Origin of the sequence: Lysinibacillus sp. NPDC094177, assembly GCF_050279145.1 — a bacterium.
Lineage (GTDB): Bacteria > Bacillota > Bacilli > Bacillales_A > Planococcaceae > Lysinibacillus.
Map to the genome: position 1 here is coordinate 229,927 of NZ_JBNNTW010000003.1, position 57,374 is coordinate 287,300.

Here is a 57,374-nt window from a genome sequence, read left to right on the forward strand (position 1 = left end):
CCTCGTAAATGTAAATATATGAAGATTGATCAAGTGCGTGAACAATTAAAATCACCAGCTAAATTACGAAAAGTTAGCAGTCTATTCAACATTTCAGAAGAGGAAGTACACTACATTTTAGATTTTGTGAAAAAGTATTTGAAGTATGTAAAATAACTGATAATTCCCCGGTTAAAATTTTTGACCGGGAGATTATTATTTTACATAAGCTACTACATTTCCTTAAACGCCAAATTAACCGGTTAAATATACAGTGTAGTTCATATACTAGCTTAAACATGCTCAGGCTCTTAGATTTGTTAACTGAGGAATGTTATTGAAAAAGGCCGTGTGTGCAAGGTTATCATTTCTCATCTTTCCTCACTATATAGTATTATAAAGTTTAGAAATAAGGAGTGTGAGAATATGAGATTCATTAAATTCCTTCTGATCATTGTAATTATCCTCGGTGTTATTGGATATGGTGTTTATCATTATGGTATGCAGTTTGCATCCGATAAGGTTGTTGATACTATTTCAACAGAATTAGAGAAGAATGGTCAAATGGATGAAATTAAAAATACGATTGAACGTGACCCTCAATTAAAATCATTTATGGAAGAAGCTAAAACGGCAGATAGCAGCAAGTTGCCATTTACAACAAAAGAAGAGGCTACGAAAGTATTGATTCAAAAAGTTGGTATTTCGGAGCTTAATAATATAAGAACAAAAGTACAAAATGGTTCAATGACAAAAGAGCAAGTTATTCAAGAAATGGAAGGTAAATTAACAGACGAAGAAATTATGGCGCTAAAAGTAATCGTATATAAAGAATTATATAAATAAAACATTCGTAGACCATAAAAAGGAAAAAGTAGGACATGTCATTGGGGCATGTCCTATTTTTTGCATTCTAAAGTGAAGTAATCCATATTTTCAAAAAAAAATTTGTCCCTTATTTTGTACAAAATCTGTATATAAGTTAATGAATGAAGAATAACTCAAAGAACTTACAAAACAAAAGGAGGGGCATTATGGCTATATTTAGGGTTCATAAAAAGGAGAATTATGTTGTGTTAGACAAAGGGTTTTTGAATGACAAACTTTTAAGCTGGAAAGCAAAAGGCTTGCTCGCTTACATGTTGTCATTGCCAGATGATTGGTCATTTTGTATTTCTGATTTAGCCATTCGGAGCAAATGTAGTCGTGATTCTACTGCTAACATTATCAAGGAACTTACTAAAGCTGGCTATATTCACAAGGTGCAATGGAGAACAAATCAAGGGAGATTTGGAATAACAGAACTCATGGTGTTTGAAACACCACAAGTTGAACCGTATAATGAAAATCCGTTAACGGTTAATCCGTTGACGGAAAACCCATTAACGGAAAACCCATTAACGGAAAACCCGTCACTACTAATTAATAATAAATCACTAAATAATAATTTACTAAATAGTAGTTATTATTGTTATAAGAGCCATTCCTTGGAAGGGAATCATCCGAAACCACAAACAGCATTCCAATTTTACGAGCAAAATGGCTTTGGTTCTCTAGTCGAGCATGTCATGCAGAAAATCGATTATTGGATTGATGATCTATCAGAAGACCTTGTTATTCATGCTATGAAGCAAGCAGTAGAATCCAATGCGCCTCGTTGGAATTACGTTGAAAAAATTTTACACTCGTGGTCTGATAAGAAGTTTAAAACAATTGAGGAGGTAGAAACGGACAAAATTCGATTTACAGCTCAGAAAAAACAACGACAACAGAGTACGAATCAATCCAACCATCAAGGGCGTAAAGAGGTTGTTCCTGAATGGTTCCATCAACGCCATAAAAATTACAGTGATATAGAAGCTGGACAAGCTATTGATTTTGAAGCTGAGCGTCAAAAAATCTTAGAAACATTAGGGAGGTAACTAAGCGTGTAAGATGAATGATATTAACCGATTTTGTAGCATTTTCAACAATCCTAAAAAGAGGGACCTTACTCATATCGTTTTGAGTAAGTCTCTCTAATTTATCCATGTATAAACCTCATTTTGCATAATATGGTACTATGAAATGGAAGTTGACTATATTACAAAGGGGCATGCTTATGAGCACACACTTCACCTTTACGGATTTCCCTGTATTAGAAACAGAACGTTTTATATTACGGAAAGCACAAGAAAATGATTGTTTGGATCTTTTTGAGCTTTATTCAAATGAAAGTGTTGTGAAATACATACCATTGGAACCTTTTAACTCAGTAGAGGATACAAAAAGTGAAATGATTTGGTATGAAAAAATTTTTGAGGAGCAGAGTGGTTTAAGATGGGTTATAGAAGAACCTGTAACTAAAAAAGTAATTGGAACTTGTGGTTTTTTAAATTATGAAAAAGCCCATAATCGACTAGAAATCGGTTATGATTTAATTCCTTCATACTGGAAGAAGGGCATAATGAAAGAGACATTGAGTACGATCATTCATTTTGCTTTTACAAAGATGAACGTTAATAAAATAGAGGCAAAGGTCGTTCCTGAAAATATAACTTCCATTAAATTATTGGAAAAATTAAATTTTAATCAAGAAGGTATGTTAAGAGAGCATGAATTTGAAAAAGGTAATTATGTGGATCTAGTTATTTTTTCTATTTTGAAAAGGGAATATAAAAACCTCAAGTATGTATAACATTCTTGAGATTAAAATTAGCTTTAGAGGGTAGTAAAAAACTAAACGTTTATAAAATAATTCAAGTTATTAGAAATGGAGAGCTACTTTATGTTGAAATTTATCGGCTCGGGAAGTGCATTTAATACTAAATTAGGGAATAATTCAGCGTATTATAAAATGGGAAATCAAATGTTACTTATAGATTGTGGTAGCAATATTTTTCACCGCATTAAGGAAAATAATTTACTGGGAGGTATCGAACACATCCATGTATTGATAACCCATACTCATGCGGATCATGTAGGAAGCCTTGCTGATTTTATTTTTTATAGCTATTATTGCCATGATGAAATGGCAAAACCTAATGTTACTGTTTATTCCGTTCATGATGTAAAAATTGAAGAATTGTTGTCCATTAATGGTATTACCCCAGAAGTTCATTGCTTTACAAAAAAATTGCAATCAGATAAACAGTACACGCTTAATTTCTGTAAAGTACTTTTCGAAAGATCTATTCATGTTAAAGAGATACCTTCTTATTCAATTGAATTATATATAGATGGCAAGTTCATTTATTACACAGGAGATACAAATAGCCTAAAAGCATCTTTACGAACTCCAAATGAATCGAGTAAGGTCTATGATTATGTTTATGTAGATACTTGCAAAGCTGATTATGAAGGTAATGTGCACTTGTCATTACGAAAACTTAGTGAGCTAGTGAGTCCTGATGTACGTTCAAAATTTTGGTGTATGCATTTAGATGAAGGCTTTGACCGTCAAGAAGCTGAAACGTTAGGGTTTAATGTTGTGACGAACGAATATTAAGTTAATATAACAATCGGAATACCTCCTGATATGCCAACATAAAAATGCTGTAGCGTGTGACAACGCTACAGCTCAGAATTGGTCTTGCCCTTATAATGGCTGAGCCATTTAACAGCATTATAACACATAGTATGGAAAATCAAAGTTCTAATGAGAATTTATTTCAGTGAATTGAATTTATCGTTGAATAGTTGCCATAATTGAGGAAGAAATGAAGCAGCACCAAAGGTCGACAATAACAGGTTACAAAAGGATGTATGTGAATATAACGTAAAGACCCCTCAAATTGGGTTCATCACCAAAAGTTGTGGATGCCATTTTAAAAAAAATATGCCCTGTATATTAGTTGATTGAAGTGGAGACTGGGCGACTCCTTGGGGATTAGCGTCACAGATGAGACCCTGGAGCAAGCATCGCGAGTGAAGCGGCTCATCGGACGCCCCCAGGAAGCTTTGCTCTGTGCGAAAGCGTAGTGCTAACGTAGCGGCAGCAACAAAGCGCCCAGTCGGAACGGAAATCAACCACACGTTTTGGTGAAGAGCTCAAATAGTCTAATTTGAGGGGTCTTTGGTAAATAGCTATTCTTTAATTGTTTCAGCAAATGTTTTTCGACCAGGATTAACTTTATTTACGGTAACATTTAATTTAAGTGAATCTGCAGTTAAAGGTACTTTGCCGTCTTTCTGTATTTTTTTCCATGCTTTTACGTTTTTTCGATATAGCTGCTCTGATAAGCGGAAAACATCAACATCTAATTTTAAGCCCTCTTCATATGATTTCTTTATATCGTTTTTAACTTCCTTAATAATACCTTTTCTTATTTCGTCGGTGGAAACTTTTCCTTTGAAACCATTGATGATTGCATTCAATTTTATATCAACTTCAAATGTTACTTCATTATTTTTTACAATTGGTTTAATTTTTGTACTTAATTTTTCTAAATCGACTGTTAAGAATTCTTTTTCTTTATTTTCTAATCTAAAGGTTACGTCTCCACGAGTTTTTTTATGATAGACCCATTGGACACCTCTTGCAGCTCCATCCTTCAAATAGCCTTTAAATCCTTTCCTTGAAACTAGCCCGAAACCTGTTAATGCTGTTTCCGTTGTTGGCTCTTTGGCCGTCTCCCAGTTTTTGTTGATCTCAATGAATGGAATATTTACTTCATGACTCGGCTCATTTAAGAAGATAAGTAGTTTTCGTAAATCAACAGGCTCTACATAAGTTGCTAGTTCTTTAGTATGCAATGGGTTGCTTAGTTTTGAAGCTGTTAGTGATTTATTTAATATAGGTGTGATTAAAAGAACTTCTTTAATTGGATCCTTTGTACAATAAGCTAATATTTGATATCTAGTTGCCCGATGACGTAAAAAACTGTCAATTATAGGAATGGAATTCTCACTTTTTAGGGCTTCCTCTGAGAAAATAATAAAAGTCATATGTCCCCAGAATACTTTTTGATCGATGGATCGATATAATTTAAAAAAGGCTTCTTCCATCGTTTTACCTTTAGCAAATCCAATTTCTGACGGTGCTGCTTGAGGAGTAGGCCCTTCAGATTTAGCTACATTCGCAAAATTAATGATTTGCAGATATACTTCATATTGACCATCTTTATAATCGATACCAACTCCGTCAATATAGTACATTCTTTGTGGTTCAGTAACATCCCAACATCCAGAAAGCAATAGTACAGCTGTTAAACTTACTATTAACGTAATTTTTTTCTTCATTTTTTTGATCCCTACTTTTAGAAATTCTGTGTAATTTAAAGGGGTTTTGTATATAGCTTGGACAAAAAATGAGAGGAATATAAGTAGTGAAAAACTTAGGATAACTGTATTTAACCATTTAAACAAAAGACCAGGACTCATCTTTAATAATGAGACCTGGCTGTATTTCTGAATAAAACGAAAAGGGATGAAAAAAATCCGCTGATCACTTTATATGCCTTTATTATCGCGAATTTCTATAATAGTTCCTTCAGGTGCTTTTAACTTACAAAGTTGACCATTTTCAACCTTATAAATAATCTCATCGTTTTTACGAATAAAGTTAACGTTCATATTCTGCAATCGTTCTACTTCTTGACTAAGATTGTCAACCCATAAACAGAAATGTACAATGCCTTGAGCATTTGAGTTGAAAGCATCAAGATCTTCATTATATTTCCCAGTTTGGAGTTCAATATAAAAGGCTCCAAGCTTTAACCACGTATTAAAATGTCTATCGTGGAAATTTGGTGATTCTTGTACTAGTTCAAATCCTAATACTTCTGTGTAAAATTTAAAAGATTCAGCATATGTATTCGTTTGGATGCAGATGTGATGCACATATTTTTCAGCCATAAGTAATTTCTCCTTTTAATTAATGTATTCTAATGAAACAATCAAATTCATGGGTTCTTCCTAAATGATACCAGAATAGTTTATTACCGAGGAAATAGCGTAACATTTTAGCATACATTCATACAAGTATAAATTACGCCAAAATGGTTAATTTATATATCGGAGGTGATAATTTTGACAAAAGAAAAGCGCAATAACAGTGAAGAAGACCAAGTAGAATTTGGATCAGATTTAAGCCCTGACGATTTAGATGTGCGTGAAGAAAATGATCTAACAAAAGAACAAAAGAACAATTCAAAGAATGAAAAACAACATAACGAAAACACTTCCTCAAAATGTAATAAATAATAGGAAGACACATAAAAATTATTACCACAATCTTTGGGTTGTGGTAATTATACATATACATAAGAAAGAAAACACTAATATATCTATTATATTAAGGTTTTAATGTAAACTATTTATAAAGAATTAAGTAGCGAAAAAAGTTGAGAAAGGAGATATAGAATGACTACAAAATTTAAAATTGAACTCCCGCTTATTCCAAATGATTTGACTAAAGGAACTTTTGAAGACGTTATTTATGATGAAGAACCGTATCTATCGAATCAACTGATTACGAATACAAGTAGAGAGAATGATAGTATTGAACGTTTATTTTTATCTAAAGTTATATTTCAAAAAGTATCTTTGATTAACTCCGATTTCTACAAAATTGATATGACTGATGTTATTTTTGAAAACTGTGACTTATCTAACTCAAAATTTAATGAGGGTATTATCCATCGAGTTACATTTAAAAACTGTAAACTGTTAGGTGTTGATTTCTCAGGGGCAAATTTAGGGAACGTTTCTTTCGAAGGTTGTATGATGAATTTGTGCAACTTTGGCGTAGCAAGATTAAAACAGATTTGTTTTGATCAGTCATCATTACGTGGTACAAGTTATTACGACTGCCAATTTAAGAAAGTGAAATTTGAACACTGTAATATTGATGAAGTTGATTTTAGTGATACTCCATTAAATAATGTGGATATAAGCACGTGTACATTTGAACGATTAAATGTAGCTATAAAAGATTTAAGTGGCTGTGTAATTTCCTCTGAACAAGCAATTGGTTTTGCTGAATTGCTGGGTTTAAAGGTTAAACGAGGATAAAGATTGTTCTAGGTTCCTTATCGCTAAAAAGGACCTATGCAAAAGGCTATCGCAATAATTGTAAAAGAAATTAAGTATAACAATGTTGTAACATTTAGAACATGCTAGAGCGGTTTGATAAAAATTGATTAATTATTAATTTTCATAGGATATTTATCTTAAAGTCACAAGAACTGTGATCTTAAGTAAAATAGAAGTTTGATCCAGGAAGGGGGGAGATGGAATGGATGATGTATTCAAGTTCTGTTTTACAGCAAAGAATACACCTTTAACGTCAACTGCCATTACTTTATCAAATGTGTCTTCTTCAATATCTACGAATTTTGCTGTTGAAGGATAGTACAATATAAGACGAAAAAAACCTTAGAATAATAAGCTTTGATATTCTGATGAAATCGAGTAAAGCATGAAAGCTAACAGATCAGTTATATTAACAGCTACTTTTTATCGATATTTAATATAAATATATTTAATAGCATTTTATCTTAATAAAACTCAAATTGTTTGATGTAATTGATATTCAAATATTTTCATGCTATTTTTATTCCAACAACTCCGAAAACTTAATATGAATTTTTTCAGTCCTAACTGTATGCATTTCTGATGTAACTTATATATATCTTTGGTGTAGTATCCGAAATTTTTTTTGCTTAAATGGTTTCATATTCCTTTGATCTTGCTAACTGAAGTGTACGATACTTTTCATCGAAGCTATCATAACAATAGCTATGTATACATACACATGTCGTTCAGAAATGCTCATCAAATTCAAGATATATGTCTTCGATTTTTAGTTCTTCAAACTTTATCATATCCTTAGCGGTTAAAAATTATTAGCTTATTACCTGAATAAAAATGATTTGTTAACCAATTAGCCAGAAATTTTGGAATAAATGGACCACTGTATAAACAAACAAAAATAGTAGGGGGATTGAAAATGAATAGCCTTATTTTTAGTAATATCGTTGGTTTCTTCTTAGTAATCTCGCTCTATATATTACCATTTATCATTATTATAAAAATTTATTACGCTTTTAAAAGGAATGAAAAGCGAAAAGATGAAATGTTAAAAATTGAAAAACAAAATGCCATTCTATTACAGAAACGTATGGATGAAATGAACAATCGATTAAGTGACATTGAAAAATTTTTAAAAGAGGTAGATTAAAAAACCAAGAGGCTGGGGTTCTTTGCAATTCTGACATAGAGTAAAAATAAATGAAGATCCATTAGAAAAAATTTTGTCAACTGGCTTTAAAGTAGCATAACTATCAATTTTCCTCTGAGAAAATGAATCACACCACATTACAAATCAATTTGTAGTTTGCCATAAAATCACCTCAATGTAATTTGTTTAAATTTTAATATAAAAACAGCCGAGGCATTGTATACGTTATAGCTAGATAAAGTAGCACCACAATATGAACAAGTATATTTTAAATAAAATTTTGTGAAACTTATTTAAACTCAAGTCGTAGTATTAATTAATGGGGGAGGAATTATGTTGAAAAAATACTTATTATTTGCAGGGGTATTTACATTAGTATTTGTCATATTGCAAGTGTTATCAGGTATGCTATTAACAATGTTTTATACACCTAGCATACAGCAGTGGGAACAGGCTTCGACTTTATCATCCCAAGTGGTGTTTGGAAATACAAGCTTTATTCCGCCGCTTGTTATATCTTTAATGGCGTTAGTAATAGCTTTTGGTAGTACTAAGCTAATCGATAAAAAGGCTGTTCATTAATAAAAAGGAAGGGCGTTTTTTCCCTTCCTTTTTGAATGAAATTCTAAAGTATAGTTGTAATATCTTCACGAATTCCTTATTAAAATGTGCTCAATAGGTGCTTTTTTCTATTGGCACTGTTTAATTATCTTGCAATTTGGGTGATGTAATATCTTAGATACACTTGCAAAGTGGAATATCCCGTCTTACTACTGAATAGCTTTGGTCCCTCTTGTGGTGCATTTTATGATGCTCAGTGTTGCAATCGGGTGATAATAATCATGCAAAAATTGTAGTATAAGGTTCTGAATTTTAGTATAATATTCTATGTTTTTAAGGGGAAAATTTTCCTTTATCAGGATAAAGGGCAGAAGGAAGGGATTATAATGCTATATTTAGGATTGATAATTATTGCTTGTTTATTTTTATATTTACAAAGAGCATCATTTTCATTGGTGGCTGATTCAAAACGACAATTAACAATTAAAAGAATGGAATTGTTAATTGTGATTGCTCCATTTGTTTCGTTAGTCGTGTTTACTATTCTTTTTTTAACTGTACTGACGGGACAATTAGCTGACAGAATATCTCATGCTTTAATAGTTTTTAGTCTTTGGATTTTTTTCACCTATTTCATAAAAACTCTATTTGGGTATTGGAAAAATAAAAATATATTATTGGTTACTTTCGTTGCGGTACCATTGACGCTTTATTTTATATTGCAATTGACTCCGTTAGACAATTATACAAAGTTAGTTTTCCTGAAAATAGGGAATTTTTCATTTATCATAGGTCTAGTATTAATTGTTTTATTTTATTCGAATTATTTATATAAAAGGAAGTTAGAAGTGGCGAAGGTTTAATTAAATAATGAGGCGATTGTTATTTACTCGTCACTAGAAAGATGAAGCGTATTCGGAATGATCGAATACGCTTTATTTTATTTTACTTTACTTACAGGGTACAAGTCCCGAACCGCAAGACAGAAGTGGTGGTAAATTAAGTACATGGGTGTCTGTGATAACGCGAAAAGTTATACAGAGAAACAAATGAAGCTAAGTCATTAAATATAATTGATGATGTTAAAAGAAAAAAAATTCATCATTACGTTGCATGACGAAACTAAAAATTTCACTGTCGATTATGAAATAACTAAGGTCTATGATAAAGAGAAAAATGCTACAACTTTAAATCAATGAATGCGAGATGAATAACTACCGAGTTTGATTGAGAAATTGCTTATACAATCATGAAGCGGCCTGTTTTTCAATTAGTACACTTAAATAGCATAACATTTTGATGAACAGTTTGAGGATCGTGTCAAAAAGATAGTGTGCAATTAATAGAGTGGATTTAATAAGAAAACAGTCCTTTCAAATTATTAAAGGACTGTTTTAAATAAATGATTGAATTTAAATTCATTATAACATTTTAAAAATAGGGGGCATGTTAATGTTATAAAAATTTAATGTGGGGCTTTCGTTTGAAGCAATTTTATCCCCAAATAAATAAATATCGTTCCTGTTATCTTATTTAGAATTGTTCCTAACTTTTGGTTTCCTCTTAGTTTTTTAGTAACGTATGAAGAGAAATAAGCAACAAATATACACCATAGTAGTCCAGTTGCTGTAAAAGTAAGTCCTAAAATGATAAAAGGAGTAGGACCCGAGACATTTATATCTATAAACTGTGGGAGAAACGCAATAAAAAATAAAGAAACTTTTGGATTCGTTAGACTTGTTAAAAGCCCCTGTATATAAATTTTTCTTATGTTTAATTTATTTGATGACGCTTCGAAACTTATGTTTGATTTATCAAGTATCATTTTAATCCCTAGATAAACGAGATAAATAACACCAATAATTTTAATGGTATTAAATAATACAATAGATTTTGTAAGTATGAGCGATAAGCCAAAAGAAACTAATAACGTATGAACTAAGGAGCCAGTAATAATACCAAACACAGAATAAATACCAGCTTTTCTACCTTGGGAAATGCTTCTACCAACAATATACATGGTGTCCGCACCAGGGATTAGATTTAATAAAATCCCTGTTAATAAAAACATTTCATAATTTATAATACCGTACATTTTAGCACCTCTATCTCTTTTTTGGGGTGCCCTTATTGATTCTAAAGTAAATGAAGGGAAAACAAAAGCATTTTTTATTCAAAAAGATCGGCCCAAATAAATTTGTAGAAAAATTATTCGCTGAAAATTCAGAATAAAGTGAATGTAAAACGAAAATAGAGCGATTCATTTATTATTATTGCCCACCATTCAATCTTCAAAGGATATCCGTTTACAAAGTTGCTCTTCCTCAATGAGTTCTTGCTAGTGAAGTAGAAATTTTAACAACTTTTCTTTTAATCCAAAGAAAGCTTCCTCAACTCTAACTAGAAAAGTATCAGAATTATGATTGGTTTGTGAAAAAGACGTTGAAAACGGATAGCAGTAATAGCTTTTGGTTTAGTTATTAGCGCTTCATTGAGTGGCTCACTATTGGTCAATTAAAGCGTAACTATTGGTATGATGTTATTTGTATAACAATCGAATTCGTGGGGGATCATTGCTACCATGGGGAAGAAAGTAAATTAAGGAAAAGATATAGTTTGCCAATGAAAAAATATTTACTTATTGTTTTGTTCTTTTTTAAAAAAGTTTGAAGTTAACAAAAAAGCAATTCCTATAAAAAAGCATATTAGTGCCACTGATTTATTCGGAATAAATGAATTGTAATCAAATGAACCAAGCGATGTTCCGAGTCCACATATAAACAAAAAGAAGCCTAACCAATAAATGATTTTTCCAATTGTAGTATGAGTTTTCGTATAAAAATACCTCCTTTATGTATTGTTATTTTATATCATAATATAATTAGATAATTTTTGGATAAATTAGATTAGTGTAGTTGCTGAGCACTTTGAAACCTTTATGAACACTATGATGATTAATCGAAAGATAATGTTCAGTAATGGGCTGGCATTAACCATACCGAAAAAACCCCAGTTTTTAACTGGGGAGACGGTTTGTCAGATTTAATAAATATTATTTTTCTGGATAATCTACGTGTAGTGGCGGTGGAACTAACCAGCCTTTTGTCTTATTAAGACGTAACAGTTTAGCTCCAATTTGGGCTTTTGCTGTATGGAATTGGCCATACATTAATGCGATATCTTCACGAGTAGAAATGCCCATTGCTTGACTGCAAGCAACTAATCCAGCAGCTAGGTCCGCGCTAAGCGCAGCACTAATTTCTGGATCATTAAACTTAGCACCTGCAGGGATATCTTCCATTCTTGCTACTGGTCTTTCTGGTGAAGCAGGAGGTAAACCAATACCATTTGTTTTTAGGATTTTTTCTAATTGTTTTACTTCTTCCCTGCAAAGTTCAACTATATCTTCAATTATTTTTTTTAGATCTTCATCACCAGCGTGATTATAAAAAGTTTGATAGCCAGAAATCATACCATAATCTGCAATTAAATTTGACCATACACTAAAAACTTCACCGTAATGCAATGGTTCGTCTTTTGGATTTCCACCAAGAATACCCATACTTTCACTTCCTTTTCTTATTTTAGCTAAAGCAAGGATAGTATGGATGAAATTTAAAAAATAATTCATATAAAAAATAAGGTTACTGAACAATTTGAGTAAAGAAACAATAAAAAGGGTCACTATGCTGAAAGTGACCCTAAATATCGAATAAGAGACTATTGGAACTTATGAAGTTTCTTAACTTTCATTGAAGCCACTTCTCCGCAATTCGTGCAAATAGTCAAAATTAGTGGTGAACTCGAAAAATGGAGCATATCAAGCTTAATGGGTTTTACATTTGCCATAGATCCACCTAATTCACCTTGTGTAAATTCATCACTACCACATGATTTACAAACTAATTTATCGTTTTCCATGTAATCACCTCATTATGTAATATATGTAAATTATAACATAAAATAAGCCGCAGCGTCGTCACACGCTACAGCTCCTATTCTTCATTAAATTTTGTTATAGATGACCATAAATTGTGCTGCTTCAGATTCAAGTGCGATTAGATGATCTTCAGTAGAGGGTTCATCTGAAATCAATCTACCTTTTTGGACGTTTAAAATTGCAGGTTTTATCTCAGGAGAATGATCAATGCTGAAATCAGATTGATTTAATAGTGTCAAAGATGAGCGGCATTTGTTTTTATCAATTCGTTCGTCTTTCCCTTTGAAATATAACTTGATTAAGTATGGAACACCATCAATCTTTAATCCAAGTTCAGGTGATGAACGAACAGTTAAATATTCGTTATACCAATTGGATTTGCCTGGTTCAAACCATTCAATTTCTTTATTTTTAATAAATTTTAAATGTGCTTTGACAGCTTCAAGGTAATTTTTCTGTTTAGTTTGAGAAACCTTTTCAGCAAGAGAAAGCAGGTAATCGTTACTAAATTCTTTCTCATGAAATTTTCGGATACCATCTCGTAAAGGTTTCCAGTAATCAAAAGCAGGATTGTATTCATCTTGATATTTTATTTGTCTAACCATTGAAATTTTACCAGTAACGCCTTTGAAAGTAAAGTCTGTAAATTGTGTAAGGCCGATAGATACTTTTTTTGAAGACATTATTAACAACTCCTTTATTTGTAAATATTCAAAAAAAAGAAAGGTGCCTTCGATCAATTTCAGGAGAATTTAAGATGAATCAATTACAAATTATCGTTCATGACAACCGTCAAATAATTTCACTTCTATAAAGATTGCAATATATTCACCTTACTGTTATAGAGTTAAAAACTATTTAAAGCCCTACATCAAAATGATGAAAAACCTAAAAATACATCTGTTTTATATCTCTAGATTGAAAAAGGGACATGGCTACATGATAAATCGCAAAACGCGATAGCGCAGCGGCTGCCATGATGAATAGGATGAAGGCTTTATCAATTATCAACCAAGGATTAGGAATTATTGGAGTGGGCTTTTTATGGTGGATGTTATGAAAAAAATTAAGAATCGAAAGGAGATCTACTTAGCAATCGGTGCAATGGCAGTTAATCTAATTATGTAAGATTATGATGTAGCGATGAACGAGCATATGACATTATTCGTAGTTTAGATACATTACAGGTTAGTCAGAATATTGATTGTATGGAGGGATAAGGTCTTTAATGGCCTGCAATAATTGGAGGTGCCACATGTTTAAATTTAAATAATGGGAAAAGTTATCGTACAAGAACGCTAGGCATTAGTGTGGAAGTGGTGGTTCAGATGCGAAATATTGAATTAAAGAAAAGGCTGCCTAACAGTTACCTGTTAAACAGCACATGGATAATGTAAATATAAAACAAATAATAGGGAAAAGTCAACAATTTTTTAGAAGTTTTATCTAGCACTTGTTAAGCGAATTGCAAATGGTTGGTTCGCTTGACTAGAAATGAATATTCTCACCAGCAAAAACATTAGCCACGGCATTCACAATCGTAAACAATGCATACCAGTCTATGATTTCAAGAACAGTTTAACCAACAAAGTGTTGGTGTGAACGTCGAAATTTGGCGTGAATAAATGATTGAAGTTCTATTTTTTGGAATGATAGAATTAGTGTTGTAGAGTGAGTTAAAACAAGTGAGTATTTTAGTGAGATAACCATAAAGGCATCCGAGGAGACTAGGTACTTCATTATGCTAATCAGCTATAAAGACTTTATTTAACATCTATAAAATGAATATGATTAAATAATAATAACTTTATAGGGAGGTTATAATTTATGCCATTATTCAAATACGGAGTGTTAAAAGGTAAAGTTGTTGACGTAAGACCTGTAGATTCATATGATAAGACTCCTCATTACGAAGTGCATATTCGAGCAACAAAAATAGATAAAAGTGAGGAGAATTATAGAATTGCGATTAATGTTGCATCTAAAGTAAAGCCTTCAGAAGTCCTATATTTTGTAAGTGAAGATTTTAACTCGAATCAAATAACAATTATTCCGAATTACGAAGAAGGATTTACAGAAGTTACTAGTGAAAATCGTGAAATTGCATTAGATTATATTCGTGGTGGATTATTCGATCCTTCAAAAATGATTCCTCTCCCTGCGACAAAGAATGGACCAGACAATGACCTAAATGAAAAAGTAAATAAATATATGCAAGAGGCAATGACTAAAAAAGCTACAGTTTATGCTTACGGAGAAAAATTTAAAATTGAAGATGAAAAAGATAAATATTTCGAGTTTTCTCCAGGCAGAGGCATTCATGATATCCATATGAATCAAGGAAACAGTAAGGATTTTAGACAAGACGACGGGATATGGCAAGATGGTGGTGTACTCATTCATTTTGAGGAAGAAAACAGGTGGGTTGGTATATTCCTTGCATTCCAGTCGCAGTCTTGGTGTACTGATGACAATGGACATGCTACGAAGCCGGTTAGTGTGTGTAACCATGCAAATAGGAAATCGGCGATAGAATTTTTTTAGTCATATTAATAGTGGAGGCTGGGACAAAAGTGTTTCAGCCAACAAAAATACCGAACTATCCAATGAAACGCTCATGAAGTGTTTCGGAATAGTTCGGTTTTTCTATTTATCGTGTTTTGTTAATTTAGAGATTATTCGGCTTTATAAAGGAACCATTTAGTTATGTCCCAGCCTCTTTTATATTTATAACAAGTATGGGGTTTTAACGGTTTATTAAAACTACCCATTAGTGAAAATAAAAACAAAACTTTCTTTTCTAATGATATATTTTCAGATTATCATTTTCTATAAACGATTTAACTATTTTCAAAACAGTAAATCTTTTTTACAAACGGTACGATTTTAACTCACCATTATTATTTTTTAAAACAGCTAATATGTAATTTTTAGGATACATTACCTGTATTGCCAAACATCCATGTTAAGGTAAAGATTATATACATACTAGATATACAAATCCATACTATGTTTGTCTTAATCTTTGTATAATCATTTTTAGAAACTCTTATAATAAAAATACATAAATTTAATGAAAAAACTAGGGCAAGTATGGGATTCAGCAAAAATGATGCTGCAATAATAAAATCAATCATTTAATCACACCTGTTATTTTTTTAAATAATCCTATGTAGAATATTTTTCAGTTTTGGATATTATTTCCTTTATAATTCTATTTTAGGGAATTGAGAGATAAAAGTACAGACAAAAAACAGACTGCTGTGTTATACGATTACCTTTATAGTAGATAATAAGAATAAGTTGAAGATAGTTGAAACCTGAACTGTATATAAACGTAAGTATAAATAAAAATATAAAAGTAGAGGAGGATTAATTTTGGGAAATGTAGTTAAAACTTTAATTGAAATATCGAAAACAGAAAGTAAGATTCATAAGTTCTATTTAGCACTGTTAGCAATGACTTTTTTATTTATCTACCTAATCCGTATTAAACTTAAATTGTTAGGGCTCAGCATTGGGGAAAGTATTATTCCTTTGTTTGTGTGTTTGCTTATAGTATTAAGTTTATGGGCTAAAAAACTTATAGTGAAAGATAGAGATAGCCAAATCATTTAGTAAAGTCGCAAAAAAATCTTTGTAAATCAAACAAGAACCAGCTACTTTAAAGTTGCTAGGTTCTTTTTCTTATGTCTTAAAATTAAGTAACATTTTAGAAATAGATTGGTATTGTTATTACTTTAGGACTAAATTTATTACTTATAATAAAAAAATATTTGGGGTAAAATATTATTTTTTCACTTTTTTGCCGAACATAGAAGGTAGATGGTACTTGTTCAGAAAATCAACTAAAAATAGAATATTGTTGGTGAACGGAAATGGAAGGTTTCTATTTCATGAAGATTGGAACGGATTGATTTTTGAAAAGAAAATATTTGAGCTTAATAAACTTCAACTCTTTTTATATGGAACCGAAAAGAGGTATGTCAATACACTTCTAACATTTATACTATCTTGGGTAGCATTAAGCATTGTTTATGTTGCTGTTGATCTAGAATTAAAACACAGATATCCTGTCGCTTTACGACCAAGTATGTCAAAATCATCTTTGAACTGTTGCCCGTTTTTATCAATCATTTCAAATAAATCCTCATCTTCCACAGTCAATAATTTGTTAGTAAAGTTAACTATTGTTTTACCTTCAAAATTTTCATCTAATTGTTTGCTTTGCTCAACGGGGAGGGTTCTCAAGTAATTTTGAGCCTGGGCTTTTTATGGCAAAATAAAAGCCACTCATTTGAGTGACTAAATTATTACTTTAATTTTTCAGTTATGATTGCTACCGGGAAATAATACATGCCGAGTTCATTTGATTGTTTTTCAGATATATTCATAGATACTGTCCCAATATTAACATATTCAATCGTTAATGTTTTCCAATCTTCTTCTTCTAGTAGCGCATCGGATGCTTGACTGTACATCGACACAGCAATATCTTTTGGTGGTAAATTGAATTTGTTTGGCGCTAAGTCGATCACTGCTTTAATTTCGCCATTTTCGACGGTTAAACTAATTAATTTATCGTTCTCACCCATACCTGAATACTCAAGTATTTCTTTCGCTTTATTTATTGTAATTTCTTTCTCTGCTATGTCTCCAGTTTCCTCTTTCTGTTCAGCAAGAGCCTTTTCCTCATCTTCATTTTTAGCTTGTTCGCTAGGTTTTGGATACTCGATTGTTTTATTTTCAGGAATCGGTTTTTTAGCTTTTTCCTCGCCACAAGCAGCAAGTAGTAGTGCTGACATAGCTCCTATGTAAATTAATTTTTTCATTTATAATTCCCCCCTCTACATTACCATTTTAGGAAAAATGAAGATAAATGTACATGTAAAAAACAGACAACTATAATTAGTTGTCTGTATTATCATCTTTAGCATTTTCAATTACTTTTTCAAATGCTGCATTAATTTTCCCTATGTTATATCTAGCTTCAAGTAATTCCTGTGTTGTTTGTTCTAGTTTGTTCATTTTGAAATCTTCATTTATATTTTGTTCTATCCTCAACATTAATAATATTGAAATTCGCTAGAAATATCAAAAGAGCCATATTTGTAGGTGCGTATAGTAAGGTTGTAGTGCGTTTAAATAGTAAGTCGACAAATCATCTTCTGTGAAAGGCAAAGTGTACAGAGAAGTTATTGTCGGTGTCGGAAAAAATAACAATATAATGACATGTGTGATACTCCTATGAAAACTTCAATTTCCTAAAGTTATTTACTAAAAATAAAAAGCAACCAAAGCAACAAAAAAGCAACCAAAATTCCAAATAGAAGTGAATAACGGTGAAATCGAATCATTATACAATGACGAGAAACCTTGCTATAATAACCTTTGCGAATACATATGAAAGAGGGTAAAAGCATGAACGCTTACGATGAATATATGAAGCAGGTAGTGAAGCCGATGCGTGAGGAGTTAGTGGAGGCTGGATTTAAGGAACTTACGACTGCAGATGCGGTGAATGAGTTTATGGCGGAGGCGAAGGGGACTTCGTTGGTTGTGATTAACTCGGTTTGTGGTTGTGCGGCTGGGTTGGCGCGTCCGGCTGCTCGTGAGGCAGTGGAGGCGGTTAAGCCTGATAATCTTGTGACTGTTTTTGCGGGTCAGGATCCTGAAGCGACTGCTGCGATGCGTAGCTTTTTTGAGGATGTACCACCAAGTTCACCTTCGATGGCGATTTTAAAGGATGGGGAATTGGCATACTTTATTCCACGTGAACAAATTGAAGGATTCCCAGTGGAGCAAATCGTTACACATTTAACAGGTGTTTTAGAGCAAACATGCGAGAATTAAAAACGATTGTTACGACAGCGGGCAGACCAGACGATTTATCGTTGGCGCTCGCTGCTTTTGCATGTGAACAATTAGATGCTTCGTTTGAACTAAGAAAAAAGCGTTCTGTTCGAAAGATCTCTCAGGAATTGCATGCACATGTGATCGTTGCTGGGAAAAATCGTTTTGAGTATTATGCTTTTGGAGCAAATGAGCCATTTTTCTTCCATCCGAATTCAGCAGCGTTTCGCTTAAAACGTGTAGCTCGTGGGGAAGTGGAGCCGTTTTTAGAAGCGGCACAGCTTGAAAAAGGAGATGCGGTGCTTGATTGCACACTTGGACTTGCTGCGGATGCTATGCTGGCGGCTTATTCAGTTGGTGAAGCGGGGCGAGTCGTTGGATTAGAAGCGAACCCGAATGTGGCATTTATTGTTGGGCAGGGGATGCAATCCTACGATACGACTGAGCTGCCGTTAACTGCATGTATGCGCCAAATTGAAGTGGTGCAGGCTGAAGCAGTTAGCTATTTGAAAACTTTGCCGGACAATACTTTTGATGTCGTGTATATGGATCCGATGTTTGAAGAGATTATTGAGGAAGCCAATAACTTTGAAGCATTACGCTTAGCTGGGGAACATGTGACATTAACGGATGAATGGGTATGTGAGGCGAAACGAGTGGCGAAAAAACGGGTAGTGTTAAAGGCTCATTTTCGCTCTGAATGGTTTGCCAAATATCATTTTCAGCAATTTGAAAGAACGACGGCGAAGTTTCATTATGGTGTTCTAAAAGTATAGAAATATTTTTAAGGGGCTTGTTCATTTTGGACTTGCCTCTATTTTTATTTAAGATTCCAAATATGGTAATATGAAACAGTAAAAGATGAACGCTTTTGACAATTGTTCATAGAGATTAGATTCTTCTTTCGTGCATCAGCTAAGAAATTACATACGATATTGAAGCGCCTCGTTTAGAGGTATTTATTACGTTAGCTCGTTAAGTTAAACCTTCATCTTAGGGAAAGCCGTTGATGATTGATTGCTTATTTTTGAGGTTGGGGATGGGCAAGTATCAGGATTGCCTGTAAATGCTCTTGAGGTGGAGAAATTTTATAAATTTTTGAAATTGAAAATCTTTGAGCAATGAAAATCAAAATTTTAGGGGGATGTATATGAGCCAAATAGATGAAAAAATCGAGTTGTTTCTGAAAAATCCTTTAGTGGAAGAAGAAAGCTTTTGGGATAGTGAAGCATTAATTTGGGTCGATTGGAGAGATTTTGACGATTCTATTGTTGAATATTTTAACGAATACTTACTTGAAGAAGATAAAATAAAATTTGAACTCGTTGAAAATAATAAGCCAAGGGGCGTTGATATTTTCTTAATAAAAGATGAGGTGAAGAAAGCAATCCCGTATGGCGAAGAAAGGACCGATAGAGACACAACCTTGAAAGCTATTCAAGGCTTTATTGCTCCAAAATATCAAATCCGTTGGTACATGGATTCACTTGGCGGAGATACTTTGGCTTTTTGTGTGCTGCCAACTGAAAAGTGGTTGCAGTTAGAGAAAGAATATGGGGAAGAAAAAGTTACATATTATTTTGCGCCTCTATCACAAGATTCTGTGATGTTTGAATTGGATATGGACGAAGTTTTCGATTTGTTGGAGAAAAGAAAACGATTGTAGCAAAAGAGAATATCTATTAAAGAATGGTGATTTTGTAGATGAAGGCAGATAAAATTCCTCGTTAAGCTCGTGGTCCTCCGCGATCAATTATAATCTCATAAAATTAATTAAAAGGAGAGACAAATATGATTGGTCCGAAAAAAGTAACGAGAGAAGAAAGAATGGAGATTGCTTGTTCCATTGCAAATCAAGTTCTAGAAAGATATGGGTCAAAGGTTCAAGCAATCGGGGTATACGGTTCATTAGCACGAAAAACAGATGGACCATTTTCAGATATAGAAATTAAATGTATTGTAGACTCTTTAGATGAAGGCTTTAGCTATGAATGGACTGCGGGCGATTGGAAGGCAGAAGTGAATTTTGACAGCGCAGAAGATATTATCGAAGATGCGACTACCGTTGACGAAGAATGGCCACTAACACATGGCCAATTTTTCAACATCCTACCTATTTATGACCCGAATGATTTTTTTCCTGAACTAAAAGCAAAAGCAAGCTCAGTAGATTACTCGATATTTAAAGAAGCTATCTGTCGAACTTTAGTAGAAGAAATGTACGAGTATATTGGCAAATTGAAAAATATCGAAATACAAGGTCCTCAAACATTTTTACCGATTTTGGCGATGAAATTTGCTACAGCAGGCGCAATGATTTTAGGGTTACACAATAAACAATTTTTCACTACCTCTGCACAGGTATTGCCAGAAGCATTGTCATTTATAGATAAGCCTGAGGGATTTGACGTTCTATGTGAGTTGGTGATGTCTGGTAATCTCTCAGATCCACAACAAATTCTTGCTATCTGCGAGAACTATTGGGATTCTTTACTAAAATGGTCTGTTCAACATGGATATCATATTGAATGTTCAACTGTTATACCTTGGTAATTTAAATGAAATCTTTACTTTTTAAATACTATGTGCTATAATAGGAACCGTGCTATTTTAGGTGGCATATTTCCGTAATCTGGCATTCTGCTTTTGTTTTTGAAGATACTTATTCACACTGGCGCATGCTTTGGGGCTGCAAGGACGCAAAAGAAGGTTGGGTTTGCGTTGCTTAAGTTAGAGAGCACACAGTGGAATTTTACCGCGGTGAAGAAACATATACTGTTTCGAGATAATATTCCCCAGATGATTGGGTTGAGACTTTACAATTTACGAAAATGTTACCTATTAAATACTAAAGGGGTGGCTTCGCATGAGCGAGGCTGCCCCTTGTCCAATTTATCGAGAAAAAAGATGGGATGTTTTAGAAGCGACGGTTAGAACCTTCAGATGTAGACAGGCTTTGATCTTCTCTTTTTTTATGTAATGAATCCCTAGATATTGTAAAAATTATAGTTCTTTTAAATTATTTATTCAGATAAATGTTCTAATATACTTAAACTTATGTAACAATGTTTATTAATATCTTTTCTCTCAATTTGCTTTGTTTCAATGAAATCGGTTTTGTATATGGTGAAGAAATGATCGTATTTTTCATAACAGGTAATACGTTGGATATTGGTGAAGTGACATGTTTTCAATTAGAAGATATCAATTGATCAAAGTGGGAAGAAAGTCTTGTTATATTCATATAATTCTGAATATTCTCATTTCGAATGATAGAAAAGAGTACTACCTAAAGTTGCTAGCCAAAATTATATGGAAAACTGTGGAGGAATAAATATGACGTTAAAACATTCATTATTGATTTTAGATGTATTGGATTATCCAAAAGTAAATGGTGAAAAAGTGGTACAACAATTTGAACGATATGAAGGTGTAGAAGCTTCCTATAAAACTTTAGGGGTGCCTACTAATGATTAAAGTCGGCTTTTTGACTATTGGACAATCACCTCGTTCAGACATTACACCAACTTTTAAAGAAATGTTTAATAAAAATATTGAAATTGTGGAAAGAGGGGCATTGGATGCCTTAAAAGAAGCGCAATTACTAACAGTTATTGCGAGAAAAGAAAAGAACATATGTGTTTCACGATTACGAGATGGCAGATCGATAATAATTAACAAAAGAAAGCTACTACCATTATTACAAAATGAATTATCAAAGCTAGAACAAGAGGTGGATATGGTCATGGTATTATCCACAGATGAATTTTCGGCTTTTACATGTGAAAAGCCCATTTTATATGCTCATCGAATCGTAACACAAACTATTGCTGCTATGGTCGATCAACCTAAGATAGGTTTAATTATCCCGCTTGAAGAACAGAGGAACAGCATGCTAAAAAAGTGGGAAAGTATTTCGGATGAAATTGCTGTTGCTGTTGCCTCACCATATGATTATGGTAACTTTGAAGAAGCAGCTCATTATCTTAAAAATTACCAAGTAGATTTAATTGTTTTAGATTGTATGGGATACAATGAAGAACATAGGGAGCTAGTTAGAAAAGAGAGTGGTATTTTAACAATTTTGCCACGTACTTTAGTGGCGAGAATTGTTCTTGAATACTTATAAATTAAGGATAAGAAGAATCTTTCCAGACTGTAGATACTATAGATAAAGTTAGACTACAGTCTTTTTCGTTTCGGGAATTTACTTGTGAAAATCATCCATTTCTTCCTATTCTAAAGGACTATGAGCGGTAGAAATGGCCATAAAAAAGTAGAAAAGTCCGCACGCTCGCGGACTTTCTTTGTAAACATAATTATTAAGTTATGATTTAAAGATGTGATTCTAATCCGATAATTACACTATTTTCAATGATATATCCTTAGTAAGATTTTTCTATATTTTACGAGTTTGCAATTATGTAGCTATGTTTCACTCCAGATGTATTAGGGGATGATGGTAGTAATGTAGGTTTTTGTCCAAACTAACGGAAATAGAGGAAGTTATAAAGAGAAGAAGCGGTTTATATCAAAAAATGATCTAGCCGCTTCTTTTATATGACTGACATTGTTTTTTTTTTAAATGTATGAAGTCACAATTAAATGTTTAAAGTGGCGCATGCCTGCGATAATCGTACTATACTCGGAATTGAGCTGCTAAGTCTCTTAACTCTTCTGCTAAGTTTGCAAGTGAATAAGCAGATGATGAAATTTCCTCCATTGATGCCGTTTGTTCTTCAGTCGTTGCAGAAATACTATTTGTGCCGGCTGTAGTAGATTGAGTTATAGAGTGGATTGTATTCATACTACCAACAATTTCTTCAGTTCCTGCTGCCATTTGCTCGACCGCTGCGGATACTGTTTCTACCTGCATCGTAACATTTTGAATGGCACCTTGAATTGAAGCGAAAGTTGAACGTGTATTTTCTGTTGTTTTAATTCCTTCATTAACTCCTGCTGTTACTAACTTCATTGATTCAACAGCCTTTTGAGTATCTTTCTGTGTCTCTGAAATCAACACTTCAATTTGGTTAGAAGAAACAGCAGACTGTTCTGCTAATTTCCTAACCTCATCTGCAACGACGGCAAAACCCTTTCCATGCTCGCCAGCACGTGCGGCTTCAATCGCGGCATTCAGGGCAAGGAGATTCGTTTGTTCAGCAATTGCTGTAATCGAATCAATAATTTGACCAATGTCATTAGAACGTTTTCCTAACACGTCTACAACTTCGGATAAGCCATTTACTCGTTCTGTAATGTCCATCATTTGTTGATTCATTTGATTCGCGGCATCAATACCATTTATCACTAGAGATAAAGAATCACCTGAAAGTTCGGTTACAGCTTGAGCGTTTCCAGCTATTTGTTGCACACCTGTTGAAAGCTCATTGACAGTATTGACGGTGCTAGAGACATTGTTTAGTTGCTCTATTGATCCATAAGCAATCGTTTCCATCGTACTTGCAATCATCTCTGTTGCTTTTGTAGTTTCTGCTGCATTAGCATTTAATTCGTCAGATGCTGATGCTACATGATTCGCGGTTTCATTGACTTTTGTTACTGTATTACGAATATTATTAAGCATTGAATTAAATGATTGAGTTAATTGACCAATTTCATCTTTGGATGAATAGGTACCTTGAACAGTCAAATCACCGTCGCCTGCTTTTAACATATTAGACTGCAACTCTTTAACCGGATTTACAATTAAACGTGCAATCCATGTTGCTAATGTAATAAAGAAAATAATGGCTAAAACAGAAAGAATGGTAGAAATAAGCATAGTAGTAGATTGATTTTGTTCGTTTATTTTATTCAGCTGATCAGCATCATCAGCACATAGAGCCATCAGCTTGTCTGTATCAATTTCCACTTTGTCGATAAGAGCATCTGAAGCTTTAGTGTATGCAGAATAGGCTTCTTCGTTTTGGTTCTTGTTAGCCAAATCAATGATATTTGCCATGGTACTAAAATAACCATCGAGATTGGATTTAAGAGATTCTAATAGTTTTTTTTCATCTTCTTTTCCAGTATAAGAGTCTTCAAATTTTATGATTAAGTCTCTAATACTTTCACCACTTTTTGAGATTTTTGCCTGTAGATCGGTATTACGATTAGCATCCGTAGTAATCATGAGCTCTAAAATGTAAGAATCTACATCACTAAAGTTAGATCCAAGTTGACTGATATATTGAATTGGCAAAAGTGACTCGTCATACATTTCACTAGATTTTTTTGCCATATCATTAATGTAATAAAAACCACCACCTGAAATAGTTAGTAAAAATATAACGGCGGACGCAATAAGTGTTAAAATTTTCTTTTTAATTGATAAGTTTTTCAAAAATATTTCCTCCAGTAGCTCAACTGTCTCAAAAGTCCTGAATGACAGTGGTATATACTAATAACTTTGGGTATATTGAGCAATATTAATTTGGTTATAACATACCACATTAAAGTCTTTTATATGAGAAAAGTGAATTATGGAATTTTTATGAAAAATGAAGAGTTACAGCTTATTGTAATCGAGTTTATTGATAGAAAAGCCATGACAAATGATGTAGGGAAGATTATTAAAGAGATTGGCGAGAAAATAGAAAAAGTATCTGATCTTGTTACAACTATAACCGATAATGAGTTGGTGAAAGCAAGTGGAGAAATATTTAAATTTGTGGATTTAGGTATCAAAGTGAATAATTGGATTAGTCAAAAAAGATTTGAACAATGTTTGAAAGGTTTTACAAATGACGAACCGACAGAACAACAACTAAATAAGCTGGAAAAATATATAGATTCTCAAGAGAAAGCTGAATTCGTAGTAAATATTTTTCGACAAGTTTTGTTGAGTAATTCTTCAAAAGCATCATTAATAATGGGGAGGATTTTGAATTCGGTCGTAAACGATGGTAATGAAGTTATGCTTTCACTAATTGAACGTACTGAATCTTAAACACTCTTTTGAGAGTGTTTTTTATTTTACTAAGCAACTAGCATAATGGGGTGATGCCATTGGGAAAGTAAAGAAATTAACACCGGAACAACAAGCGTTTGCTGACTACTATATTGAGTTAGAAAACGCTACTGAAGCTTTTATAAAAGCAGGCTATAACGAAAAAGGATCTCGAGATAACTCTGCACGACTGATAGCAAATGATAGCATAAAAGCCAATATAGATGAGCGTATAGAAGAATTAAAATTAAAAAAGATTGAAGCCAATTGTTAGCTCCAATCTTTCTTACTCACACATTCCTGTACACACGCCGCTTATTTTTATTTGCCCCAATTAGCCCCAGAGTAGCCCCATAATAGAGCCTCAACCAGCCCCAATTTAAAGCATTATTTTACATCATATTGCATTAAAAGAAATTCAGAAATAATAGCAAAAACCTTGATAACACGGCATTATACATACAAATAGTGATTACTATGCATTTTGACTAAATTAGTTCGTGAAGCATAAAGATGATAAGTAACCTAACATTAATAAAAGACCAATACCCATTACGATTTCCATGTTTTGTACCTCCTTTTAAAAAACGACACATTTATCCCGCATACTGCCAGCAAATGCCCGATTGGTTCGGAGCAACAGGATGATGGTCATACAAGTGTTTTCACAGGATGTGAAGTTTTTACTTTATACATAAATATTGTACAATGAATTATAGAAATATGAAACCTTTTATGGGCTTGTGCGTATATATAAGTAGTAGAATTACCAATTTGTACATAAAGAGAAGGTGTTAATTAATGAAGAAATGGGTTCAAAAAAGTATCGTCATAATGGTCGCGTTTTTAACATTTGGATTAATTACGCCAACACATGAGATATGGGAAGCATTTGATCAAAATCCATCTAATCGTGCTTCTATCGGACCATCAACTGGGACAAGCACTGCAGAGGAGACTGCGCTTCCGATAGAACAAACAGTTATACAAGAAGACCCGATTGACTATAGTGCGTTGCTCGTTGATGCGGCGAAAGAGCAATCCTACAAAAAATTTGGCACAAAAATCGGCCCAAAAATTAGCAATGAGTTTGACTCCATTATTTTCCCAAAAATGGAGGAAGCCATTGCGATGACAGTAGAAGGTTTAGACGATACATCCTTATCATCGTTAACAATTTCAGAAAAGCCAAGTGGTAACTATGGCGAAAAAATTTTTAATATTAGTAGCAATGCAACAGGCATGGATTTAATACGATTCCATGTCCGCACAGAAAAAAGACCACAGGAAGGCTATTATTACAACTTCCATTACCATAGTGCCGAAGACGACTTTATGGCACATAATAATTTAGGGGATATTTATTGGGAGAAAAACACACCTCCGAAATGGTTATCCTAAAGAAGTAGTGAGTAGGAGCAATTAAAATTTATATCGTAAAGTAAAGACCTCTCATTAATCGCAAATTGATGAGGGGTCTTTACTTTATAAGACTTGAGAACTCTGTAGGTAAGGATTCCTACATAAATCTAAAATTAAAGAACACATTTTTTAATTTAAATCAACTATTGTCTATATCTTTTTTTAAAATGAGAAAAAGATACTTGCCAAAAGAATTTATAGCGAAAAAATAAAATGTTTCACAAAATTCATTTAAGTTAATAAAATATCTGGCTATGCACAAAGAGAGAAGCATATTGTTTTTTGAAAAATAAAATTTTACAAGACATTTGATAATATTATTGGTAAAATATTACCTGGTAATATATACCCAATGGATTCATAAAAGTAAAAGCAGTATTATTGCCAATCAATTACAATGGATAAATGGATAGATATAAAATATATGAGTCTATGTGTTTAACTAAGGGTTGTAAATATTTGTAAGGATAGTATAGTTCAAGTGAATTTGTTGCCAACATGGATACGAAATAAACCAATACGAAGTATTTGAATATATTATACTTAGATACTGCATGTAAATTTGTGTCTGAATATATATAATATTAGGAGGAAAAAAATGTCTAGACAAATTGTTTTTGTACACGGAATTATGGGGAGTGTTTTGAAAGAAAAACAAAAAAAAGTTTGGCCAATTTTATTAACTGAGAGTTTTAGTTCGTCAAGATATGATATATTGACAAATTTAAATAATCCAGATATTACAGCAGCTGAAATTGAAAAACTATCGTATAAAAAACTCTCGAAATTCTTATCGCAAAACTCAGATAATTATACTGAATTTGTATATGACTGGAGAAAAAATAACCTAGATCATTTAGAAGATTTTTATTCGCTACTCGATGATAATGCTGATGAAATTATTATTATTGCCCATAGTATGGGTGGAATTCTGTCTAAATTAATGTTGAACAAATTTAAGGATAAGAATCAAGTATCAAAAGTAAGCAAAATAATCACAATTGGTACACCTTGGAGAGGTTCAATTGATTCTGTTAAGACATTAATGTTCGGTAAACAAATACCTGATTTTATTCCTTTCGCATTACTAAAAAAGGAAGCGAAGAAAATTTCGAAGTTCTTCCCTAGTATATATCAATTATTACCATCTGATGAGTATTTTCAAAATGCAAAGGACAGTGAGGGAAATGCTTGTTGCTGCTTCAACATTGGGGGGGAGGAGATAAATGATTTCGCAGACTTTTATTTAAAATGCATTAAAGATGATTTTGAAAAATATAAACATGAATATATAAAGGTTTTTGACGATTATTATGAGCTATTACATAAAGATATACCGAAATGGATTGAACATCATGAGATAATTGGTGTTGGTAAAAATACAATTTCAGCAATGAAAATTGACAATATAAATGATGCTTCTGCGGAGAGATATGATGGAGATGGAACTGTACCATTATTTAGTGCATATTCTAAAAAAGCTAAGCAGGCATATTTTGTTAATAAGGCAGATCATGTTGGACTAACAAAAAAAGAGTGTGTTCATCAACTTATAGATGATATCATAAACTGTAAGGCAGTTAGTGAAACAAATGAGATATTTATGTCCCTAGTAAGTCCATATTATAAGAAATTTAGCGGAAAAGTTATAAAAATTGCTTGCCCTGTAGAAGTTGCTGTACTTAATGATGATGGAGAAGCTATTTATGGTTCACTAGATTCTATTGATGAAGATATTTTTCAATTTGCCCGGAAGAATGAAAATATTGTTTATGAGGAATTAGGATCTACTAAATATGTAATCATAGATGAAGATGAAGAATCGTATGATTTAGATGAGTTGCAAGAAGTTGATTTAATAAGAATTCAAGCAACAGATACTGGTCCAACTTCAGTTGGGGTTGATTTATATAAGAATGGTGTTGTTAAAAAGAAAAAGTCATTTAAGACTTTTGAAATAAGTGTTGAAAAAGAAGCTGTGTTAAAGTTGGATGATAAAATTGAATCTAATAATCTTGAAATTAGATTAAATAACGGAGAAATAGAAGATGTTAAAAGTTTTATTATAGATGCTAATACTGAATTGCAATTGCCTCAAACAAAATTGAAAATTGTAAATAATAAAGATATAATTCTTGAAAAAGAAGCTCTAGATAATGTACATGTATTAGAAGATGACCTGATTTTAGCTCTTGAATCTTTAGTACGTGGTTCACAAGATATTGATCAAACTTTTGTTAAAAATGGTAATAAACTTTATATTTTCAATACAGATAAAAATTTAATAATACCGTTGAACGAGGGTATTAATGAAATAAGGTATTTTTCTAAAGATGTTGGTGGAAATTTCGAGAATGAAACAAAACTAATTGTTTATAAAATTCCTTCGAAAATATATGAATTGAATCTAGAATTTCTACCACATAAGTATATTTTGGGTCTAAAATATAATTTTAACTTCGAAAATTTGTTATCTAATTATGGTAAATTAGAAGACCATAAATTACAATGGGAAATAAATTTTAAAGAGGATTCATTAGATGATTGGATATTCTATACGGAAAAAGAACGAGTTATAGAAGTTAAATATAAGAATCTCTTTAATGAACAAATTAACGATAAATTTGTTGTAGATGAATCTACAATTGCAAATATAATTGAAGGAAAGGTTGAAGAAGAAGAATTTAAGGAATTTTTGGATAAACTAAACTGTAAAGATGCAAAGGTTAAAATGCACATTGAGAATAGTTTTAGACAAAGAAAGATTATTACTGATAATTTAAGGAATGCACAAATGTTATCTTTTGAGGAGAAAAATCTAAATGTAGTAATTAAAAAATCTACAAAATATGAATTATGCTGGAATAATCTCACTGAAGAGGTTGATTTAGATTCTGTAAAAAAACTAAAACTTCAATTTTCTATTCTAGACAAAGACAATAAAGAGGTTAAGGGTCTAAATTTAAAGTATCTTTATACTTATAAAATTAATAACGAAATGAATTATTCCGATGAGTATGAAGTTGAATTTAATGAAAAATATTTATTGAACATAGAATTAGAAAATATTTCTAATTATAGCGATATATTGGATTGCTTCGAAATTAATGTATATGAACAAGAAACAGGAAGTAGCATTCGTATTCAAAAAATCTTGATTAGAAAATAATTAGGAGGAGATGCTATGGTGTATATATGGGTTAATTTGGTATTCCTAACTGCACTCTCTCTAATTATTTTTCTTGTAATTAAAAATTCGAAAAAAAATCTGTTTTTTAGTACTGCCGTTCAACATAACTTGATTTATTTTTTTTCACCATTAGTATTAATAGTGCTTAATTTAATACTTTGTATATTTTTAGATAGAAATTTTTTATATTCTTTAATATTTTTTATCATTGTTTTTTTTGTATTAATTTCTTTCATTAGAATAAAGGCTAAAATTTTGGAAATGAAAGAATTAAAACTATTTAAAAGTATTTGTTATTGTCTAAGTATGGAGTTAGAAATAAGTGAATTAGATTTTATAGTAAATGTACAGACTCGACATGGTACTGATGATAAAAAAACTATATTATTTAAAACTAAATATTTATTTAATGATATTGCAATATCATTGGATGAATTAAAAAGAGTTCAAAAAAATTTAACTAATCAATTTCATGTTTATGTAGAATTTAATTTCAAGGACTTAATATTAAAAGAAAATGGTAATGTACTTTATAAGACTTAAAAACCATAACTTGGAAAATCGAGGACAATCTTAATTGAACTACAGCCCAATTGATAGAATTTAACTAACAATTGAAGCTGTAGTTTTTATATGCCGAAAAATAAACGAATGTGAAAAATAATCTATATTCCTTTGAAATATTTCGGTTGCTCATAATTCTTATTGGAAAATTGTGTAAAAATGCTGATTGGTTATATCGTAATAAGTAATTAAATAAATTTTATTGTTTTTTCTGGTAAAAGTAGAGATACAGTCATTTCGTTTGTTCCTTCCAAATATGTGGGCCATAACAAGTGAATATTTTTCATTTTCAAACAACCCTTAATATTAAGTAGATTGAGGTGTAGATTGAGTAAATAATAATCATGAAATAATAAATGTTTTAATTGACATTTCCTAATATTTTTCGAGGTTTTCGTTAATTGCAGTACAATATTTTTCATTTCATCTAATGTTATTGGATAGTCAATAGCGTATATTTTTTAAAAATTTCGTAATTTTGACACTTGAAATCTCCTCTTTAATATCCAGTGGTATTCGAAATATACCAATGATTGTAAGTGTTATCAGTATTGTTTTGACATCTGAAACTAGTGATTGACCTATATTTATAGTTCATTAATTAGAATTTATAAAACATTCAAATACTTTTTCAATAGTTTGGTTTATATGAATAAAATTATTTTCAATAGAAGCAAGCTCACAGCCACTACATTAATAACCAAGAATAAAGTGGTATTCTTTCTACAACCGTCTATACAAGTATTTTTTTATTTTAATAAGATATACAGAAAGTAATATTTTTTTAGGAGGTGAATCTTTGTCAAATCAAACATCAACAAGTCAAAATAGAAAGTATACGATTACCACAGGACCATTTCTTGTTCCATTAGATGCTGCAGTTGGACAGCCTAATAATCGACTTGTGATTCTTATTAAAAACCCCACTAACAAAGCACTAGAGGCTGATGTTGTGATTGAATATTGCCCTTCTCTACAGCTTTCAAGGGAAGGAATAACACTTCCATTTATAACCAATGAGAATGAAAAACCTTTTCTTGAAGGACTTCCATCAACTGTTATACCTCCAAGGAGTTGTACTCGATTGGAATTTGATATTAGTTCTCTTGTAAATGGAATCCTTCATGTTAAATCTACAGGCGATTATTTAGTAGGAGAACGCCCATTACGGGGAAAACTTGAAATCGAAGTGGTTGGTGGTTCAGGCTTTACAAGTCCTACAAATCCTGGACTTTCTGTTGCAGATCCTTCCATGGTATTCCATTACGGTGATATGAAGGTTATCCTTTTTGGAATTTAGATTAATTGTAAAACATAAAACGAGTACAGGTTGCAAAAAAGCACCGTACTCGTTTTCATTTGTTGAAAGAAGGTTATCAGTTCTAGAGAGGATTACTTGAGTATATGATACGAGTACAAGCGAAACATTCCAATCGTTTTATTGTCTGAAGCTACTCAAGTTTCACAGGGTTTACAAGGCAAGGTCAGGTTTCCGAGTACACACGACTTTTAAGGTATCTATTGTTGATGATGTAGACTTTGAGATTGAAGAGATAAAGAATGACTCTAAGTTGTTAGGGAACAGTCTTGAATCATTGGTCATGGGTATTCACATCTAACAACCATTGATTCTATTTTTCAAAAGCAGGTGTTAATTGTACAAAATTCAATAATATGTAAAAATAATATTGATGTTTCGATAAATAATTACGATAAGATACATCAGTGGGAGGACATGAAGTGAAACTAAAAGGAAATATATTTTTTATTGGTCTTTTCTTATTAGTTATTTCATCAATACCATTATTTTATATGGCTCGAGAGGTATACATAGAATGGAAGATTGATAGCAAGTATTCGATTAAACAAGTTTATGAAGAACAGGGGCTTCCAACGACGATTGATCACCAGGATATCGAAGTAAATGGACGACATATAGAAATTAAAGAGGAGCCGACTGGTAAAAAGGCGAGTTTAACATTTTGGGATGAAGAAGCCGGTGTAGAAGCCGGTGATATTGTTAAACTTCACCTATTTGTAGATAATAAAGAGGTGACAACTGCGGATGAAATTTGGTTATCGAATCGAAATCAAAGCAGTCGTTATTTTTCGTGGCTCGATATACTGACTGTTAATGAAAAGATTGCTATCGTCCAAAGACTGACAGATGACGATACTAATATGGACGACCGAACGTGGAAGATTATTTGGATTGACGAAAAAGGTAAGGTGAAAGAAGATACCATTTCGTATCAATCACGAAAAGAAAATCCACTTGCTGTTCGTTTAATTGGTTACTCAGGTACAGATTTAATGATGATGGGCTACTACTCAGATATATTGACTGTTTACCCAACTTTTTTATTCCCGTTAATGTTTCCTTTCGGATCAGTTATTATGGGTATTCTACTATGTATAATTGCTCTTTTTCAATGGAGGAAGCAATATAAATTGGAAAGAGCAAATGACTCGGGTTAGAATTTGCATATAATTAAATTGCTCATATGAATCTAGCAAAATTGTATTCAGGGGTCATCCTTTTATGCTTACAATTAAGAGTAATAGTTGAGCAAGTACCGAATAAAGTAGGCATCTATTCTTATAGTAGATGCCTACTTTATTTATTTTTAAACCATCCATTTTTTTACTTAAAACCCGAAAAACGTTTTAATATTTTTAAGGGGGATATACATCAAATGAAGAAAAAAATAATTGTTAGTTTTATAGCTTGCTTATTAATAGTATCTGTCTCAGTGTACATTTTTGATGAATACAAAACAAAAAACCTTGTAAAAACTTTTCTCCATACAAATAAATTAAGTGAAAATAAGATTTGTATCTTAGATGAATTAACGGTAACGATGACAAACATTGATAAAAGTAATCCAGCTTTTTCAACTTTAAAACAAGCGTTGGAAGGGTTAGAAGTAAAACGGACTGACGCAAAATTCTCTTATATGGAAGGATATGTGTTCGTTATTTTTCAAAACAGCGCTTTCTACCAATTCTCTGTAAATGGAAACGGAACACTATTGTTTGATAGTAAAACCTATAAATTACAGGGGGAAGAATCCACTAAAGAATTGTTTATGATATTAAAAAAAGCATTGAAAAATTAGAGGTTAGAAGGTAAATTTTTTAAATAACTAACAAAAATAGTAAGTATATATATAATAATCTATTTATATGATATACTATTTTTATTTTACATTATTGGAAAATAACTTAAAGTTTGGGGGAGAAAGCATCTTAGGGTGTGAAAGGATATGAAACAATTTTTTAGAAAATTAAATAAAATCGATACTTTTTCGCCGTATTTCTTTTTACCATTTATTTTACTGCTATATTTCTTTACTAGTATGTTTGATTGGCATAGGTTTGAACTGTTCAATTTACATGTTTCCATTTGGCCGGCAGTCATTTTAGCAGTTATTTGTTATTACATAGGTGTTTACGTTATAGATAAGATGAAATGGACAATCCCTTCATTCGGTCTGTCGTTTTTAGGCAAATATGTGATTCATTTCATCGTTTTTCTTACGTTACTTGGTTTATGTTCGTACATATTGATGGTTTTTGGAAGCGGCCTTGGTATTTCGGATGAATCAAATCGCCGAAATCTAAATCCGAAGCTGAACTTCTTTAGTCAATTACTATGGTTTGGAGCTTTATTGTTACTATCCTATAAAATGATTTTGGAAAAGCAGATGACGTGGAAAAAAGGGCTCATCTACGGCGCTATTTATGCAGTAGTCATGTTTTTATTTGTGTTAGTAGCTTATCGAACACCATTAATTATCATGCTATTCACAGGGCTCATCATTATCCACTACGTAGTAAAAAGAGTAAAATTAACGTGGTTTTTAACAACGCTGTTAGTTATTGGTGTAGCTTTCTCGATGTTTAGTTTTATTCGTGTGTTAACGGAGGACAGGTCATTAGAATTTAATAGAAGAGACCAGCCTGATGTGGAGCTAACGGAAGAGGCAAGAGATCAGCTGTTAACGGCTGAACAAAAGGTCAACCAAACGCCGTTATGGGTGCGTGCATTAAATGAAGAAAGTGTAACAGGGCATATTGTGTTAAGTACAATTATGGAGTATACACAGGAGAACGGGTATTTAAACGGTGATATCCATAAAGGTATCTTTACTACAATATTACCTGGTGAGCAAGTTTCACCTCGTATGAAGGTAACAGAGGTTGTCAATTCCGTAAGTGTGGAGAAGGGTAGAGTTATTACACGTGGAAATCGCACAACTACACCGACCTTTATCGGTCAATTATTTTTAGATGGAGGCTATTTATTAGTAGCAATTGGCTTCTTTTTATACGGTGCTTTAATTTCATTAATTTATAATAAAGTGAAGCAAGAGGGTATACGAAGTTTCCATTCTGTCGCCTATGCATTTACTATTACAGTATTTACGGTATCTATGCATACAGGTTTACTCGATTTAATCTTTGTTTTAATGCTTGGCTTTGTTATCATCGCATCGTCGATTATAAAAGTAGATCAAAAGCAGCTTCGGTATTAATAAAGACTATCAAAAAGCCTTCCCCTTAACGGAGAAGGCTTATTTTATCTGAACATAAAGCTTGATGTAAAAAATAAAGGCTGTTTTCTCAAAGATTGTTGCTACTACCATTTTAATAAGGACAGCGACGCTTCTTCAACAATCGCGCCCGTTAATGGAATAACTGTAAAGCTAATGAAGCTTTTTTAAAAGCTGCGTTTCCCTGCCCAGGCTCCTTGCATTTTACTGAGGAATACAATTTGCCCAATATGATATGCGTTGTGCATTGCTAAACTCTTCAGTTCAAGCACTAATGGATTGTCATCGGGAATCGGTCTATACAAATCTTCTAGTTCTGATTTTGCTAGTATTTTTTCAAGTTCACGATGAACAGAAAAGTATTCTTGTTTTGTTTCCTTCCAATTTGGAAAGGTCTCAGTTGGTAATCGATATGTAGCGTCATTATTTTCTGCCTTTGGTTCATTTGCTGTTTCACCAAGAAAGCGTAACAGAATTCTCTTTTCATAGAAAAGTAAATGACAAACTAATTCCCAAATGGAATGTGCCCCCTCAACTGGTTTCCAAATTGCCTGTTCCAAAGTAATATTCTCTAGTACTTTTTCAAGTGGTGGAAACCAGTCTTCTTTATCTAAGCAGCTTGCCCATTGTTGTAACAAAAGTGTCCTTACATCCATTTTCTATTTCCTCCAATCATATATAATCGCTTTGTTCAATATTCATTTGGGGCGTGTTGTTTTGGCATAACTAATAATTTCGAGATGAACCATCTGATTACCTCCCTTACTCCACAATCTGGCCCGATTGTTGAATAACAAGGTAAACACCACTCTTCAACTAAACTGCCCTGTTAGTGAATAGCAACAATCTTTTCGAAAACAGCCAAAATAAAAAACAGTGGGGATGAAGAATACCCCACTGATTAAAGTTTTACTTTATTGAGTGATGCGATTGAAAAACGCTTTTGTTTTTTCTATATCCGTTACATGTCGATTGCATGTTTGGCTATCAGCGCAAATGTAATTACTATAACTTGTGAACGTTCCAACGACTTGACCTTTTACGGACGTAGTAAATTGGCCAACATCTGAATGGCGGTTACATATAGCACATATTCCGCGAACTGTATTGTTGGAGAATGTACCTTTAATAGCTTTTAGCTGTTCATCTTGTTCCATCACGACATATTTTCGATGTGTTCCAGGATCATCCCATGCTAAATAACAAATCTCCTGAAAATCCATTTCTTCAAGCTTCGGTAGCTTGAGCTTTTTTTCTTTTTTAAATAGGCTCTTTAGTGTGCTTGCAGTGATTGCTTTAAATGGGATGACGTATGGTTTAACTTGCTCTATATACGCTTCCCCCTGTGCACGATCCGTCACATTAAAAAGCTGTTCAATAAGCTGAGCTTCAACAGTGGACAGCGCTAATTTTGCCGTAATTTCACTTTCAACAATACCGTGTACGGCTAGGATAACGTTTTTATCCTTTGTTGTTGCGAGTGTTTGTATAATTTTATTCATTTGCTGTTCGAGTAAATGATAGTTTGCGACCGTTAAAAACGGCTGAATTGTTTGTTTTTCCATTTGAATTCACTCCTGAATAGTAGGCTTTTAATAAAGGTTTACGGCCTAAAGAGATCATTCAATTATGTTATTTACGTTAACTTTTTCTAGACCTCTTTGACCTGTAAAGTGTTTGGTCTAGAGCAAGCATTACAAAAGAATGCGTCCATTTCGATTCCTCCTTGAAAAGAAGACTATTCTTATCATAACATTTTTTAGGAAATGGATAAAGTTAAAAATATTCAGATATTTATATTGTATTAAATGGTATAATAGTATTTATTAGGATAGCCAGCATAGCTTGTTGAAATCGATTCCGACTGGGCGGGGCGTTCGATGAGCGATTGGGCAACAAGGCTGTTGGTCACGAAGGCGTAATCTCAGGAAAAGGGATGGAAACCTTTAACAGAAAAAATTATAAAGAAAAGAGGATAGTCTATGATTCAATTTGAAAAGATGAACACAAAGCATTTTTTGCAAAGTTTAACAGTAAGTGATTTTGCAATTTGCCCTGATGAAAAGCAGATGGTATTAAGTACGAATTTTAATGGATATTTTAATCTATGGGGAATGGATTTAGAGAAAAAATTTCCATATCAAATGACTTTTAATAATCAAACGTCGGATTTTATTAAATATTCGAAAACAGGTGATTTCCTTTTAGCTGGATTTGATAAGGATGGCGATGAGAATAGTCAAATTTATGCAATTTCACCTGAGGGAGGAAGCCTAGTACCAATTCGCTATAAAGAGGGAGAACGTCATTTCTACTCACATTTGACTGAGGATGGTAGACATCTTTATTACTCGACTACAACTGGAAATTCGACATATTTAAATAGTTTAGTTTATGACATTGAGAGTGGAGAGGAAAAGTTACTTATAGAGGGTAGTATTGCACCTACTTTTATCGCTACAGTTAGCCCAGAGGAACAATCATTTGTTTATATTAAACAGTTTGGTAATACGCATTCCTTAGCATATGTACAGATTGATAGTGAGGAAGTATTGCTTACACCATTAACGGATAAGCAGCATACAGTTTCCGATTTAGTGTATACTTCTGAAACGGAAATTTATTTTTTAACAGATTACGATGATAATTTTAGCTACTTAGCAAAATTTGATATTCAGTCAAAACAATTTACAAAGTTGCTTCAATTAGAAAAAGAAACCTTTACAAGTATTAATTATTCGAAAGAAGAGCATGCACTATATATTGTTGGTTCCTATGGTGTGGAAGATCGGCTTTATCGTTATTCAGTTGCAGATGGGAAAAATGAAAAAATCGAAATACCTGTTGATATTATTGAGAAAATGGTTATTATGCCAAGCGGACATTTATATTTGCTTGGAAAAACGGCAACGAAGCCAAATAATATTTTTGTTTCGAAGGAAATGGGTAGTTCTTGGTTGGAGTTAACTCACTATAGAGTTCCAGGTGTTCGAGACGAGGATTTGGTGGAACCCGAAGTGCTACGTTATCCATCATTTGATGGTTTAGAAATTGAGGCACTCTTGTTCAAGGCGAAGGAAGAAAATTCGAATGGCTATGTTATTTTATGGCCACATGGTGGTCCACAATCAATTGAACGTAAATCATTTCGACCTATGTTCCAATTCCTAGTTAACCAGGGATACACTATTTTTACGCCTAACTTTAGAGGCTCATCTAACTACGGTCTAGACTTCATGAAAATGGTAGAGGGCGATTGGGGTCATGGTCCACGTCTTGATAATATTACTGGGATTGATTGGCTTATTGAGAAGGGCTATGCGGATCCTGATAAAATGCTGCTTTTAGGTGGCAGCTATGGCGGCTATATGGCACTGCTATTACATGGTCGCCATGCAGATTACTTTAAAGCAGTTGTCGATATTTTTGGACCAAGTAATTTGTTCTCATTTATTGAGTCTGTTCCGGATTTTTGGGCGCCATATATGAAGCAATGGATAGGAGATCCAGAGAAAGACAAGGATAGATTAATAGCCGATTCACCAATTACGTATTTAGATGGCATGACGAAACCGATGTTAGTAATTCAAGGCGCGAACGATCCACGTGTAGTGCAAAAGGAATCTGACCAAATCGTTGCTGCATTGAAGGACAAGGGACGAGAAGTTGGATATATTGTGCTAGAGGATGAAGGACATGGGTTCTCTAAAAAGGCGAATGAAATTTACGTGTATGAGAAAATACTCGAATTCTTTAATACACATATCATTTTATAAACGGCGGCGTTAATTATTTATTTCTCGAATTAAACAACGTTATTATCTTTATACAAATAAACTTTCAGACTTGTAATCGATGGAAAACATAGGAGGACTTTAATGCTACTAAATCAACAAGGATTTAATTTATGGGCTGATGGTTATGATAAAACGGTTCAGCTAAGTGAAGAAAGCAATCAATATCCATTTGCAGGATATAAAGCAGTATTAAATACGATTTTTAACGAGGTCATGTCCATTCCGAAATCTACTGTATTAGACATTGGATTTGGCACAGGGGTATTAACAGCAAAGCTTTATGATAATGGTCATACTATCAATGGAATCGATTTCTCCTCGAAAATGATCGAAATCGCTAAAGAAAAAATGCCTGATGCAAACTTAATGGAATGGGATTTGTCAGAAGGGCTGCCAACAGAGTTCCTCCATCAAAAATATGACGCCATTATTAGCACCTATGCACTACATCATTTTACTGATGAAATGAAGGTGCAATACATTACAGCCTTATTGCAGCAGCTAACATCTGCAGGCAAAATTTTAATCGGCGATATTGGGTTTGAAACAAGAGAGCAGCTTGAAAAATGTCGTCAAGAAAGTATTGATTATTGGGATGATGATGAATTTTACTTTGTTCATGAGGAAATTAGCTACTTATTAAAAGGAGTGTGCCAATTAGAATTTCACCCAATTTCGCATTGTGGTGGGGTTTTTGTACTTTCGAATTTTGATTAGGAAGATGCTTATATGATTATTTCTGATAATATATATGGCGAATTCGAGATAGAGGACGTGTTAACGGAACTTATTTCGAGTAAACCAGTGCAAAGATTGAAGGGTATACATCAGGGTGGTGCAAGTTATCTTGTAAATAGTCGATGGAATGTAACACGTTATGAGCATTCGATTGGAGTTATGCTGCTAATTAAACAGCTTGGAGGCTCTTTAGAGGAGCAGATTGCAGGATTATTACATGATGTTTCACATACAGCTTTTTCGCATGTTATTGATTTCGTCCTTGAAAATAAAGCGGAAGATTATCATGAAGAAATATTTATAGATGTGATTAGGAATTCAGAAATTCCTATTATTCTTAAAAAGTATAACTATAATTATGAATACCTACTATTAAATACTGGGAAATGGGATTTACTTGAACAACCAGCTCCTGAATTATGTGCAGATCGAGTAGATTATACGTTAAGGGATATGTATGTATATGGGCAAGCGTCACTAGAAGAAATACAAAAATTTATAAGTGACATTATAATTTATCAAGGGCAGATGTGTCTTAAAAGTATTGAAAGTGCAGAATGGTTTGTGAAAACATATTATCAAGAAGTTCTTGATTTCTTTATGAATCCGTTAAATATTTATGCCTATGATAAATTGGCACAAACTTTAAAGTTATCATTAGAAAAAAAGATTATTACACTTGCTGATTTTCTTATGGAAGATAATGAACTAATTGAACGGATGAAATCTTCTAATGATAGGCAAGTACAGAGCCTTTTAAAACAGCTTCATGCAGATGTAAAAGTGAGAGTGGATCAGAAAGAATTTGATATTCATCAAAAGAATAAAACTCGGCTTATCGATCCTTTGCTTTACCTTCATAATAGATTAATAAGGGCAAGCGAATTATCTGAGGATGTTAGAAAAATGAATGTAGCTGCTAAAGAAAAATTTCAACAGGGTGTCTATGTGAAAATTTTATAAATATCTCGGGGATTTTCCGATAAAGCTAGTAAGGGGCTGTCTTCTGACGGCCCCTCATTTTATGTAAACATCGACATAATATATTTGCCTGATAACATAAAAACTGCATAAATTGCAAGAGAGCTAATGACGGAAATGCTAGGTTTAAACCAGGTTGTTAATAAAAATGCAAGAACCGTAAAAAGTAACATACCGACAGCCCCAAACACTGTATTTTGTAAAACGCTATGGAAAGTATCTTCTTTCATATTTTTCATCTGCATGCCCATATTGATAAGAGTTAGGATAGGCAATGCCGTAATGATGCCTGATAAAAACAGATATTTTGATTGGCTTAACAGTAGTGCTAAGACCATGATAGTGCCGCCGACTATAAAATATAGAATATACAACATATATAACCCTCGATTTTTTATTCAGAATAGTATAATAATACTTCGCGAAATAACGCCGTACAAGTCCCTGTTTTGAATAATTAGCAAGAAACTGAGAAAGATAGACTTTTATCAAAAATAACTAGAATATTTCAGTCTAGTTGATAGGGTTGATGACTGTGTTTTTATATCGATAATCTATCTGGATGTTTACCAATTTGTTCGTATATTAAAATATCTGAAAATATAAGCTTTAAAAAATTCACTTTCAATACATCGTACTTTACGATATAATCGATTTGGACGATATATTAAAGGAGCAAATTTGATGATTAAAGATATAAATAACTATTTTACATCAATTTTTTACCATCTACATACAACGCATGAAGATACAATTTCACATCAAAGCGTGCGTATTTTACAGATGATTCAAAAGGAAGATGAAGTAACAGTTCGTGATATTGCGGAGTTACTGAATATTTCTCAAAATACAGCTTCAGAGCATATAAAAAAGCTGGAGCGTAATGGTTGGGTAACAAAGGAGCGGGCTATCGACGATCAACGCAAAGTACATCTTCATCTAACAGCTGAAGGGCTTCACATCTTAAAGAAAAACTCAGAATTAGATGATGTGAAACTGCAACATGCACTAAACCAGCTTTCAGAAGAACAACAACAAACGATTTTACAGGCATTTCGTCTATTAAGCGAGGTGGCTAAATAATGTACACACTTGTAAAAATTCTTTGCTCAGCAGCCGTTATTGGTATTGTGACAGAGGTTGCTAGAAGATTTCCAACCTATGGTGGCATTATCGCAGCACTACCACTTGTCAGTATTTTAAGTATCATCTGGCTTACTGTGCAAAGTGAACCGAGTGAGCATATTCAGCGATTTACGGTTGGTGTAATCGTTGGACTACCAGCGACAATGGTCATGCTATTTGTTATTTATATGGCAATGAAATCATCGATCCATCTCGTTTTTGCCATCGGACTAGGAATTGTTTCGTGGGCAGTATTTCTAGGTGTTCAAAAAGCTATTACTAGTATATTTAATATTTCTATTTAGGAGGATGTTAGATGACAGTGATTCCTATTCAACAATTACCCCAAAATGATGTGGTGCAGTTTTTTAAGGAGCATTGGGGAAGTACGGAAATGGTCATTTCCAGTGGGATATATGACTGCAGTAAATTAGATGGCTTCGCTTATGTAGATGAACAAAACAAGATTTTAGGTCTCGTAACGTATATCATTCGTGATGAAGAATGTGAAATTATTTCTCTTGATAGTATTGAAGAAGGAAGGGGAATTGGTTCATTGCTTGTACAAGCAGTTGAACAGCATGCATTCGAACAAAGCTGTACAATGATTACCCTTATTACGACAAATGATAATTTACATGCGTTAAAATTTTATCAAAAACGTGGCTATCACTTAGTCGAAATCATACAAAACGCAGTCGAGCAAGCAAGAGCATATAAACCCGAAATTCCTTTAATCGGCAATGATGGGATTCCAATACGTGATGAAATACGATTAGAAAAGCAATCTGGCTTATAATGAGTCAGATTGTTTTTATTATGCATAAAAAGGTAGTGCAAAGAAGTGAGCTAGAAGATTGACTGTATTTAAATGCCAATTGGCGAAGAAATATCCTTACTCAATATTTTCAAGGTTTCATCACCTACGATTTCTCGTTATACTTGATAGGTAGCAGGAAAGTGAGGAATGAAATGAAAAAAGTACTATTTGTTTTATTATTTAGTGTTCTAGTGGTAGGAGCGGCCTTTATCATTTTTTTAAAAAGTAATCCACCACTTGTCATGAACAGCTATATGAATCCTACAGATGATTCGACGATAAGAATCGTAGAAATAGAGAATAAAGGACTACGTGAGATAGAACTTCAGCAAATACTCGTCAATGATAAAGTACCTGAAAATGCTGAACTTGTCGTAAGTAGGGCTGAACCGTTTGAAGCAGAAACGAAGCTAGTGGGTAATCCGAATATTACGTATCATAAGTTAAGGCAAGTAGACATTTTTCCTAGTCAGTACATAGATCGCAAGGCCATTGGAAAGCAGCCCCAGCATTATGCAGTGAAGGTTGAAGCACCTACTATTAAAAAAATAACGATTAAGTACAATTATTTAAAAATGCCATTTACTTTAACAGCCGAGTTACAAGCTACAAAATAATCACATTAGAAAAGCGCTAGAAATCAACGTTTTTAAAATTGATTTCTAGCGCTTTTAAGGTTTTGACCAGTATAGTCCCAGACTGATCACTGACGTTTTTTCAATTGTAAATTGCCTTTATTAAACATAACAAGTCCATTGAATCGCTCATAAAGAGCATAAAACGGATATAATACAGCCGTATATAGGATAGGGGAAGGTATTTTTTCAAAAAGAGGGATTATGCTGGAAATTAAAGGAACTAGTGTTTTTGTTATGAAAATTAATAAAGGAATTATTGCAATTAAACCAATTAACAGAAATGGGGTTACTTTTGTTTCTTTTAATTTGGCGTAACAGTATGGACATTTCATGGTAAATGGTGATGAAAAATCCTCAAAGTCATCAAGCGTTATTGCTTCTTGACAATTTGGGCAAGGTACAGATGTTCTCATAATAAATCTCCTAAAAAACAAATTCACTCTAGTATAGTTGAGCATTACTTCTAAAGTAAACGGAAAATATTAGAGCTTAGGAGTTGGGAATAGTGTTAAATATTCCAGAAGAGAGCCGGCCTTTACGGTTAATTTCCCTTCATTGCATATGTCCGTTAAGTCAGGGTGAGAATTTAAGTGGCTAATGCACTCTATACTCGTTTTTTGTCTTATCATTTATGCCCATGTCATTTCATAAGATTGTTTGATGAAAAAATACTATAACACCTAAAACATGGTAATCTAATAGTAACAGTCATTGTAATGTTAGGAGGGACTAAATGGGATTTATCGTTATCGGCATAGTACTTGTTATCTGTATTTTCACTGTGACTTTAGTGGTTATAAAGAAGCATTCAAAGGGAGATATAAAGTTGGAAGTTACACCTGTGTGTGAAGGGAAAAATGAATTAGATCAAGCTATTATGAAGATATACTTTAAGTTTTCAATCGGCAATCTGGCACATCGTAAAAAAGAAATAATAGGCAGTATTGATTGGTCAAAAGGATGGATGCCTGTTTGCTATAATTTAAAGGAAAATGGAGCCTATCAAAAGGATCGATTACTCCCAGTTACAAATGATGAAACATATACAACCTTTGAAATAAACGCTAAAAGTGCCATAGATCATCTCGGGCAGGGTGAGGGGTATGTTGTATTAGTGTTAGAGGACCCTATTTCTACAGATAAATCTAGAGCAGGTGTGATTCTTGCTGTAACCGCCAACATGGTGACCTACCAGCTATCTGATTCAACTAGCTGGAATAATGACTTTGCAGTTAATCATTAAATTCTGAGACAAGCTATTCATTAGGTATTTTCCTATTAATGAATAGCTTTTCTTTTTTGTAAGAAAATAATGGAACTTATTAAAGTGAATTTCGTAGAATATTAAAAGGAAGGAGTATCTCTGTTGAGTTCCTTACTATAAGGGGATAACTAGAGCTTGGATTACCGATACTAATGAACAAACGAAAAAGAAGGTAAAAGATTTTGGATATTATAACAGATAAATTGATCATGATAGCTTTATTTATTCTCATTATTCATTCGATAGAAACACTTGCGTATGCAGTTCGATTATCAGGTGCACGTGTAAAATTACTAGCATCTGCACTATCCTTGTTTAATGTGATGGTCATGTTTTCGAGGTTGGCAAATATGATGCAACAGCCTTTTACAGGAAGTTTGACTGACACAGCGCCAAAGGAAAACACACTCGCATTTGTGGAGCAGCAGTTCCGCATACTTATTGGCGCCGCTTCACTTGGTACATTGGTAGGCATTCTTCTATTGCCGACATTTGTAGCAATATTTTCAAGAGCTATTATTCATTTGTCTGAGGAAAGAGGCTCCATTCCAGCATTATTCAAAAAAAGCTTTAGTTTCGATTATGTCAAACGGGGAATAAAACATATTAATCTACCAAGCTTTTCATACTTAAAAGGTATTAGTTGGCGCGATATCCCTGTTAAATTATTTATTATTAATGTCGTCATTACGGCTATTTATACAATTGGCGTTCTATCTGCACTTTACGCTTCTTTATTAGTTCCTGAAAGATCGACAACTGCTGTGATGTCGTCAGGGCTTATTAATGGTGTAGCAACGATGCTATTAATTATATTTATTGACCCTAAAATTTCCATTCTAGCAGATGATGTTATCAATCAAAGAGGCAGCTACTTAAGTCTTAAACGAGCTTCTGTGATGATGATGGGTTCAAGGCTGCTCGGTACATGCTTAGCACAGCTATTATTTATACCTGGGGCAAAATATATTGCCTGGTTTACTCAATTTATGACTTAGGAGGATTTACATGAATCAAGAATCGTATGACCGCCCAACAGATTATTATGACCATCAGTTGTTTACTATAGATGAGCAAATTTGCACTCTTATAAATCAGCGTAACCATCTATCAAATAACAATCCTGGTTTTCCACCCGATGAAGCGCTTGCTCGTTGGGCAAAAAAATATGGTTTTTATGAAGCCTTTCTTGCATCATTATTTGGGGTGATGAGAACAGAAGAGTATTATAAACCTCGCGTAGAGCCGACTGATTTTAGAAAGCATATTCCAGTTTTAAAGTCAATTGAAGTTGATGAACGATTCTATACGGTAACTTATATTCGGCAGTATCAAAATGCAAGTGTTGTACAACTATTAACCGATTGGGATCCTCGACAAGAATCAAATGTCCATGTTAGACACAATTATACTCATAACAGTTTTGAGTTGTTTGTAGGAGAAGAATACGACTGTTGGATCGATAGCGGAGGAGGAACAAATGGCCATGACAGCTGCACTTTTATCGTTTCACCTCCGTTACCCGATAATATAAAAGGATTAGATTTTGTCTTTAAAGAATATAGCGATGCCTTTGGGGAAAAATCGACTGGATTGATGATAACTATTCAAGCTGAGTAACAACTTTCTCTAGGAATTAGAAGGATAGATTGAAGTTAATATAATCATGATAACTTTCAAGGAAAGGAAAATTGATATCTAATGAAAAAATTATGCTTCCTAATTTTGACGATGTTTGTGTTAGTTGCTTGTAGTACAAATCAACAAGAGGAGGTACACTACATAGCCAAAAGTGATCACTGGAAGGCCGTTTATCATAGTAATACTGAGGAGGGCTTAAAACTTTTCTATCTTGGAGAAGAGCAAGACTTAGGTGATTTACAAATAACGATAGGAGGGTCTAAAGAATCAATAACTTTCAATGACGTCCGAGTAAATACAGATAAACAGTTTATCTTAAAGAAAAGAGAAAGTGCAAAAATTTTTAAAAAGGATGCTGCCCCAATTATTCAAATTAAATGGCAGTCTCACAATGAGACTTTAGAAGTACGAAGTGTATGAAAAAATAAGTATTGGAATACGTGAAAAAATAAGTGGATTTTACAGTTAAGGCGACATCTTTGATACATACTTTACGCACAAATAATATATGGACATCAAGCATTAATTGAAAACCATCGTAACAGTTTATAGAGGAAATAAAGCAAGAAATACAGCAAAAAGCTTTATCTTTTAGAGGTAATTAAACAATTTAGCTCGCCGCTAGGAGGAAGTCATTACCCTCTAGAGGCGAGCTAAAAAAATGATATAAATGTTGTGAAAAATATTTTTGGAAATTTACTTAAAAATGTTGGTTTTTTCATCGATTTTGCTACTATAAATCAATTTTCGAGCATACAATAAATTAAACAACAAACGAAATAGATTTAATACATACTATTACTTTGATAAATACTATTTCCAAAAAGGATGGTTTGTGTCTCAGCGTCAATGACCAGGTATTTATGATAAGTCTCCTGATTAGATTGCTTAAAGGATGCTAAAAAATATACTTGTCTATTGGGATGAATAAAAGTATGTTGAGAGAGGTCTATTTTTTCACGTATAAAATTTGTTTTTAAATGAAATGTTTCTTCTGCTTTCGGTACGTCCTTAAAGGCTATTTTTTGACGAATGTTCAAGGTAGCATTGTTATATTCCTCGTAGATTGTCCTGTCTAGTTGATGATAAAAAGCATTCTCAGCAAGAAATGTTTGATATTGATTATTAGGATATTTATAAGATGTAGTTCCAGAAGGTATGCAAAGAATCGGTGCTGTGTTTTCTACTGAATCTTGAGGCTGCTGTAGTAAAAAGCTTGAAACGAACAATGATAAAAATAATACCTGCATGAATAGGCCTCCTTTTTCCTGTCATAAAGAAGATATCCCATTTTTATGTTATTTATACGTATATTTACAACAGTAATAGGAATTTGATGTCTATTTTATAAACGGAACCTAATGCAGGAAATGCAGGATTAAACTAGACGAATCATTTGAAATAGTTTTAGCTGGCTTTATTGATCGCTTTTGAATATTTATTTAGTAGAACATCTAGTTCTTGACTACAATCTACCACGCTAGGATGAGTGAAACCTAAATCCATAGCTTTTCTATACATTATTTTTCTTTTAATTTCAATTTCCATCTTCAAGAAGTGTTTAAACGATATATTAACCAAAATCTTTTCCCCCTAAAATTTTTTCTCCATGTTCTTGGAATACTTTGACCTCGATTCAACTTTTTCATTGTATCTCACCAAAGATAAAAAATATGTCATATTGTGTATAGAGTGAGAAATTCGTAATTTAGTCATAGAAAAATATCTTACTTCGTAAAAGTAGGGAAAATTAGAAAATTTATTATTGAATAATTAGATCTATTGAAATTACCTTTTATTGTATTATTTGTGTATTTTATTACCCTATATATAAAAATATTAGGCTTTTTTTTTGGTTATATTTTAGAAAATGTTAAGAGTGAAATTTAATAGATTAGCATCTTTTTTACTATAAAAATTTATGTCAGCTTCGATTGAAATTATAATGAATTTCATATCTTGTCACAATTTATCAAATAAACTTCTTTGTTGTTTGTTATTGAAGAGAGTTTATTATGGTTGATAATGTTGAGAATTTTCGAAAAATATAGAATTATAGATAAATGGAGTTGCTATTCTAATCAATCGTAGGGGAGGTTTACGATATTGAAGTTAAGGTGGCTATTACTAAGCGTTTTTATCGTTTCTAGTGTAATATTAATAGCATGTTCAGAAGTGAAAACAAATACAGGAGAATCTTCAGGATCAAATGCGACTACTAATCTTTACGTTCAACACGTGGAAGAATCAAAACCGACATCTCCAGCTTTTGATAAGGAGTATGATTTTACATATTTAGAGGAATTGCCAGAGGACAAGAGAGCTTTATATGAAGAATTCTTAAGCAATGGGGATATTAATAGTTTAAAGACTTTTACACCAGAAGAAATGGTGTTAATTATGATGAATTTAATTTTTGAGCATAATTTCGATAAACTGTATGCTATTACCTACAATAACCATGAGCTTCCTGAGAAACAAACCTTTATAGCAGAGTATATAGATTATTTATTGGATGAGGATATACAGAATTATTTAATGTACAGATACTACGATAATATTTCCTTGAATAAAGATTCTAGCACCGAAAATATAGCAATTGTCCAATTGGAGATAATTTTCGGAAGTTCCCATTACGGCAAGACATTTGCCTTATTAAAAGAGGATGGTATGTGGAAGGTTGATTTATACAATTATATGAAAGAAAAGAAGGCAAAATCTGAAGAAAAATAGAGGAGATTAGAATGACTGTAATATACTTTGTTAGACATGCTCATTCTCACTATACAGCCGATGAGTACAATCGTCCACTCTCTGACAAAGGGGTTGAGGATAGAGATCGTGTTACTACACTTTTTAAAAATAAAATAATCCATACTATATATTCAAGTCCATATAAAAGAGCCATTCAGACAGTGGAAGGAATAGCACAAGAACATAAATTACAGATAAATACGATTGATTCTTTAAAAGAAAGAATACTTTCTAATGGAAGATTACTGGATTTTGACGCTGCTATTCATCAAGTATGGAGTCAGCCGAATTTCGCATTTGAAGGTGGAGAGTCAAATGAAACCGCAAAGGAACGAGCTATTACTACCTTGCAAAAAATTTTACATACGCATCCAGATGACAATGTAGTGATTAGTACACATGGTAATATAATGGTCTTAGTGATGCAATATTTTGCTCCGCAGTATGATTACTCATTTTGGAAAAAACTTTCAATGCCTGATGTGTACCAACTAACATTTCAGCATTTCGTATTAAGTGATGTTCAAAGAGTTTGGAAAGAATAAGAGAAGGGGCTGTCTATTGACAGCCCCTTCGTTTATGTTATCGAGAACAATATTTGATTTAACGAGAATGTCGAAGTACTCCCACTCAGTGGAAAATTACTTATCCAATATGATTCCATTCTTCTCGTAAAAGGCCAAATAATAATACATCATGAAATTGACCGAAACGGAAAATCTCATTGCGTAAAATACCTTCATTTGTAAAGCCACATTTTTCATAGGAACGAATAGCTCCTTTATTAAAGCTGAAAACCTGAAGCTTAACTTTGTTAATAGCCATATAATTAAAAATAAAATGAATAAGAGTTTTCATTGCATCCGTTCCAAGTCCTTTACCTTGCCATTGTTCGCCAATCGAAATGCCTACAAAGCAAGTACTATTTTGCCAGTTGATTGCATAGACACCGCAGGAGCCGACAAGCTCATTAGTCGACTTTTCAAATATACCGAAGATAAACTCCTCTTTTTTGCCACTAATATTTTTAAAGAATGAAGCATGATCCTCGAATGTATTTGGAAAGGGAATCTCGTCGTTTGCAAGGAGCAACGACCTTTTTTCACTCTCGATTTTTACAAATGCTTCTAAATCAGAGGAAGTCATTTGTTGTAAAGTAATAGCTTGACCTGTAAGAAATTCTTTAAAATAATTTTCCATTTTTTTCTCCCTTATTCAAGGGCTGCAGTTAGAGTCTACATCCCTTGGATTATTTGTTGTATTAACAAAACATCAACTGCACTTGTCGCACTCATATACACAACTCCTTAAGTTTAGATAACTTTATAGTAGCATTTTTAGTAATTGATGGAAATAAATATTTTTTATCAGGTATGTTGAATAGCAAAATATAAGGTGATTATTTACATATAAAAGAGTTAGTTGCTGATATTTATGTATACCCTTTTAGCTAATTGTTGCTGATGACAACTCAAGTGCTCCTATCGTTTTACTTTCGTCGCAGTGTAAAGCTTCTCGTGGGAAAGTGAGCGACCAGTAGGAACGGAACTTAACTACACGATATGGTGATGAGCCTTTTTAAAATGTTTAAAAGAAACGCCTGATTTTTAAAGAGGGCACTGAAAAACTCTAAAATAGGATGTTTTTACAGTATTTTTTTGAATTAGGATTATTTTACTTTACGAGGATTTAGCACGGCGGCGTGAGACTCCTGCGGGAAAGCGAACGCCAGAGCGCTAAATCCTAATGATAGATTTTTATTAGAGTTTTATTGAAAAAACCACTTTTTCAGTGGCCTGATTTTAAATTATAGTTTTTTTTGAAGGGCGCCAATTGGTTTGATTATCAACATCTTTTTGCTCTATCCAATTTAGAAAATCGTCAAGGCATCGAATATTGTGGTCTAATACTGCTTCATATATATAAATTGAAGGAAGTATTATAGATTTCTTTAGCAATTCTTCTTTTATATTTAAAATATACTTTCGACTCTCAATTGTTAAGGAATCGGTCATGAACGATACTAAATCTCTTGATAAAGGGCCATTTCGTGTTTCAGAAAATAACCACATATCTATATTCCAAATTTCTGATGGCATATGCTGATATTGTATTTTAAAATAGTAACCATTAAATGGAGATTCCAAATAATTACGATACTTTAATTCTAAAACCTTCGGATTGCTTGTTAAATCTGATAATTTCGACATGGCTTCAGCTGCATTAGGACAATAACTAAAGGTTTCTATATCGATATCTAGATCCACTAGTAAATCATACGCTGTAGCACCAACAACATAAGCTTGTCCAATTGTATTCCATTTTTCTAGCAGTTCTAATTCTTCTAGAATGAGCATGGCCGTTTCTTTTCGCTTTTGAGCTCTTTCTAATAGTTCCAAAATTTACACCTACCCAAAAATAAATTTCTAAATCATGTTAGAATACATTATATTTGTCATTTATTCAATATCTTATTTAAGGCCAATTTAAATCAAAAAGAAGGAAGAATAAATGCGTACTTTCAATACCTATTTTAATGGTCTAATGAAATATTTACCTAAAGGAGCAACTTCAATTACAACTTGCAATAGGAGCAACTGAATCTCACATATAAAGGTTACTTGATGTCTTTCCTAAGTGTCCTGAGTCACTTACCGATTTATTAAGGATGTTAATGGAACGTATAATAAACCATGGGGAAGAAATGATTAGTGTACTAGCGCTAGGGTCTGATATTGAAGAATATCCATATTATGAGGAAGAATTCGAGGACTGAAGATGAAAGGGAGAGCTTCGATGAGATTAAAATTTTATGAAGAAAATGATGAACACTTAATTGAACAATATACGATCACGGAGGAGCAGCTTCGCTATACGATGTCTCCGAAAGCAAGCATCGAACTAGTGAAGCAGGACAAAAATCGTCATGCCATTCTTGTATTAGATAAAGACAAGCTCGTAACTTTCTTTGTGTTACATGAAAAAGAGGGTGTTAAGCCATATTCCTCTAATGAAAAGGCGATTTTAATCCGTGCCTTTTCGACAGACTTTTATGAACAAGGTAAAGGTTATGCGAAAGCGGCATTACAGTTTTTACCGGGCTTTGTTTCGGAGCATTTTCCATATATTAACGAGCTTGTGCTAGGGGTTAATCAACCGAATATTGCGGCTCAATCACTATATAAAAAATGCGGTTTTGTCGATGAAGGAAGGCTGGCAACAGGGTTCAGGGGTGTGATTAAAGTGATGAGTTATTACATGAATAAGATTGATAGTGAAAAACTTGATTAGTAATGTAGAACTTGTACAATGATGGAATCTATTTAATTTTGCAGAAAAATCATTGCATCTTAAAATCTATGCGTTTATATAATAGAATGAGGGGAACAGAATGACACATTTGCTAGAAGCAAGTATGGAACATATCGAAGAAATTTGTGCGATTGATCAAGAAGTAGTTGGTGATTTTTCAAGAAGTGAATATATACGTACAGCAATAAACCAAAAACGTTGTATCATTCAACAAACTGAAAAAGGGATTGCAGGTTTTCTTATTTATACAAATGACTTTTTTGAAAATAGCTTCATCTCATTAGTTATTGTCAAGCCATCTGACAGAAGAAAAGGCGTTGCTACAGCATTATTATCATTTTATGTAGAAATGGCTGCCTCTCCAAAAATCTTTTCTTCTACTAACCAATCAAATACTAGTATGCATATGGTATTTGAAACGGCCGGATTTATTAGAAGTGGATTTATTGAAAACTTAGATGAAGGTGACCCCGAAATCATATATGTGAAATTTAAGTAGGGGATGTTCTAAGGCAAGTCTCGCAGTAGAATGACTGCTACGAGGCTTGATAGGTTATTTTCTTGCTCGTATTAATAATAAGGAAGGGCGACGATGCTCTTTTTCTAAGGAAGGCAGTTTTTGAATGGCCTCTGAATCAGGAAGCGGTTCAAGTATTTTTTCTATCGTTAAGTCATGTTCGATTAATGTATTGATGATTGTTGAGTATTGTTTCATAGTTAACCTCCACTTATCTATCATAACTTTATGTAACATTTGAGCATATTTTTTTCACATAGCTCCCATAAAAGAATACTTTTTAGAGTCCATGCCAACTTATGTAAATCGCCATCTATTTTCTTATATAGATGGTTATTTTTTTGATGTGATGACGTCTTTTGGGAATTTTTCCATTTACTCACGCCACTAAATTGTAACAATTCCAAAAAATAAAATAATTTAAAGGGAAATGATGGCACTTATTTTGATGAATAACGTTATTTTTATTGGAAGCTACTAAATAGTTTCCGTAAAAAATTACAGAAGGTAGGGTGGCATTTAAAACAAGTTGAATTGAGTGGAGACACTGGGATTAGCGTCACAGAGAAGACGCTAGAGTGAGCCTAAGCTAAAAGCATCACATCCTATGATAAAGACTTCGTGACCTACATCGTGTACTGCCGCTACGTTAGCACTACCTTTTCGCGACATTTAGCATGTGTTGCCCAAACAGCTCATTGCCCCAGTTAGAACGTAAATCAACCTCACGTTATGGTGATGAGCAAAAAAATACTTTGGAGGATATTACATTGAGTAAAGAAACATTATTAAGTATAAGTAGTAATTCATTGTTCGCGGCATTTATTTTACTACTAATCGCCATTATACCGATTGGGCTTGCCGTAAAATCGAAAGGAAAAATGTTTGGAAAATTAGGTCTTCTGCTTACATATATTGCTTTTGCTTTACAGCTAGTTTATTTCATTTTAAGGTGGATAGCTGTTGATCATGCACCTGTAAGTAATATGTATGAGTTTATGACGTTCTTTGGTATCATGCTTACTGGTAGCTATTTGATCATTCATTTCTTATATAAACAAATTGTTGTAGGCTTGTTTACCATCCCTGTGTCATTAATTATTCTCGGATATGGAAGCGTTTTTACAAAAGCGGTTTCACCACTTGTTCCATCACTGCAAAGTAATTGGTTAACGATTCATGTTATGACAGTGGCATTTTCAAGCGCTATTTTATCAATATCGTTCGCAACAGGTATTATTTATTTATTAAGAACATTAGATGTTTCTAAATTTACGAAAAGTACAGTTGCTTTGGAATTCGTTATGTATTGTTTAATTGTCGTGATTGGCTTTATTGGCGTGGCCACTTACTTTAACTTAGCAGCAGATAAAATCGAGGTTCAATTTGAAAATAAGCTAGGGAAGGAAGAAACCGCTGTTTATACTATGAAGCCGCTGATTGTCAATAAAGATGCAGTAACATCTAGTGGGGATCAGGTTGGTATTTTGCAGATTACCAATAAGATAGATGCGAAGAAATTGAATTCTATTGTATGGTCATTTATAGTTGGAACGATTTTATATGCGGTGATTTTACTCATTACGAGAAGACGGTTAATTGTTTTTTTAAAGCCATTAACAAACCGTGTACAGCCAGCTTTAATGGATGAAATTTCATATCGAGCTGTTGTCATAGGATTTCCGTTGTTTGCCCTAGGGGGACTTTTGTTTGCTATGATTTGGGCACAGATTGCTTGGAGTAGGTATTGGGGCTGGGACCCTAAGGAAGTATGGGCACTTATAACGTTTTTATATTATGCTGCTTTCCTTCATTTCCGACTTTCCAAGGGCTGGGAGGGAGAGAAGACGGCTTGGTTAGCGATTATTGGATTTGGAATTATCGTGTTTAATCAGGTATTTGTGAATCTAGTTATTGCAGGATTACATTCTTACGCATAAGGATGCTTGCTTTTTTCTTAAGCTGTATATAGTTAACTAAAAAAGAGACATCCGCAATTTGGATGTCTCTTGAATTTTGCACTATTCATTCTAAAGCTAAAATTAAAGCTTTACAACATTAGTTGCTTGTGGTCCGCGGTTACCTTCTTCAACACCGAACTCAACTTTTTGGCCTTCTTCTAAAGTTTTAAAGCCATCTGATTGAATAGCAGAAAAGTGTACAAATACATCATTTCCACCTTCTACTTCGATAAAGCCAAAACCTTTTTCTGCGTTAAACCATTTTACTGTACCTTGTGTCATGTGAACAACCTCCCAAAAAAATTCAACAATCATATTCCTTCGATCACTTGCAAAAAATGACGCATTCAAAAGCTCGTATTGCTTTTGAATACGTGAATTTAACGGCTAAGATGAAGTAATGTAATTATTTTTTTCATTATATAACAGTTCCAGATATTTATCCAGTATATTCCGTTTTTAGTAAGAGAAAATTTACATTGTAATGTTTTTATTACAGTTTATGCATTTTAGAGGACTCTATAATTAGTCAATCCAGGCTTTCTCCTTAGCGACAATTACTGCCTCTGCACGTGATTCTACGCTTAGTTTGACAAAAAGTTTGGATAAATAGTTTTCAACTGTACGCTGTGTGACCCCGATGGCAGAAGCAATTGCTTTATTTGTACAGCCTTGTGCGACGAGCTGTAAGATTTCTTGCTCTTTGTCGCTTAGTAAAACATCTTGTTGCACATTTGGTAGATTAGTCCGCTGATGTACAAAATCTAAAAAATCAGCTGCCAATAGGATTTCGCCTCTTAGAGCGGCTTGGATGGTTTGAATTACTTGCTCTTTCGTGGCAAGCTTTGATAAAAGTCCATCCACCTTTTTCTCGATAAGTAGTTCGTAATAATCGGAAAGCTCGTATCCCGTATAGAGTAAAATAAGTGCTTCTGGTTGCTTTTTCTTAATCATTTCTGACAGCTGGATGCCATTGATAGGTTTCATATTAATATCAATCAAAAATAATTGAAAAACTTGGGCATCCATTTTCGGCAGAACGGCGGCACTATCCTGCTCGGTGTCTATACGGACATTTGCTAAATCCTGTAATAAAGTTTTTGTACCATCTAAAACGACAGGATGGTCATCTACAATAAGAATATCAATCATATGATTCCACGTCCTCTTGTATTTGAATAAATATATGCATTCCTTCATTATGACTGGAGGTTATCGTGATCTCTCCATTAAAAGCACGGACACGTTCTCGAATACCGTTAATGCCCATAGAAGCTGAAGATTGCATTAAATCTTCAATATTACAACCAATACCATTATCTTCGTATTGGAGGATGAAGCCACGATCTATCGCTTGGAGTCTTAGTGAAACTTCGGTTGCCTCAGCATGCTTAATTGCATTATTTAAGAGCTCCTGTACAAGGCGATAGACGACTAAATGTAAGGTTACATCTTGGAATTGGACACGCTCTATTTGGGCTTTTAACAAAAAGTCGGCCCGTATTTTTACCTTTTGGGTCAGTTTTTTTAAAGCGATTTGTAACCCAAATGTGTCTAGCAATGGAGGGCTTAAATTCTCACAATACTCACGTAAATCCTTCGAAGCATTCAGCAATTGCTCTCGAATATCTAATACCTTTTCTTTTTTTATACTAGGCGAGCTAGCAAGTACATCTAACTCTCTCGCTAAATGAAGTTGCTCCTGCAAAATAGTGTCATGTAATTCCTGCGCTAAAATACTTTTTTCCTTTTCAATGATATTCCATAATAATTTATCGAGCCAAGGAAGCTGTGTATCATTGTTATCCTTCATATGTTTTATTTCACATACTAAATCTTCAATGAGCTTTAAATTATCAATAAACATTGAAACATAAAGGGCAAGTAACTCTAACCAAAGAAGCTCTTCTTTTTGTAATACATGTCTAATTTTTAATAGGATTTTTTCTTCACTTGCATCATGTAATAGCAGATGAGTCATTTCATTCCCTATGTTGACTTCACCACGAGTGAATGGCACATGATCCGTTATGAATGTAATTGTAAAAGCTGTAGTACCAAGCTTTTCTGTTATTTCATACTTGAATTGATCCAGTAATTCTTGCTGATTTTTTGCCTTACCCATACGATTAACAGCGGCATATAAATTATGTACGTAATTGCCAGTGGATGAAAATATAATCTTTCGATACTTAAAATCAAGCTGCTCTTTTATATAGAAGCTAGCAATGACAACGAGGAATATGAATATAAAGACACTCGTAATTTTAACAATCGATAATTTGTCTATTAACAGTATGGTAATGCCTGTAGTTAATATTAATGCACTAAAAAAAGCAAGTGTTGAATAATAACGAAAACGAGATAATTGATATTCAATATCGAATAATCGTTCATTCACTTGAATGAAGATAAAAGAAAAAGGAATAAACAATAAAAATAAAGCTGCTACCTCAGAATGTAAAATAGGATTCTGGCCAAATATTTCAGGCACGACGAAAAACAATAAAAACGGTAAGAAAGGCGTAATAAACGCAATAGTAATCAGGCGGATCTTTGCCAGTTTAGTTCGTAAATAACTCGTTAGTAAAATATAGATGGCATAGAGAACTAGTACAGCAAACAAGCCTAAGTAAAATAATGATGAT

63 protein-coding genes (2 of these 63 only partly in view) are annotated in these 57,374 nt (G+C 33.1%); 43 read left to right on the top strand and 20 right to left on the bottom strand.

The window, feature by feature from the left end; genetic code table 11:
• From ACQKNC_RS07200 to ACQKNC_RS07220, 5 genes are all read left to right on the top strand, one after another.
• Positions 1-156, top strand: partial view of a hypothetical protein gene (locus tag ACQKNC_RS07200; protein ID WP_427424162.1) — the 3' portion only. Its footprint begins 153 nt before the window's first position; only the last 156 of its 309 coding nucleotides appear in the window; its start codon lies beyond the left edge, outside the window; it ends in the stop codon at positions 154-156.
• Between the two features lie 249 nt (positions 157-405).
• Positions 406-825: a hypothetical protein gene (locus tag ACQKNC_RS07205; RefSeq protein ID WP_427424163.1), complete on the top strand. Its 420-nt coding sequence runs from the start codon at positions 406-408 to the stop codon at positions 823-825.
• A gap of 188 nt (positions 826-1,013) precedes the next feature.
• A complete protein-coding gene (locus tag ACQKNC_RS07210) occupies positions 1,014-1,901 on the top strand; it encodes a DnaD domain protein (protein ID WP_427424164.1) in 888 nt (295 codons plus the stop codon).
• Between the two features lie 179 nt (positions 1,902-2,080).
• Complete coding sequence (locus tag ACQKNC_RS07215) at positions 2,081-2,656, top strand: GNAT family N-acetyltransferase (RefSeq protein WP_427424165.1); 576 nt, start codon at positions 2,081-2,083, stop codon at positions 2,654-2,656.
• A 90-nt stretch (positions 2,657-2,746) separates the two neighbouring features.
• Complete coding sequence (locus ACQKNC_RS07220; RefSeq protein WP_427424166.1) at positions 2,747-3,466, top strand: MBL fold metallo-hydrolase; 720 nt, start codon at positions 2,747-2,749, stop codon at positions 3,464-3,466.
• A gap of 578 nt (positions 3,467-4,044) precedes the next feature.
• On the opposite strand, the gene ACQKNC_RS07225 is transcribed toward ACQKNC_RS07220, so the two are convergent.
• Positions 4,045-5,199 (bottom strand): Ger(x)C family spore germination protein, encoded by a 1,155-nt coding sequence (locus tag ACQKNC_RS07225; protein ID WP_427424167.1) that lies wholly within the window; start codon positions 5,197-5,199, stop codon positions 4,045-4,047.
• Positions 5,200-5,409: 210 nt separating this feature from the next.
• Positions 5,410-5,814, bottom strand: coding sequence for a VOC family protein (locus ACQKNC_RS07230; protein ID WP_427424168.1), 405 nt, complete (start codon positions 5,812-5,814; stop codon positions 5,410-5,412).
• A 165-nt stretch (positions 5,815-5,979) separates the two neighbouring features.
• Here ACQKNC_RS07230 and ACQKNC_RS07235 point away from each other — a divergent pair, with 165 nt between their 5' ends.
• The 5 genes from ACQKNC_RS07235 to ACQKNC_RS07255 all read left to right on the top strand — a co-directional run bounded on the left by ACQKNC_RS07235 (position 5,980) and on the right by ACQKNC_RS07255 (position 9,564).
• Positions 5,980-6,162, top strand: coding sequence for a hypothetical protein (locus ACQKNC_RS07235; protein WP_427424169.1), 183 nt, complete (start codon positions 5,980-5,982; stop codon positions 6,160-6,162).
• Positions 6,163-6,321: 159 nt separating this feature from the next.
• Positions 6,322-6,972: a pentapeptide repeat-containing protein gene (locus ACQKNC_RS07240; protein ID WP_427424170.1), complete on the top strand. Its 651-nt coding sequence runs from the start codon at positions 6,322-6,324 to the stop codon at positions 6,970-6,972.
• A 937-nt stretch (positions 6,973-7,909) separates the two neighbouring features.
• Positions 7,910-8,140: a hypothetical protein gene (locus ACQKNC_RS07245; protein WP_427424171.1), complete on the top strand. Its 231-nt coding sequence runs from the start codon at positions 7,910-7,912 to the stop codon at positions 8,138-8,140.
• Between the two features lie 336 nt (positions 8,141-8,476).
• Positions 8,477-8,722: a hypothetical protein gene (locus ACQKNC_RS07250; RefSeq protein ID WP_427424172.1), complete on the top strand. Its 246-nt coding sequence runs from the start codon at positions 8,477-8,479 to the stop codon at positions 8,720-8,722.
• 365 nt (positions 8,723-9,087) lie between these two features.
• Entirely contained in the window at positions 9,088-9,564 is a 477-nt protein-coding gene (locus ACQKNC_RS07255; protein ID WP_427424173.1) for a hypothetical protein, read from the top strand.
• Between the two features lie 602 nt (positions 9,565-10,166).
• Here ACQKNC_RS07255 and ACQKNC_RS07260 read toward each other — a convergent pair.
• From ACQKNC_RS07260 to ACQKNC_RS07275, 4 genes are all read right to left on the bottom strand, one after another.
• Positions 10,167-10,796, bottom strand: a complete 630-nt coding sequence (locus ACQKNC_RS07260) for a LysE family translocator (protein ID WP_427424174.1) — start codon at positions 10,794-10,796, stop codon at positions 10,167-10,169.
• Positions 10,797-11,753: 957 nt separating this feature from the next.
• Complete coding sequence (locus ACQKNC_RS07265; RefSeq protein ID WP_387081663.1) at positions 11,754-12,263, bottom strand: DUF3231 family protein; 510 nt, start codon at positions 12,261-12,263, stop codon at positions 11,754-11,756.
• A gap of 158 nt (positions 12,264-12,421) precedes the next feature.
• Positions 12,422-12,622 carry a hypothetical protein gene (locus ACQKNC_RS07270; RefSeq protein ID WP_427424175.1) on the bottom strand — a complete coding sequence of 67 codons (201 nt, stop codon included), beginning with the start codon at positions 12,620-12,622 and terminating at the stop codon, positions 12,422-12,424.
• A gap of 84 nt (positions 12,623-12,706) precedes the next feature.
• Positions 12,707-13,324 carry a hypothetical protein gene (locus ACQKNC_RS07275; protein ID WP_427424176.1) on the bottom strand — a complete coding sequence of 206 codons (618 nt, stop codon included), beginning with the start codon at positions 13,322-13,324 and terminating at the stop codon, positions 12,707-12,709.
• A gap of 1,144 nt (positions 13,325-14,468) precedes the next feature.
• Between ACQKNC_RS07275 and ACQKNC_RS07280 the strand changes: the two genes are divergently transcribed.
• Positions 14,469-15,185: a DUF2278 family protein gene (locus ACQKNC_RS07280; RefSeq protein WP_427424177.1), complete on the top strand. Its 717-nt coding sequence runs from the start codon at positions 14,469-14,471 to the stop codon at positions 15,183-15,185.
• 834 nt (positions 15,186-16,019) lie between these two features.
• Positions 16,020-16,259, top strand: a complete 240-nt coding sequence (locus tag ACQKNC_RS07285) for a hypothetical protein (RefSeq protein ID WP_427424178.1) — start codon at positions 16,020-16,022, stop codon at positions 16,257-16,259.
• A gap of 695 nt (positions 16,260-16,954) precedes the next feature.
• On the opposite strand, the gene ACQKNC_RS07290 is transcribed toward ACQKNC_RS07285, so the two are convergent.
• Positions 16,955-17,473: a hypothetical protein gene (locus tag ACQKNC_RS07290; RefSeq protein ID WP_427424179.1), complete on the bottom strand. Its 519-nt coding sequence runs from the start codon at positions 17,471-17,473 to the stop codon at positions 16,955-16,957.
• A gap of 589 nt (positions 17,474-18,062) precedes the next feature.
• Here ACQKNC_RS07290 and ACQKNC_RS07295 point away from each other — a divergent pair.
• From ACQKNC_RS07295 to ACQKNC_RS07320, 6 genes are all read left to right on the top strand, one after another.
• Positions 18,063-18,494 (top strand): BrxA/BrxB family bacilliredoxin, encoded by a 432-nt coding sequence (locus ACQKNC_RS07295; RefSeq protein ID WP_427424180.1) that lies wholly within the window; start codon positions 18,063-18,065, stop codon positions 18,492-18,494.
• Positions 18,482-19,270 carry a class I SAM-dependent methyltransferase gene (locus ACQKNC_RS07300; RefSeq protein ID WP_427424181.1) on the top strand — a complete coding sequence of 263 codons (789 nt, stop codon included), beginning with the start codon at positions 18,482-18,484 and terminating at the stop codon, positions 19,268-19,270. Before ACQKNC_RS07295 ends, ACQKNC_RS07300 begins: the two co-directional genes overlap by 13 nt.
• A gap of 374 nt (positions 19,271-19,644) precedes the next feature.
• Entirely contained in the window at positions 19,645-20,160 is a 516-nt protein-coding gene (locus tag ACQKNC_RS07305) for a hypothetical protein (protein WP_427424182.1), read from the top strand.
• A 125-nt stretch (positions 20,161-20,285) separates the two neighbouring features.
• A complete protein-coding gene (locus ACQKNC_RS07310; protein ID WP_427424183.1) occupies positions 20,286-21,047 on the top strand; it encodes an ANT(4')-I family aminoglycoside nucleotidyltransferase in 762 nt (253 codons plus the stop codon).
• Between the two features lie 783 nt (positions 21,048-21,830).
• Positions 21,831-21,971 carry a hypothetical protein gene (locus ACQKNC_RS07315; RefSeq protein ID WP_427424184.1) on the top strand — a complete coding sequence of 47 codons (141 nt, stop codon included), beginning with the start codon at positions 21,831-21,833 and terminating at the stop codon, positions 21,969-21,971.
• Positions 21,964-22,623 carry an AroM family protein gene (locus ACQKNC_RS07320; RefSeq protein ID WP_427424185.1) on the top strand — a complete coding sequence of 220 codons (660 nt, stop codon included), beginning with the start codon at positions 21,964-21,966 and terminating at the stop codon, positions 22,621-22,623. Before ACQKNC_RS07315 ends, ACQKNC_RS07320 begins: the two co-directional genes overlap by 8 nt.
• Before the next feature lie 510 nt (positions 22,624-23,133).
• Here ACQKNC_RS07320 and ACQKNC_RS07325 read toward each other — a convergent pair.
• On the bottom strand, positions 23,134-24,840 hold the full coding sequence (locus tag ACQKNC_RS07325; RefSeq protein ID WP_427424186.1) for a methyl-accepting chemotaxis protein: 1,707 nt from the start codon (positions 24,838-24,840) through the stop codon (positions 23,134-23,136).
• A 150-nt stretch (positions 24,841-24,990) separates the two neighbouring features.
• On the opposite strand from ACQKNC_RS07325, the gene ACQKNC_RS07330 reads away from it, so the two are divergent.
• The 9 genes from ACQKNC_RS07330 (at position 24,991) to ACQKNC_RS07370 (ending at position 35,160) form a co-directional block, all read left to right on the top strand.
• Positions 24,991-25,446 carry a hypothetical protein gene (locus ACQKNC_RS07330; protein WP_427424187.1) on the top strand — a complete coding sequence of 152 codons (456 nt, stop codon included), beginning with the start codon at positions 24,991-24,993 and terminating at the stop codon, positions 25,444-25,446.
• 112 nt (positions 25,447-25,558) lie between these two features.
• Positions 25,559-25,720: a terminase small subunit gene (locus ACQKNC_RS07335; RefSeq protein WP_427424338.1), complete on the top strand. Its 162-nt coding sequence runs from the start codon at positions 25,559-25,561 to the stop codon at positions 25,718-25,720.
• 527 nt (positions 25,721-26,247) lie between these two features.
• Entirely contained in the window at positions 26,248-26,847 is a 600-nt protein-coding gene (locus ACQKNC_RS07340; protein WP_427424188.1) for a YpjP family protein, read from the top strand.
• Positions 26,848-27,466: 619 nt separating this feature from the next.
• On the top strand, positions 27,467-30,037 hold the full coding sequence (locus ACQKNC_RS07345; RefSeq protein WP_427424189.1) for a lipase/acyltransferase domain-containing protein: 2,571 nt from the start codon (positions 27,467-27,469) through the stop codon (positions 30,035-30,037).
• 15 nt (positions 30,038-30,052) lie between these two features.
• Positions 30,053-30,601 (top strand): hypothetical protein, encoded by a 549-nt coding sequence (locus tag ACQKNC_RS07350; protein ID WP_427424190.1) that lies wholly within the window; start codon positions 30,053-30,055, stop codon positions 30,599-30,601.
• An 820-nt stretch (positions 30,602-31,421) separates the two neighbouring features.
• Complete coding sequence (locus ACQKNC_RS07355; RefSeq protein ID WP_427424191.1) at positions 31,422-31,922, top strand: hypothetical protein; 501 nt, start codon at positions 31,422-31,424, stop codon at positions 31,920-31,922.
• 440 nt (positions 31,923-32,362) lie between these two features.
• Positions 32,363-33,100, top strand: coding sequence for a hypothetical protein (locus ACQKNC_RS07360; RefSeq protein ID WP_427424192.1), 738 nt, complete (start codon positions 32,363-32,365; stop codon positions 33,098-33,100).
• Positions 33,101-33,318: 218 nt separating this feature from the next.
• Positions 33,319-33,741 (top strand): hypothetical protein, encoded by a 423-nt coding sequence (locus ACQKNC_RS07365; RefSeq protein ID WP_427424193.1) that lies wholly within the window; start codon positions 33,319-33,321, stop codon positions 33,739-33,741.
• 147 nt (positions 33,742-33,888) lie between these two features.
• Entirely contained in the window at positions 33,889-35,160 is a 1,272-nt protein-coding gene (locus tag ACQKNC_RS07370) for an oligosaccharide repeat unit polymerase (RefSeq protein WP_427424194.1), read from the top strand.
• A gap of 185 nt (positions 35,161-35,345) precedes the next feature.
• Here ACQKNC_RS07370 and ACQKNC_RS07375 read toward each other — a convergent pair whose 3' ends face one another.
• On the bottom strand, positions 35,346-35,834 hold the full coding sequence (locus tag ACQKNC_RS07375) for a DinB family protein (RefSeq protein WP_241603724.1): 489 nt from the start codon (positions 35,832-35,834) through the stop codon (positions 35,346-35,348).
• A gap of 258 nt (positions 35,835-36,092) precedes the next feature.
• A complete protein-coding gene (locus tag ACQKNC_RS07380; RefSeq protein WP_427424195.1) occupies positions 36,093-36,743 on the bottom strand; it encodes a FusB/FusC family EF-G-binding protein in 651 nt (216 codons plus the stop codon).
• Between the two features lie 417 nt (positions 36,744-37,160).
• On the opposite strand from ACQKNC_RS07380, the gene ACQKNC_RS07385 reads away from it, so the two are divergent.
• The 3 genes from ACQKNC_RS07385 (at position 37,161) to ACQKNC_RS07395 (ending at position 40,676) form a co-directional block, all read left to right on the top strand.
• Positions 37,161-38,954: a S9 family peptidase gene (locus ACQKNC_RS07385; RefSeq protein ID WP_427424196.1), complete on the top strand. Its 1,794-nt coding sequence runs from the start codon at positions 37,161-37,163 to the stop codon at positions 38,952-38,954.
• Between the two features lie 102 nt (positions 38,955-39,056).
• A complete protein-coding gene (locus ACQKNC_RS07390) occupies positions 39,057-39,692 on the top strand; it encodes a class I SAM-dependent methyltransferase (protein ID WP_427424197.1) in 636 nt (211 codons plus the stop codon).
• Between the two features lie 12 nt (positions 39,693-39,704).
• The gene (locus ACQKNC_RS07395) at positions 39,705-40,676 is read left to right on the top strand and encodes an HD domain-containing protein (RefSeq protein ID WP_427424198.1); all 972 of its coding nucleotides are present in this window, start codon (positions 39,705-39,707) and stop codon (positions 40,674-40,676) included.
• Positions 40,677-40,735: 59 nt separating this feature from the next.
• Here the strand turns inward: ACQKNC_RS07395 and ACQKNC_RS07400 are convergent, their stop codons facing one another.
• Entirely contained in the window at positions 40,736-41,071 is a 336-nt protein-coding gene (locus tag ACQKNC_RS07400; protein ID WP_427424199.1) for a hypothetical protein, read from the bottom strand.
• 307 nt (positions 41,072-41,378) lie between these two features.
• Between ACQKNC_RS07400 and ACQKNC_RS07405 the strand changes: the two genes are divergently transcribed.
• The 4 genes from ACQKNC_RS07405 to ACQKNC_RS07420 all read left to right on the top strand — a co-directional run bounded on the left by ACQKNC_RS07405 (position 41,379) and on the right by ACQKNC_RS07420 (position 43,256).
• Positions 41,379-41,777, top strand: a complete 399-nt coding sequence (locus ACQKNC_RS07405) for a MarR family winged helix-turn-helix transcriptional regulator (protein WP_427424200.1) — start codon at positions 41,379-41,381, stop codon at positions 41,775-41,777.
• Positions 41,777-42,124 (top strand): DUF3147 family protein, encoded by a 348-nt coding sequence (locus tag ACQKNC_RS07410; protein WP_427424201.1) that lies wholly within the window; start codon positions 41,777-41,779, stop codon positions 42,122-42,124. Before ACQKNC_RS07405 ends, ACQKNC_RS07410 begins: the two co-directional genes overlap by 1 nt.
• Positions 42,125-42,135: 11 nt before the next feature.
• Positions 42,136-42,618, top strand: coding sequence for a GNAT family N-acetyltransferase (locus ACQKNC_RS07415; RefSeq protein WP_427424202.1), 483 nt, complete (start codon positions 42,136-42,138; stop codon positions 42,616-42,618).
• Between the two features lie 173 nt (positions 42,619-42,791).
• Positions 42,792-43,256, top strand: a complete 465-nt coding sequence (locus tag ACQKNC_RS07420; RefSeq protein WP_427424203.1) for a hypothetical protein — start codon at positions 42,792-42,794, stop codon at positions 43,254-43,256.
• Between the two features lie 86 nt (positions 43,257-43,342).
• Here the strand turns inward: ACQKNC_RS07420 and ACQKNC_RS07425 are convergent, their stop codons facing one another.
• Positions 43,343-43,690, bottom strand: a complete 348-nt coding sequence (locus ACQKNC_RS07425; RefSeq protein WP_427424204.1) for a hypothetical protein — start codon at positions 43,688-43,690, stop codon at positions 43,343-43,345.
• A 320-nt stretch (positions 43,691-44,010) separates the two neighbouring features.
• Between ACQKNC_RS07425 and ACQKNC_RS07430 the strand changes: the two genes are divergently transcribed.
• The 4 genes from ACQKNC_RS07430 to ACQKNC_RS07445 all read left to right on the top strand — a co-directional run bounded on the left by ACQKNC_RS07430 (position 44,011) and on the right by ACQKNC_RS07445 (position 46,602).
• Complete coding sequence (locus tag ACQKNC_RS07430; RefSeq protein ID WP_427424205.1) at positions 44,011-44,520, top strand: hypothetical protein; 510 nt, start codon at positions 44,011-44,013, stop codon at positions 44,518-44,520.
• Between the two features lie 230 nt (positions 44,521-44,750).
• Complete coding sequence (locus ACQKNC_RS07435) at positions 44,751-45,539, top strand: lipid II flippase Amj family protein (RefSeq protein ID WP_427424339.1); 789 nt, start codon at positions 44,751-44,753, stop codon at positions 45,537-45,539.
• A 10-nt stretch (positions 45,540-45,549) separates the two neighbouring features.
• Positions 45,550-46,161 carry a hypothetical protein gene (locus ACQKNC_RS07440; protein WP_427424206.1) on the top strand — a complete coding sequence of 204 codons (612 nt, stop codon included), beginning with the start codon at positions 45,550-45,552 and terminating at the stop codon, positions 46,159-46,161.
• Positions 46,162-46,242: 81 nt separating this feature from the next.
• Positions 46,243-46,602: a hypothetical protein gene (locus tag ACQKNC_RS07445; protein ID WP_427424207.1), complete on the top strand. Its 360-nt coding sequence runs from the start codon at positions 46,243-46,245 to the stop codon at positions 46,600-46,602.
• A gap of 365 nt (positions 46,603-46,967) precedes the next feature.
• Here the strand turns inward: ACQKNC_RS07445 and ACQKNC_RS07450 are convergent, their stop codons facing one another.
• A complete protein-coding gene (locus tag ACQKNC_RS07450) occupies positions 46,968-47,432 on the bottom strand; it encodes a hypothetical protein (RefSeq protein WP_427424208.1) in 465 nt (154 codons plus the stop codon).
• A gap of 157 nt (positions 47,433-47,589) precedes the next feature.
• Entirely contained in the window at positions 47,590-47,763 is a 174-nt protein-coding gene (locus ACQKNC_RS07455; RefSeq protein ID WP_427424209.1) for a Spo0E family sporulation regulatory protein-aspartic acid phosphatase, read from the bottom strand.
• A gap of 525 nt (positions 47,764-48,288) precedes the next feature.
• Here ACQKNC_RS07455 and ACQKNC_RS07460 point away from each other — a divergent pair.
• Both ACQKNC_RS07460 and ACQKNC_RS07465 read left to right on the top strand, forming a co-directional pair.
• A complete protein-coding gene (locus tag ACQKNC_RS07460; RefSeq protein WP_427424210.1) occupies positions 48,289-48,915 on the top strand; it encodes a hypothetical protein in 627 nt (208 codons plus the stop codon).
• 11 nt (positions 48,916-48,926) lie between these two features.
• Positions 48,927-49,481, top strand: coding sequence for a histidine phosphatase family protein (locus ACQKNC_RS07465; RefSeq protein WP_427424211.1), 555 nt, complete (start codon positions 48,927-48,929; stop codon positions 49,479-49,481).
• Between the two features lie 100 nt (positions 49,482-49,581).
• On the opposite strand, the gene ACQKNC_RS07470 is transcribed toward ACQKNC_RS07465, so the two are convergent.
• Both ACQKNC_RS07470 and ACQKNC_RS07475 read right to left on the bottom strand, forming a co-directional pair.
• A complete protein-coding gene (locus ACQKNC_RS07470) occupies positions 49,582-50,136 on the bottom strand; it encodes a GNAT family N-acetyltransferase (protein ID WP_427424212.1) in 555 nt (184 codons plus the stop codon).
• 602 nt (positions 50,137-50,738) lie between these two features.
• Positions 50,739-51,335 carry a hypothetical protein gene (locus tag ACQKNC_RS07475; protein WP_427424213.1) on the bottom strand — a complete coding sequence of 199 codons (597 nt, stop codon included), beginning with the start codon at positions 51,333-51,335 and terminating at the stop codon, positions 50,739-50,741.
• Between the two features lie 397 nt (positions 51,336-51,732).
• Here ACQKNC_RS07475 and ACQKNC_RS07480 point away from each other — a divergent pair, with 397 nt between their 5' ends.
• Positions 51,733-52,227, top strand: coding sequence for a GNAT family N-acetyltransferase (locus ACQKNC_RS07480; protein ID WP_427424214.1), 495 nt, complete (start codon positions 51,733-51,735; stop codon positions 52,225-52,227).
• A 100-nt stretch (positions 52,228-52,327) separates the two neighbouring features.
• Positions 52,328-52,747 carry a GNAT family N-acetyltransferase gene (locus tag ACQKNC_RS07485; RefSeq protein WP_427424215.1) on the top strand — a complete coding sequence of 140 codons (420 nt, stop codon included), beginning with the start codon at positions 52,328-52,330 and terminating at the stop codon, positions 52,745-52,747.
• Between the two features lie 54 nt (positions 52,748-52,801).
• Here ACQKNC_RS07485 and ACQKNC_RS07490 read toward each other — a convergent pair whose 3' ends face one another.
• Complete coding sequence (locus tag ACQKNC_RS07490; protein WP_427424216.1) at positions 52,802-52,963, bottom strand: hypothetical protein; 162 nt, start codon at positions 52,961-52,963, stop codon at positions 52,802-52,804.
• A 572-nt stretch (positions 52,964-53,535) separates the two neighbouring features.
• Between ACQKNC_RS07490 and ccsB the strand changes: the two genes are divergently transcribed.
• Positions 53,536-54,705, top strand: a complete 1,170-nt coding sequence (gene ccsB, locus ACQKNC_RS07495) for a c-type cytochrome biogenesis protein CcsB (RefSeq protein ID WP_427424217.1) — start codon at positions 53,536-53,538, stop codon at positions 54,703-54,705.
• A gap of 102 nt (positions 54,706-54,807) precedes the next feature.
• Here the strand turns inward: ccsB and ACQKNC_RS07500 are convergent, their stop codons facing one another.
• The 3 genes from ACQKNC_RS07500 to ACQKNC_RS07510 all read right to left on the bottom strand — a co-directional run.
• Complete coding sequence (locus ACQKNC_RS07500; protein WP_053592785.1) at positions 54,808-55,008, bottom strand: cold-shock protein; 201 nt, start codon at positions 55,006-55,008, stop codon at positions 54,808-54,810.
• A gap of 243 nt (positions 55,009-55,251) precedes the next feature.
• Positions 55,252-55,878, bottom strand: a complete 627-nt coding sequence (locus ACQKNC_RS07505; protein ID WP_427424218.1) for a response regulator — start codon at positions 55,876-55,878, stop codon at positions 55,252-55,254.
• Positions 55,871-57,374: the 3' portion of a sensor histidine kinase gene (locus ACQKNC_RS07510; RefSeq protein WP_427424219.1), read on the bottom strand. 689 nt of this gene lie beyond the right edge of the window; only the last 1,504 of its 2,193 coding nucleotides appear in the window; the start codon falls outside the window, past its right edge; its stop codon occupies positions 55,871-55,873. The genes ACQKNC_RS07505 and ACQKNC_RS07510 overlap by 8 nt, the downstream gene beginning before the upstream one ends.

What these genes read in the sequence shown, in the direction of transcription:
- ACQKNC_RS07205 (WP_427424163.1), top strand. Translation starts at nt 406, where the DNA reads ATGAGATTCATTAAATTCCTTCTGATCATTGTAATTATCCTCGGTGTT.
- ACQKNC_RS07210 (WP_427424164.1), top strand. Translation starts at nt 1,014, where the DNA reads ATGGCTATATTTAGGGTTCATAAAAAGGAGAATTATGTTGTGTTAGAC.
- ACQKNC_RS07215 (WP_427424165.1), top strand. Translation starts at nt 2,081, where the DNA reads ATGAGCACACACTTCACCTTTACGGATTTCCCTGTATTAGAAACAGAA.
- ACQKNC_RS07220 (WP_427424166.1), top strand. Translation starts at nt 2,747, where the DNA reads ATGTTGAAATTTATCGGCTCGGGAAGTGCATTTAATACTAAATTAGGG.
- ACQKNC_RS07225 (WP_427424167.1), bottom strand. Translation starts at nt 5,199, where the DNA reads ATGAAGAAAAAAATTACGTTAATAGTAAGTTTAACAGCTGTACTATTG.
- ACQKNC_RS07230 (WP_427424168.1), bottom strand. Translation starts at nt 5,814, where the DNA reads ATGGCTGAAAAATATGTGCATCACATCTGCATCCAAACGAATACATAT.
- ACQKNC_RS07240 (WP_427424170.1), top strand. Translation starts at nt 6,322, where the DNA reads ATGACTACAAAATTTAAAATTGAACTCCCGCTTATTCCAAATGATTTG.
- ACQKNC_RS07245 (WP_427424171.1), top strand. Translation starts at nt 7,910, where the DNA reads ATGAATAGCCTTATTTTTAGTAATATCGTTGGTTTCTTCTTAGTAATC.
- ACQKNC_RS07255 (WP_427424173.1), top strand. Translation starts at nt 9,088, where the DNA reads ATGCTATATTTAGGATTGATAATTATTGCTTGTTTATTTTTATATTTA.
- ACQKNC_RS07260 (WP_427424174.1), bottom strand. Translation starts at nt 10,796, where the DNA reads ATGTACGGTATTATAAATTATGAAATGTTTTTATTAACAGGGATTTTA.
- ACQKNC_RS07265 (WP_387081663.1), bottom strand. Translation starts at nt 12,263, where the DNA reads ATGGGTATTCTTGGTGGAAATCCAAAAGACGAACCATTGCATTACGGT.
- ACQKNC_RS07270 (WP_427424175.1), bottom strand. Translation starts at nt 12,622, where the DNA reads ATGGAAAACGATAAATTAGTTTGTAAATCATGTGGTAGTGATGAATTT.
- ACQKNC_RS07275 (WP_427424176.1), bottom strand. Translation starts at nt 13,324, where the DNA reads ATGTCTTCAAAAAAAGTATCTATCGGCCTTACACAATTTACAGACTTT.
- ACQKNC_RS07280 (WP_427424177.1), top strand. Translation starts at nt 14,469, where the DNA reads ATGCCATTATTCAAATACGGAGTGTTAAAAGGTAAAGTTGTTGACGTA.
- ACQKNC_RS07290 (WP_427424179.1), bottom strand. Translation starts at nt 17,473, where the DNA reads ATGAAAAAATTAATTTACATAGGAGCTATGTCAGCACTACTACTTGCT.
- ACQKNC_RS07295 (WP_427424180.1), top strand. Translation starts at nt 18,063, where the DNA reads ATGAACGCTTACGATGAATATATGAAGCAGGTAGTGAAGCCGATGCGT.
- ACQKNC_RS07300 (WP_427424181.1), top strand. Translation starts at nt 18,482, where the DNA reads ATGCGAGAATTAAAAACGATTGTTACGACAGCGGGCAGACCAGACGAT.
- ACQKNC_RS07305 (WP_427424182.1), top strand. Translation starts at nt 19,645, where the DNA reads ATGAGCCAAATAGATGAAAAAATCGAGTTGTTTCTGAAAAATCCTTTA.
- ACQKNC_RS07310 (WP_427424183.1), top strand. Translation starts at nt 20,286, where the DNA reads ATGATTGGTCCGAAAAAAGTAACGAGAGAAGAAAGAATGGAGATTGCT.
- ACQKNC_RS07315 (WP_427424184.1), top strand. Translation starts at nt 21,831, where the DNA reads ATGACGTTAAAACATTCATTATTGATTTTAGATGTATTGGATTATCCA.
- ACQKNC_RS07320 (WP_427424185.1), top strand. Translation starts at nt 21,964, where the DNA reads ATGATTAAAGTCGGCTTTTTGACTATTGGACAATCACCTCGTTCAGAC.
- ACQKNC_RS07330 (WP_427424187.1), top strand. Translation starts at nt 24,991, where the DNA reads ATGAAAAATGAAGAGTTACAGCTTATTGTAATCGAGTTTATTGATAGA.
- ACQKNC_RS07340 (WP_427424188.1), top strand. Translation starts at nt 26,248, where the DNA reads ATGAAGAAATGGGTTCAAAAAAGTATCGTCATAATGGTCGCGTTTTTA.
- ACQKNC_RS07345 (WP_427424189.1), top strand. Translation starts at nt 27,467, where the DNA reads ATGTCTAGACAAATTGTTTTTGTACACGGAATTATGGGGAGTGTTTTG.
- ACQKNC_RS07350 (WP_427424190.1), top strand. Translation starts at nt 30,053, where the DNA reads ATGGTGTATATATGGGTTAATTTGGTATTCCTAACTGCACTCTCTCTA.
- ACQKNC_RS07365 (WP_427424193.1), top strand. Translation starts at nt 33,319, where the DNA reads ATGAAGAAAAAAATAATTGTTAGTTTTATAGCTTGCTTATTAATAGTA.
- ACQKNC_RS07370 (WP_427424194.1), top strand. Translation starts at nt 33,889, where the DNA reads ATGAAACAATTTTTTAGAAAATTAAATAAAATCGATACTTTTTCGCCG.
- ACQKNC_RS07375 (WP_241603724.1), bottom strand. Translation starts at nt 35,834, where the DNA reads ATGGATGTAAGGACACTTTTGTTACAACAATGGGCAAGCTGCTTAGAT.
- ACQKNC_RS07380 (WP_427424195.1), bottom strand. Translation starts at nt 36,743, where the DNA reads ATGGAAAAACAAACAATTCAGCCGTTTTTAACGGTCGCAAACTATCAT.
- ACQKNC_RS07385 (WP_427424196.1), top strand. Translation starts at nt 37,161, where the DNA reads ATGATTCAATTTGAAAAGATGAACACAAAGCATTTTTTGCAAAGTTTA.
- ACQKNC_RS07390 (WP_427424197.1), top strand. Translation starts at nt 39,057, where the DNA reads ATGCTACTAAATCAACAAGGATTTAATTTATGGGCTGATGGTTATGAT.
- ACQKNC_RS07395 (WP_427424198.1), top strand. Translation starts at nt 39,705, where the DNA reads ATGATTATTTCTGATAATATATATGGCGAATTCGAGATAGAGGACGTG.
- ACQKNC_RS07400 (WP_427424199.1), bottom strand. Translation starts at nt 41,071, where the DNA reads ATGTTGTATATTCTATATTTTATAGTCGGCGGCACTATCATGGTCTTA.
- ACQKNC_RS07405 (WP_427424200.1), top strand. Translation starts at nt 41,379, where the DNA reads ATGATTAAAGATATAAATAACTATTTTACATCAATTTTTTACCATCTA.
- ACQKNC_RS07410 (WP_427424201.1), top strand. Translation starts at nt 41,777, where the DNA reads ATGTACACACTTGTAAAAATTCTTTGCTCAGCAGCCGTTATTGGTATT.
- ACQKNC_RS07415 (WP_427424202.1), top strand. Translation starts at nt 42,136, where the DNA reads ATGACAGTGATTCCTATTCAACAATTACCCCAAAATGATGTGGTGCAG.
- ACQKNC_RS07420 (WP_427424203.1), top strand. Translation starts at nt 42,792, where the DNA reads ATGAAAAAAGTACTATTTGTTTTATTATTTAGTGTTCTAGTGGTAGGA.
- ACQKNC_RS07425 (WP_427424204.1), bottom strand. Translation starts at nt 43,690, where the DNA reads ATGAGAACATCTGTACCTTGCCCAAATTGTCAAGAAGCAATAACGCTT.
- ACQKNC_RS07430 (WP_427424205.1), top strand. Translation starts at nt 44,011, where the DNA reads ATGGGATTTATCGTTATCGGCATAGTACTTGTTATCTGTATTTTCACT.
- ACQKNC_RS07435 (WP_427424339.1), top strand. Translation starts at nt 44,751, where the DNA reads ATGATAGCTTTATTTATTCTCATTATTCATTCGATAGAAACACTTGCG.
- ACQKNC_RS07440 (WP_427424206.1), top strand. Translation starts at nt 45,550, where the DNA reads ATGAATCAAGAATCGTATGACCGCCCAACAGATTATTATGACCATCAG.
- ACQKNC_RS07445 (WP_427424207.1), top strand. Translation starts at nt 46,243, where the DNA reads ATGAAAAAATTATGCTTCCTAATTTTGACGATGTTTGTGTTAGTTGCT.
- ACQKNC_RS07450 (WP_427424208.1), bottom strand. Translation starts at nt 47,432, where the DNA reads ATGCAGGTATTATTTTTATCATTGTTCGTTTCAAGCTTTTTACTACAG.
- ACQKNC_RS07465 (WP_427424211.1), top strand. Translation starts at nt 48,927, where the DNA reads ATGACTGTAATATACTTTGTTAGACATGCTCATTCTCACTATACAGCC.
- ACQKNC_RS07470 (WP_427424212.1), bottom strand. Translation starts at nt 50,136, where the DNA reads ATGGAAAATTATTTTAAAGAATTTCTTACAGGTCAAGCTATTACTTTA.
- ACQKNC_RS07480 (WP_427424214.1), top strand. Translation starts at nt 51,733, where the DNA reads ATGAGATTAAAATTTTATGAAGAAAATGATGAACACTTAATTGAACAA.
- ACQKNC_RS07485 (WP_427424215.1), top strand. Translation starts at nt 52,328, where the DNA reads ATGACACATTTGCTAGAAGCAAGTATGGAACATATCGAAGAAATTTGT.
- ACQKNC_RS07490 (WP_427424216.1), bottom strand. Translation starts at nt 52,963, where the DNA reads ATGAAACAATACTCAACAATCATCAATACATTAATCGAACATGACTTA.
- ACQKNC_RS07500 (WP_053592785.1), bottom strand. Translation starts at nt 55,008, where the DNA reads ATGACACAAGGTACAGTAAAATGGTTTAACGCAGAAAAAGGTTTTGGC.
- ACQKNC_RS07505 (WP_427424218.1), bottom strand. Translation starts at nt 55,878, where the DNA reads ATGATTGATATTCTTATTGTAGATGACCATCCTGTCGTTTTAGATGGT.